Source organism: Nocardia sp. NPDC056064, from assembly GCF_042266925.1.
Taxonomy (GTDB): Bacteria; Actinomycetota; Actinomycetes; order Mycobacteriales; family Mycobacteriaceae; genus Nocardia.
In genome coordinates this window covers 112,272-167,734 of the sequence record NZ_JBHJWO010000002.1, presented here as the reverse complement: position 1 = coordinate 167,734, position 55,463 = coordinate 112,272, and the positions used below count along the sequence as shown (strand labels likewise).

Below are 55,463 nucleotides of genomic sequence, written 5' to 3'. Positions count from 1 at the left end.
TGTTCGCGCGGCTGTGGGGGTACTACACCGATCACGTGGAGACCGGGTCGATCGCGGCCGGGCCGCGCGAGTATCCGGAATCGGCGGAATCGCTGCTGGCCCGGCGCGGAGTCGTGCGGGGGCCGCGCTCGGGGCTGGAAGGTGTCACCCGGCCGCTCGTCGTGGCCGACGCGGTCGGGGTGGTGCAGTCCTCGCAGCCCGCCTCGCCCGCGCTGGCCCGGCCCGCCCGCGTCCAGCTCGATCCGGCCGAGACGGCGCGGGTGCTCGAGCTGGCGCGCACGCGGGCGGTGAGTGTCAACGGGCTGGTCACCGCGGCGGTGCTGCGTGCCTTCGCGGCGGTGTACGGCGTCGACCAGGTGGGCTGTGTCTACCCGGTCGATCTGCGCAGACGCCTCGACCCGCCGGTCGCCGCGGCCGCGGGCACCAATGTCTCCGGCCTCGCCGCCTTCACCACCACCGAGTTCGACGACGTAGTCACCCTGGCCCGCCGCATCGGCACCGCCCTGCACGACGACCTGGCCACTGGCGTGATCGAGCAGTCTGTCCTGCACTTCCCCGACTTCTTCGGCCCCACCCGCGTCCACTCCACCGCGGGCCACATCGCCCTCACCAACACCGGCACGGTCCCCACCTTCCGCGCGCCCGACGGCCTCATCCTCGACGACTACGAGATCGTCTACCTCTCCGCGCACCCCCGCCCCTCCACGGGCGCCTCCGCCGCCGTCACCTTCCTCGTCTACACCTACCTGGGCCGCCTGACCCTGGCTCGCCTCGGCGGCGGCCCCCGAGCCGTCGAACTCCTCTCCGCCGCCGCCGATGAATTGACCTGGGACGCCGCCGATCACGAGGCAGCCTCGGCCTGACCGAGGCCGCCGATCGGAGTCCGCCCGGACATGCCCGGATCGTCACCGGTCTCCGATCGCGGCCGCCGTGGTGGTGCTAGAACCGCCCGCCGCGGCTCACCCGGCGTGACCCCGACGAACCGCCGTACGAGCCCGGCCGGTAACCGCCACCTCCACCGCCGTACCCCCGCCCACGCGACCCACTGTTCATCGCCCCGCGCAGGAATCCGTCGAGCAGGATCCCACCCAGCACGGCACCGGTCTGCGCACCACCCGACACGGGCTGACGGGTCTCCCACGCGCGGACACTCGCCTGCGCCTGCTGGAGCGCCCGCCCACCGAGATCGGCCGCGGTCTGCGCGCTCGCCAGCGCGCGATCCGGCGCACTCGCCGCCAGCCCACGCGCCTCGTCCAGATGACGCTGTGCCTCCGAGAGCCGGGTCCGCGCCTCGGCGTCCACACCACCGCGCCGGGTCGTGATGAACGACGAGGCAGCGTCGATGCGTCCGGCCGCGTCAGCGAGTGCCCGGTCGAGTCTGCGCCGCAGATCCGCCACGGCGAGTTTGCGATCCGAGGCCGCCGCGACGGCCCGGTCCAGTTCGGCATCGGCCTGCACCGCACTGTGGAACGCGCCCAGCGGATCACTGTCGGCGGCCGCGGACGCCGAATCGACCGTGCTCGTGGCCTTGCCCACCGCCGCGGTCAGTTCGGGCCCACCGAACTCGGTCAGACCCGCCGCCACCGCGAGGTCGCGGCGCAGTTCGTCGAGGGCCGCGGGCAGTCCGTCACGGGCCTGCTGGATATTCGCCGCCGCCTGGTCGACCGCGTCGAGCAGCGTGCGCGCCTGGCCGATCGCGCCCTCGGCCCCACGGATCGCCGCCACCGCCCCACCCTGCTTGCCGACCGGCCGGCTCAGCGCGGTGCGCGCGGTGTCGATGTTCTGTTCGGCGAAGGCGATCCGCTCGGTCGCCATCCGCACATTGTCGCGAATCGGGGCGAGCACCGAAGCCGGATAGGCGGCGGTCAGCCGGGACAGCTCGGCCTCGGAGGCAGGGGTGCGCGCGGTCAGGTCGACGATGTCGCGGGTCAGTGCGTCGAGCCGGGCGGGCGCGTCGATGAGCAGATCGCGCATGGCGTCGAAATCGGCCACCTGGGCATCGAGTTCGCGATCGGCCGTGCCCGCGACGGCGATCAGCTCCACGAGCATGCTGCGCTGCTGGTCCGGCGTCTCGGGGATCGCGTCGTCGAGCTGCTGGCGGATGGTGAACGCCTTGGCCGTGGCCGCACGGGCCGCGTCGAGCGCGGTGCGGAACGGTGTCACCGCGGTCTCGCCGAATTCGCCGGTGGCCAGGGCCAATTCCTCGGTGCTGGTGCGCACGGCGTCATCGATCTCGACCAGCCGCTCCCGTGACAACGCGTGCAGCGTCGGCAGCGACAGCTGCGCCACCGCCGCGGAATCGGCCGGGTCCACCTTGCGCGCGGAGTCGAGCTCGGCACGGTCGCGGTGGCGACGGCGCCTGCGGGAGAACAGGATCAGGCCACCGGCCAGCACGAGGACCACCAGCACCAGCATCAGCAGCGTCTTCCACGGCACACCGGTGCCACTCATGGCCGAGCCCAGCCCGTCGGCGGTGTCCACGGCGGCCTGTGCCCATTTCCCGTCGCGCAGATCAGGTTCCACGGTGCCCGCCAGCAGCGAGTCCAGTTCGCCGTCGCTGATCTCCTCTGGAGGCACGCCGTCGAGCCAGTACCCACGATCCTCGACCGCCACCGCGAGCAGCAGGTCGCGATCACCGAATCCGGACAGTTCCGAGGTGCGCGCGGCCCAGTCCCGTGGCGCCATCCCGGCGAAATCGCGCACGTAGATCACCCAGAGCTCGACCTGATGATCCCGGTAGAGCTGATCCACCGCGTCCCGCACCCGGGTCTCGTCGGCCCCGCTGAGCACCCCGGCGCTGTCGACCAGCCGCGGGCCCATCCGTGACGGCGGCTCCGCACCCGCACCCGGCGCGCACAGCAGACCGACCGCGGCGAGCACCGCGCAGAGCAATCCGGCCGCGCGCGACGGAACCGATCGTGGGGCGGGATTCGTCCTGGACTGGCGCATGTGTCGAATCTAACGGGCGCGCGCTGTGCGGGTGGGCACGACGGCACGCCGCGTGGCTTCTACGATCGGCGCATGGTCACAGTCGATCGCCTCTACACCGGACACGTCACCGCGGACGGCCCCGCCCAGCAGCGCGATGTGCCAGGGGCCCGGATCGTCAAGATGTCCGTCGGCCCGATGGACAACAACACCTACCTCGTGCAGAGCACCGCCACCGGCGCCGCGATCCTCATCGACGCCGCCAACGACGCCGCTCGCATCATCGGGCTCACCACCCAGGAAACGCCGGGCCAGGTCGACCTGATCGTCACCACCCACCAGCACCCCGACCACTGGCAGGCCCTCACCGAGGTCGCCACCGCGGTCGGTGCCCCCACCGCCGCCCACCCCCTCGACGCCGACGCCCTGCCCGTCCCGCCGGACCGCCTGCTCGCCGACGGCGACTCCGTCCGCCTCGGCGACCTCGCCCTCGAGGTCATCCACCTGCGCGGCCACACCCCCGGCTCGATCGCCCTGGCACTGGTCGACGCCGCCCACCGCACCCACCTGTTCACCGGCGACTCCCTGTTCCCCGGCGGCGTCGGCAGAACCCACAACCCCACCGACTTCGACACCCTCCTCACCGACGTCACCACCAAACTCTTCGACCGCTACCCCGACGACACCGCCGTCTACCCCGGCCACGGCGACGACACCACCCTCGGCACCGACCGCCCCCACCTCCCCGAATGGCGCGAACGCGGCTGGTGACCCAGCCCAGCGCGTCCCGCTCGGGCGCTGCGGAGTTCACCGGACCGGAATCCGGTGGTGACCGCTGACGGCACGGGCGGTCGGTGTCACCTGGCAGACTGACGAAGGTGAAATCGGGTTTCTCGCGAACGGCTACCGCCCCGGATGCCAGGCGTCCGCGTGGGCTGGTGTCGACGGTGTCGCTGTGGATCGGCCGGTTGATCGCGGGGGCCGTGGTGATCGGGATCGTGCTGGTCGCCGGGACGGCGATCCGGGTGTGGCAGGTCGCCCGGATCGACGACTACACCCCCGCCGACGCCATCGTGGTGCTCGGCGCCGCGCAGTACTCCGGCACGCCCTCGTCGGTGTTCGAAGCCAGGCTCTACCAGGCCGGACGCCTCTACGCGGCGGGAGTCGCGCCGCTGGTGATCACCGTCGGCGGCAAGCAGGAGGGCGACCTCTACACCGAGGCGGCCTCGGGCAAGGCCTACCTCGCCGACAACGGCGTACCCGGCGACCACATCCTCGCCGTGGAAACCGGCTCCGACACCCTGCGCAGCATCGAAGCCGTCGCCGACGCCATGCACGAACGCGGCTTGTCATCGGCCGTACTCGTCAGCGATCCGTGGCATTCACTCCGCACCAGGACCATGGCCAGAGACGCCGGTCTGCGCGCGTGGACCGCACCCACCCGCACCGGCCCGGCCGTCTACACCAGGGAGTCGCAGTTCCACGGCATCGCCCGCGAGACGGGGGCGCTGCTGTGGTACCAGCTCACCCATTTCTCGGCAGACTTCCCTTACGAGGCGGGACAGTGAGATGACCGACGGCTACACCCCGCACGACCGGGAACGCATGGTCCGCGAGCCCGGCAAGATCGCCTGGCCGGATGCCCCCGGCAACGGGCATCGCAGCGAGTTCTCGCGGGACCGGGCGCGCGTGCTGCACTCGGCCGCGCTGCGCCGCCTGGCCGACAAGACCCAGGTCATGGGCCCGCGCGAGGGCGACACCCCGCGCACCCGGCTGACCCATTCGCTCGAGGTCGCCCAGATCGGCCGCAGCATCGCCGACGGTCTCGGCGCCGACCCCGACCTGGTCGACCTCGCGGGCCTGGCCCACGACATCGGTCACCCGCCCTACGGCCACAACGGCGAACGCGCGCTCGACGAATTCGCCGACGAGTACGGCGGTTTCGAGGGCAACGCGCAGAACCTGCGCATCCTCACCCGCCTGGAACCCAAGGTCCTCGACGCGGCGGGGGAGAGCTCCGGCCTCAACCTCACCCGCGCCGCGCTCGACGCCACCATCAAATACCCGTGGGGCCGCGCCGGTTCCGGCACCAAGTTCGGCGCCTACGACGACGATCTCGAGCGCCTGGCCTGGATCCGCAAGGACGCGCCCGAGCGCACCCAGAGCCTGGAATGCCAGATCATGGACTGGTCCGACGACGTCGCCTACTCGGTGCACGATGTCGAGGACGGCGTGATCGTCGGCCGCATCGATCTGCGTGCCCTGGCCGACCCGGCCGAGCAGGCCGCCCTCGCCGAACAGGGGCACGGCCAGCATCCCGACCAGTCCGTCGACGCCCTCGCCGCCGCCGCGCAACGTCTGTCCGAACTCGACGTGGTCACCGAGGCCGCGCACTACGACGGCACCTTCGCCGCCTCGGTCGCGCTCAAACGGCTCACCAGCGAGCTCGTCGGCCGCTTCGCCACCGCCGCCATCGCCGCCACCCATCAGCGCTACGGTCCCGGCCCGCTGATCCGCTATCAGGCCGACCTGATCGTGCCGCCGATCGTCGCCGCCGAGGTGGCCGTGCTCAAGACCGTCGCGCTGCGCTACGTGCGCTCCGACCGCGGCCACCTGGCCCGTCAGCTCACCCAGCGCGAGCGGGTGCAGGCCGTGGCCGACCGGCTGCTCACCACCGCCCCCGCCCACCTGGACGACCAGATGCTGCCCTGGTGGAACGCCGCCACCGACGACACCGCCCGCGTGCGCGTGGTGATCGATCAGATCGCCTCCTACACCGAGAGCCGCTTCGAGCGCGTCGCCGCCTCGCTGGACTGCCGCTGAGCCGCACCCACTAGACTTCCCTCGTGGCCGGACGAATCCCAGATCGCGATATCGCGGCGATCCGCGACCGGGTCCGGATCGAGGATGTGGTCGGCGAGTACGTCGCGCTCAAGCGCGCCGGCGCCGACTCGATCAAGGGCCTGTGTCCCTTCCACGACGAGAAGTCCCCCTCGTTCCATGTGCGGCCCAACCACGGCCTGTTCCACTGCTTCGGCTGCGGCGAGGGCGGCGACGTCTACAAGTTCCTCCAGCAGATCGAGCACATCGGCTTCGTCGAGGCCGTCGAGCAGATGGCCGACCGCGTCGGTTACCAGATCAACTACGAGGGCGGCGGCACCTCGGTCCAGCGCGACCGCGGCACCCGCTCCCGGCTGGTGGCCGCCAACGCCGCCGCGCACGAGTTCTACATGGCCCAGTTGCGCGAGCCCGAAGCCGAGACCGCCCGCAAATACCTCACCGACCGCAACTTCGACGGCGCCGCCGCCCAGCAGTTCGGCTGCGGCTACGCACCCGGCGGCTGGGACGTGCTCACGAAACACCTGCAGCGCTTGGGTTTCGAGTTCAAGGAGCTGGAAGCGGCCGGGCTGTCCAAGCAGGGCAAACGCGGCCCGATCGACCGCTTCCACCGCCGCCTGCTCTGGCCCATCCGCAATCTCGGCGGCGAGGTGATCGGCTTCGGCGCGCGCAAGCTCTTCGACGACGACACCATGCCCGGCAAGTACGTGAACACGCCGGAGACGTTGCTGTACAAGAAGTCCCAGGTGCTCTTCGGTCTCGACCACGCCAAGCGCGAGATCTCCAAGGGCCACCAGGCCGTGGTCGTCGAGGGCTACACCGACGTGATGGCCATGCACCTGGCCGGGGTCAAGACCGCCGTCGCCTCCTGCGGCACCGCCTTCGGCGAGGAGCACCTGCAGGTGCTGCGCAGACTGCTCATGGACGACAACTTCTGGCGCGGCGAGATCATCTACACCTTCGACGGTGACGCCGCGGGCCAGGCCGCGGCCCTCAAGGCGTTCAGCGGCGACCAGCGCCTGGCAGGCCAGACCTACATCGCCGTCGCCCCCGACGGCCAGGACCCGTGCGAGCTGCGTCAGTACTCCGGCGACGCCGCCCTGCGCGACCTGGTCGCGCGCCGAACGCCGCTCTACGAGTTCGTGATCCGCGGTCTGCTGGCCGAACACAATCTCGACGATGTCGAGGGCCGTGTCGAGGCGTTGCGCCGGACCGTGCCCGTGGTGGCCCAGATCAAGGACAACGCCACCCGCAAGGGCTACGCCACCAAGCTGGCGGGCTGGGTCGGCTGGGACGACATCCAGCTCGTCGTGCGCCGGGTCGGCGAGGAAGCCAAGAAGAACCGGATGGGCGGCGGCGGGGCGAACGGAAAGCCCGGCCCCGCGCCGGCCGCCGCGCCCCGCGTGGAGGAGAACTCGGTCCGCCCGGCCCCCAACGATCCGGTGCTCCTGGCCCAGCGGCAAACCCTCAGTGCCGCACTGCAATACCCCGGCATCGCGGGCGTGGTATTCGACTCCATCGACACCGCCGCGTTCACCCACCCCGCCTACATCGCGGTGCGCATCATGATCGCCAAAGCCGGTGGCACCGCCGCCGGTCTCAGCGGCGCCGAATGGGTCGCCGCCGTCGCCGACCACACCGACGACCTGATGATCCGCGCCCTGGTCTCCGAACTGGCGGGCGAACAGCTCCCGGTGCGCTCCCAGAACGACACCCCGCGCTTCATCACCGGCATCCTCGCGCGCACCCAGGAGGCCTGGGTCGGCCGCCAGATCGCGGAGCTGAAGTCCAAGCTGCAACGCCTCTCGGCCAGCGAGGAACCCGACACCTACATGACGCTGTTCGGCGACCTGGTGGCGCTCGAGCAGTACCGCAAGAGCCTCGCCGCCCAGGCGATGGGCAGCGAGGGCTTCGCGGCGGGCGCCTGACTCAGCGGCGCAGCTGGTTGTGCGGGATCAGCACCGTGGTGCGCTCGTCGATGGGCTCCATCGGCTCCAGCTTGGGCTGCGTGCTCAACTTGTCCGACAGCTTCTGCCGGCTCACCGACACCAGCTTCTTGGTCACCGGCGAACCGGTCACCGCTCGCGTCGCCGCACTGATCTGCTCGTAGCGCGCGCGCCCGGCCTTGGTGCCCAGCACATACCCGGCCGCTACGCCGATGATCAACCGCAGCATCTTCTTGGAGCTCCTCCCACGTTCGTTGGCGGCTCCATCCTGCCCCAGCAGCCCCACCCCTGTCGATCCGCCCACCCATTGTCCGCACATCGTTATACGCCGCATGTCCGCAGGTAGAGCCCCGATTTGGGAACCAGCAACCCCATGCGCTAAAGTTTCATCTCGGTCAGCCCGCCAACGCAGACCACCGAGTATCAACCACTCGGAGCAATCCCCTATAGCTCAATTGGCAGAGCAGCCGACTGTTAATCGGCAGGTTTCTGGTTCGAGTCCAGATGGGGGAGCATAGCAAAACCCTTCACCGGTGTGAACTGGTGGAGGGTTTTCTCGTCTGTGGATACTCGCGTTCCCGGGCTGTCGGGTGGGATACCGCCTACGCTGTGCTGCGGCTCAGCGTCGGTGAACGGTAAGGAGTAGAGCGTGCCTCCGCCCCCTCGTAGTCGGCGTGTGCCCACGCAGGATCGGGCCAAGGTGACCCGGAACCAGATTCTCGATGCCGCGGCGGAGTTGTTCGGTGAGCGGGGGATCACCGGGACCTCGACCAATCGGATCGCGGTGGCGGCGGGGGTCAGTATCGGGACGGTGTACCGGTATTTCAGCGACCGTTCGCGGATGGTCGACGAGTTGCTGGACCGGCTGCTCACCGACATCGAAACCGCTTTCACCGCTTCGCTGTTCAAGCTCGAGGACATGTCGGTCCACGACATGTTCGCCACCATCTTCGGTGTCATCACCGATGTGCTGGTCGCCAATGCCGGGCTGGTGCGCGCGCTGATCGCCGGGGTGCAGTTCTACAGCAGCGGGTTGCCCGAGTTCGAGCCGCGGCTGCGGTTGATGATCAAGATGCTGGTCATCCGGATTCTGGGTCCGGGCGACGACCACAAGTACGACGTGATGGCCTCGGTGGTGGTCAACACCGGGTTCGCGGCTGTGCTGCGCGCTTCGGCACTCGACGTGGACGGCGACGAACGCCGCGAACTCATCGAGGCCACCGCCGGGATGGTGGCGACCTGGTTCGCCGCGAACCAGGTCGCGGAGTAGGGCGGAAGGCCCGGCGGGCGATGGCGGAAATCGGATTACTGCTGAATTGCTAACATCCCCAAGTGATTTCGGAACACAAGATGTTCTCGGTGGTGGCCGGGGCCGCGTTGATCTGCTCGATGGCGGCCTGCTCCGGTGAGAACGCGACGGCGGTTGCGCCGAGCCCGTCGGCGGCATCCACCACGAAGGCCGTGCCGGTGCAGACCGACGGCCAGCTGCCCGGCGGCACCGACGCGTCCGGCTACCGTGACTCCTTCGCCCGCTGCGCGGACACCGAACGGCTGGTCCTGCTGGTCGGTCAGACCACGGGCAGGCCGGTCACCGTCTTCCAGGGCACTCCGGTCGGCGGCGATCAGCGATTCGTCGTGTGCGAGGACCGCGCAGGCACCCGGCTGCTGCGGGCGTCGTCGCCGGGCCTGCGGCCGGACCCGTTCGAGGGCACCTTCTTCACCTTCACCGCCAACAGCCAGCAGTTCGTGGGCGTAGACGGCATGAAGATCGACCTGGCCCGCGCCACGATCACCGTCACCGACGATCCGAATCGCCCGGGAACCCGCGCGGTGACCTGGACGGTGAACGAGTACTGGAGCGCTGTCTACTAGGCGATGCCCGATATTTAGTCTCTCGAGACCAATGAAGGTGGGGAAATTCTTCGTTGGGGAGGAATTCTGGTGCGGAACGGTGGTGGGGGGTTCGGGGTCTCGAAATGACTGTTGATGTTCGGTAACGTGAACATTCCGGCCTGTTTCGGAGTGATCCGGCGTAGGTCTGTCAATGGTGACAAGTGAGGTTCGTTCATGTGTGCAGCGTCGTCGGGGGCGGAAGCGCCGGGGATTCGTGGTAGTTCGGCGCCGGGGTTCCGGGAGGCCGTCGAGCGGTTCGGGCGGTTGTTCGGGAATCGGCGCGGTGGTGGGGCGCTGGCGGTGTATCACCGGGGTGAACGGGTGGTCGACGTCTGGACCGGGTGGGCCGACGCGGCGGAGACGGTGCCCTGGCAGGAGAACACGGCGGCGCTGTCGTATTCCACGTCCAAGGGCGTGACCTCGACGGTGCTGCATCTGCTGGCCGAGCGCGGCCTGGTGGACTACGCGGCGCCGGTGGCGGAGTACTGGCCGGAGTTCGGGGTCAAGGGCAAGGCGGGGATCACCGTCGCCGAGGCGATGAGTCATCGGGCGGGGCTCTCGCGGATCGGGGTGTTCGCGCGCAGTGTCGACGAGCTCGCCGATCACGAGCTGATCGAGGATCGGCTCGCCGCGGCGGCGCCGGACCGGTTCCGGGGGATCCCGGCCTATCACGCGATCTCCTACGGCACCCTCATCGCCGGTATCGCCCGCGCGGTCACCGGCAAGAGCATGGGCGAGCTGTACCGCACCGAGCTGGCCGAACCGCTCGGGGAGAGCGGGCTGCACCTGGGTGACCCGGGGCCGGGCGCGCCGGTCACCGTGGCCAGGACGCACGGTTCGGAGATCCCGTTCGGCATTCCGCAGGCGGGCTTGATGATCAAGTTCGCCGCGCGCACGCCGGTGCCGGGTGCGGGATTCCTGCGCTCGATCTACACCGAGGGCATCGACCGGATGTCCTCCGGCCCGGAGCCGACCATCCTGCGCGGCGAGATGCCCGGCGCCAACGGCGTTTTCACCGCCCGCTCGCTGGCCGCTGTCTACAACACGATCGCCACCGAGTCGGCGCTGTTCCCGCGGGCGCGGGTGCGCACGATGGCCCGGTTGCAGTCGGTGCTGCCCGATCGCAATCTGCTGCTGCCGATGGGCTGGCGGCTGGGATACCACTCGTGGCCGGTGGTCGGCGCGCCCAACGCGTTCGGGCACGTGGGTTTCGTCGGCTCGGGTGGCTGGGCCGATCCGGCCTCGGGGCTGGCGGTCGGCTTCGTGCACAACTGGGCGCCGGAAGCGCGCCTGCTGCCGCGCGATCAGTTCGTGCTGCTGGGTCTGCTGTCGGCGGTCGTGCGCGGCGCGGGCAAGGAATCCGGCGAGGTGGTCCCGTTGCCGATGGCGGGCTGATCGACCCACCTACACGACGATGCCGCCGGCGAGGGTTCACCGGCGGCATCATCGGTCTTCCGGGACGTTCCGCCGCGCGCGGACCGTCCCGGACGGGTCAGGAGCGCAGCGCGCGCAGTTCGTCCAGCTCGCCCCGCAGGGCGTCGGTGGACGCCGCGTCGGTGAGGGCGGTGCTCAGCTCGGTCGACGCCGCCGCGATCACCTCCGCGACTCGGGACCGGATCGCGGTGTCGGTGGCCGCGAGCGCGGTGAACAGCTCGGCGAGCGCGTGCCGTCGCGCGGCCACCGTCACCAGCCGGTCCAGCTCCCGCTGATCGAGCGCGTCGACGAGCACGGTGGCCAGGCGGGCGCGCAGGTCCTCACCCACCCGGGCCAGCACCGACAGCGCGGCGAGCAGCGTCTCGTCGGTGCCGGTCGCGGCCGCGCGGACGATGGTCTCCTGTCGGGCGGCAGGCAGCCTGCGCACCACCTCGTCGAGCCGGGCGGAATCGGCGGTGGTCGCCACCGTGCGCAGCAGGCCGACGTCGTCGGAGATGCCCTGTTCCAGGTCGTCGACCAGCGCGTCGGTGGCGAACTCGATGAAGCGGCCCGCGGTGATGTAGTCCTGGCGGCGCAGCAGCTCGACGGCGGTCGGGATCAGCATCCCGCCCGAGAGCCGGGGCGCGAGCGCGGCCACGGTGCGCGGGTCCAGGTGCGGCGCGGCGTCGGCCAGATAGGTCGCGGGCAGCGCGGAGAGCACCTCGGCGACCCGGTCGGGTTGGGCGATCCCCAGCGAGCCACCCGCGCGTCCCGCCACCTCGGGCGGAATCGCGGAGACGGCGATCTTGACCAGCAGCGCGGTGGGAACCAGCGGCGACAGCTTGGACAGCCGCGCGAACACGGGCTCGTCGGCGTCGAAGAGCAAGCCCGACAACCGTTCCCGCAGGACGCGCAGATCGTCGGCGCCGAGCCGGGCGAGACCGGCGAGCTCGTCGGGCCCGGCCTCCAGGGTCTGGGTGAGCTGGGTGAGCTGGCCGTGGGTGAGCAGATCGGTCATGGCTACTTTCCGAACATGATCTTGCGGGCGGGTATGCGCACGAGCCGGGGCAGGAAACCGAGGATGTCGTCGATCGCGCGGTCGAGGTCGGTGCGACGGCGCTGCCGGGTGGTCTGGTACAGCGTGAGGACCGTGACCGCTTCGTCCTGGGTGAGCCGGGAGAGGACGTCGGCCGGTTCGCCGCCGAGTTCGGCGAGCAGGACCGTGGTGGCGTCGGACAAGGGGGAATTCTCCTTCGGATCGTCGAAGGACAAGTATCGAATCCGGAAATCGGCCTTGTCACTGCACGCGAGGGAGAAAGGCGCTCGGCCGCTTTTGTCGTGGGAAACGAAAATTCCGCGCGGTTATTCGTTGTCGGGAATGCCCGCCGGGGGATAGAGCTGATACACCGTCAACGCGGCGGCCAGCATGCGCGAGTCATAGGGGTCGGACGGGTCGAATCCGGTGAGATCCGCGACCCGGCGCAAGCGATAACTGAAACTGTTCGGATGCAGGTGGACGGCGGCGGCCGCGCGTTTGCGATCCCAGCCGAACCGGATGTGCGCGTGCAGCGCTTCGAGCAGATGCGGGTGCTCGAGCAGCGGCAGGATGCGGGTGGCGAGCCGGTCGCGGGCGGGCCCGGGGCGGGTGAGCTGGAATTCGAGCATCAGATCGTCGATGGTGTAGGTGCCGGTCGGTTTGCCCAGGCTCAGCGCCAGCTCGGACAATTCGCCGATCTCCTGCACGGCCTGGGGCAGGCACGTGCGGGCGATCGCGTGGAACTCGAGCACGATCACGGAGGTGCCCAGCCGCTGGGAGAGTTCTGCGGCGACGTGCCCGTAGCGCACCTCGTCGGTGCCGTCCGGCGGGGGCGGTAGCAGGACGTAGCCGGTGGTGCCGTCGAAGGTGTGCAGCGGGCTCATCCCGGACAGGTCGTCGAGCATCTCCCTGGCAACGCGCACGCGGCGCCGGGCGACGACGTCGTCGGCGAAGCTCGCGCGGCGGTCGCCCGGCGGGACCTGCACCGAGAGCAGGTCGTAGGTGTCGGCGAGCGCGATATCGGCGCGGATCGCGAGTTCCTCGGCCGGGCCGCCGTGCAGCAGCGCCGAGGACAGTTCCCGCCGAGCCTCCCGCTCGGCGCCGAAGATCGACTGGACGACCTCGGCGTGCGTCTCGGCCATGATGATGTTGATCTGTTCGAGCAGGTCGAGCAGCAGATCGGAGAGCCCGATCAGGTCCGGGAGGTCACCGGGCTCGGCCAGCGCCGCGATCTCACCCCAGAGCCGGTGCACCCCGCCGAAGAAGGCCTTGACCCCTAGTCTGAGTGGGATGCGCTCTTCGGCCTGGCGGGTGACCACCGGGACGACCAGCATGGCGATCCGGTCGGGGTCCAGATCGCGGTGCTCGTCGATCGCCTGCAGGATCTCGCCGACCACCCCCACGATGGCCGGTGCCACGTCCTCCTCGAAGTGACCCGGCGGCAGCTGTTCGGTGCCGGCGACCTGGGCCAGGCTCGCGTCGAGCAAGTCGGTCGCCAGTCCGGCCAGCCGGGGAATGGCCCGGCCGATGAGTGGCGTCTCGAGGCTGAGGGGACGATCGGTCGACATCGGCTGATTGTGGCCCTCGAACAGTTTCCCGCAAAATTCCCGCGAACTGGTCATTCGCCCAGTTTTGTGGTATGGCGTGAGCGGGCGGCTTTAGTCTCCAGAGACTAATCGGAGGGGGCATGTTCTCGTCATCGTGCAGTGACAGCACGATGCGCCGCCCCCTAGATTCGTACCTCGTCACAGTTATGGCCCGGATCACAATCGGGTAGTTCGCGAGGGAAGGGCACCGGAGCATTGGCGGAAGACCCTCCCGGCGGATCCCCTGCGACCGCGGCGCTATCCGATCGCGCGGCCGTCCCGGGTCTGCCCCGGTTGATCCGCGCGAACGTCACCGGCACGCTCGGTTCGGCGGTGCGCACCCTCGGTCGGGCCGTGGTGCTCGCGGTGTCGTCGGTGTTCGGTGCCTGCACCGATATCGCCGCCCGCAAGCTGCAATGGCGTGAGATCCTCACCCAGGCCTGGCGTCTGGTGACCGTCACCGCCCTGCCCGCGATTCTCATGGCGGTGCCGTTCGGGGTGATCGTCTCGGTGCAGGTGGGCAATCTCATCCACACCCTCGGCGCCGACTCGCTGCTCGGCGCCACCGGCGGCCTGGGGGTGATCAAGCAGGGCGCGCCCATGGCGACCGGCTTCCTGCTCGGCGGCGCGGGCGCCTCGGCCATCGCCGCCGATCTCGGCGCGCGCACCATCCGCGAGGAGATCGACGCGCTGCACACCATGGGCATCAGCCCGGTGCACCGGCTGGTCATCCCGCGGATGATCGCCATGGTGCTGGTGGCGCCGCTGCTCAATATCCTCATCATCTTCGTGGGCGTGCTGGCCGGATACATGGTGGCGATCGGCGGGCAGAACGTGACGCCCGGTAGTTACTGGGCGACCTTCGGGTCGTTCACCACCGTGGCCGATGTGTGGGTCTCGCTGGTCAAGGCGGTGATCTTCGGGTTCCTGGTGGTGATGATCGCCTGCCAGCGCGGGCTCGAGGCCAAGGGCGGACCGCGCGGCGTGGCCGACGCGGTGAACGCCTCGGTGGTGCTCTCGGTGGTCTGCATCGTCGTGGTCAATCTCGCGATCACCCAGGTGAGCGCCATGTTCCTGCCGACGAGGCTGGCATGAGCTCCTCCTACGCGCCCTGGGGACTGGGCCGCCTCGAGCGCTGGCGCCGCAACGGCGGCCTCACCCGCCCGCTCGAAAACCTCGGCTTCGCTTTGGGTTTCGTGTGGCAGGCGCTCTCGGCGATCCCGCTGACCCTGCGCCGCTACCGCGCCGAGACCCTGCGCTCGATCTCCGGGATGACCTGGGGCAGTGGCTCGGTGATCGTCGGCGGCGGCACGGTGCCGATGATGATCGTGCTCGGCCTGGCCATGGGCGGTTCGGTGGCGGTGGAGTCCTTCGCCACCCTGAACATGCTCGGGATGGGCCCGGTGACCGGCCTGATCTCGGCCTACGCCACCACCCGTGAGCTCGCCCCCATCGCCGCCGCGATCGGTTTCGCCGCGCAGGCGGGCTGCCGGATGACCGCCGAGATCGGCTCCATGCGGATCTCCGAGGAGATCGACGCCATCGAGGCGCTGGGCCTGCGCTCGATCCCGTTCGTGGTGACCACCCGGGTGATCGCCGGCGCGATCGCGATCGTGCCGACCTTCCTGATCGGGCTGATCCTGTCGTATCTGTCCTGCCGGGCGGTGATCACGATGGTGCACGGCCAGTCCGCCGGCGTCTACGACCACTATTTCTTCCAGTTCGTCACCGGGTTCGACATCGTCGCCGCGGTGGTGAAGGTCGCGATCTTCGCGACGGTGGTGATCCTGATCCAGTGCTACTACGGCTTTTTCGCCGCCGGGGGCCCGCAGGGTGTCGGTATCGCGTCCGGCCGGGCGGTGCGCGCCAGTTTCGTCGCGATCATCGCCATCGACATGTTGCTGTCCATCGCGTTGTGGGGATTCAACGCCGCCATCGACTTCACGGGGTAGGGGATGCCGAATTACGGATTGCCGGGGGTGGCCATCGGGCAGCGCGCGGCGCTGGTGGTGGGGGCCGTGGCCGTCGTCGCCGTCGCGGCGGGGCTGCTCGGCTGGCGGGTCGCCACGCACGGCGAGGAACTCGCGGGCATCGAGGTCGTGTTGCGCACCGAGCGACTCGGGGACGGGATCGTCGTCGGGACCCGGGTGCGCGCCGACGGCGTGGTGGTCGGGAAGGTCACCGGGATCGACCCGGCGGGGACGGGCCGCCAGACGGTCACCCTGGATGTCGACCGCGATCAGCTCGCCGGGATCGACGACAGCATGACCGTCGACTACGCGACCTCGAACCTGTTCGGCATCAGCGAGATCCAGTTGCGGCCCGGCCGTGGGGGAGCGCCGCTGCGCAGCGGCTCGGTGGTCGACCTGACCGGCCCGCGATCCGGCGACGCCGCCGACGCGACGATGGGCGCCCTGCTGCGCGGCCTGTCCACGGTCGGTGACCAGGCGCTGGTCGCCCGGGCCGCGGTCGTGCTCGACCAGCTCGCCACCGACACCGAGGCCTTCACCCCGCTGCTACAGGCCATGGTCGTCGCCGGGCGCACCGTGGCCGATCACCAGACCCTGCCGCCCTCGTTCCAGCTCGAGCAGCTCGGCACGGCACTGGGCGGTGTCGCGCCGTTCGCGGGCGCCACGGTCGACGTGATCGACCGTGTCTACCGGATCGACGCGCTGCGCGAGGACCGTCCGCGCTTCGACGCCACCGTGAGCATGGTGGTCGAGCAGCTGTTCCCGGCCTTGCAGACGATGCTGAACCACGCGGGTGAGCAGTTCCCCGCCTATGCCGCGATGGCGGTGCCGCTGCTGTCCGCGGTGGCGAACGCCGTCCCCGATCCGCAGCGCAGCAGTGCCGAGCTCACCGCGCTGCTGGCGAATCTGCGCTCGGCCTTCAGCGATTCCCCGGCGGGTCCGGTGCTCAACGTCGACGTGGATCTGCGCATCGCGCCGGTCCCGATGATCCCGCTGCTGGCCGGGCAGGGGGTGCCGCGATGACCTCGGTCGGTGGAGCCGCCTGGCGGCTGGTGCTCTTCGCCGCGACGATGCTCGCGGTGCTGGGACTGGTGGTCACCGCCATCCAGCGGCCCGTCGCGGGGGACACGGTGGCCTACCGGGCCGTGTTCACCGATGTGAACGGCTTGAAGACCGGTGACGACATCCGCCTCTACGGCGTGCAGATCGGCAAGGTGAACGACATCTCGCTGCGCGGCACCGAGGCCGTGATCGGCTTCACGGTGCGCGAAGGCACTGCCGTGCACGCGAACTCGCGCCTGGCGATCCGCTACCAGAACCTCACCGGGCAGCGCTACGTCGACCTGCAGCAACCGGAAGCCCCGGCCGGGACGACCCCGGCGGGTGCCACCATCGGCACCGACCGCACGATCCCGTCCTTCGATGTGACGGCCCTGTTCAACGGCTTGAAGCCGGTGCTGGCGACCCTGTCACCCGAGGCACTGAACCAGTTCACCACCAGCCTGCTCGCGGTGATCGAGGGCGACGGCGCGGGCATCGGTCCCGCGCTGGCGGCCATCGGCACCCTCAGCGGCTATGTCACCGATCGGCAGGCGGTGATCACCACGCTGATCAGCAATCTCGCCGGGATCTCCGACGCGCTCGGCGGCCGGTCCCAGCACCTGGTGACCCTGCTGGCGAAGCTGGCCGACGTGTTCACCTCGCTGCAGATCAAGATCGACGGCCTGGTCGACTTCGCGTTGACGGCCCCACCGGTGCTCGGCCCGGTCGACTCCCTGCTGGCGACCTTCGGCCTGACCGAGGACGAGAACCCCGACCTGGCCGCCGCGCTGGGCCAGGCGGTGCCCGATCCGGCCGCGGTCGCCGAGGTCCTCGGCAAGCTGCCCTCGCTGCTCGCGGGCCTGCGCGCCGCGCTGCCCGCCACCGGCGCGACCGTGGACAAGACCTGTACCAAGGGCGCGGCCGAGGTGCCCGCACCCGCGGCCATCCTGTTCTCCGGACAGCAGGTATCGGTATGTCGCGGCTGACCCGGGCCATCGCCCGCGTGCGCGCGCTGGTCACCAGCCGCGACGAGACGGCGGTGCGGCGCGCCGAATGGTGGGTCGGCGTGGCCGGAATCGTCGGGCTGGTACTGGTCCTGCTGGCGGTGGGCGTGCTGTACGCGGTGCCCTTCGGCAAACGGACCTACACCGCGCTGCTGCCCGAGGCCCAGGCCGTGCAGGTCGGCGACGACGTGCGCCTGGCCGGGGTGCCGGTCGGCTCGGTGACCGGGCTCGAGCTCACCGACGACGACGTCGAGATGACCTTCACCGTCGACGGCGACGTCTTCGTCGGCGCCGAGACCGGCCTGGACATCCGCATGCTCACCATCGTCGGCGGACACTACGTCGCCCTGATGCCCGCGGGCACCAGCCCGCTGGGCGACACCCCGATCCCCGCCGACCGGGTGCGCCTGCCCTACAACCTGGCCCAGGCCTTCCAGGACGCCGTCGAGCCGGTCCGGGCGATCGACGGCGACCAGGTGCGGGCCAACCTCGAGGCGCTGGGTGCCTCGATCACCGCGAGCCCGGACGGCGTCCGCGAGACCGTCGCCGGGATCGGGCAGTTCGTCGCCGCGCTGGACCGTCAGCGCGAGGAGGTCGCCAAGGCGATCGCCATCGCGGACGAACAGCTCGGTGCCGTCGACCAGGCGCGCGGTGAACTCGGCAGGCTGGTCGAGAAGATCTCCCTGCTGGAGACGGTGCTGGCCGACAAACAGAGCGAGGTCAGGACCGCGGTGGAACAGCTCGACCGGGTGGTCAGCCGCCTCGCCGGTGTCCAGCCGTCCTGGGAATCGACCCTGCAACCGCTGGCGCGCAAGCTCGCCGACGCCGTGCCCGAACTCATCGCCCTCGGTGACCGCCTGCAGCCCGTCATCGACGGCGTGCACGGGCTGGCCCAGGAATTGGGCGCGCTGGTGCCGGTGCCGGGCACGGTGGTCGTCGACCAGTCGGCGCTCACGGTGGACCCGGTGTGTGTGCCGGTTCCGGGAAGGGTGTGCTGATGCTGCGCAGGCTGGTCTCCTCACGCGGGTTCGTCTCCGTCGTCGCCACTCTCACGGTGTCGCTGCTGGCGGTCGCCGCCTATCTGCTGGTCCTGCGCCCGCCGGTGGCGACCCGGGCCTACTGCGCGGTGCTGCCCGACACCATCGGGCTCTACGTCGGCAATCACGTCACCCTGCGCGGCATGACCGTCGGGGAGGTCACCGCGATCGATCCGCGCGGCGCGACGGTGCGGGTCGACTTCACCGTCGACGAACGCCACCCGGTACCCGCCGACGCCGCGGCCGTCACGGTCTCGGACACCATCGTCGCCGACCGGGAACTGGCCGTGCTGCCCGGCGGCGCCCCCGGCGGAGCCCGCGACGCCAACGGCTGCCTCACCAGGACACTCACCCCCAAGAGCATGACCCAGACCCTCGACGCCGTCGCCGGGCTGGCCCGCCAGACGCTCGGTTCCGAGCCGGGCACGCGTGACGCGCTGCGCCGCGGGCTGGCCGCGCTCGACAGCGCCACGGCGGGAACCGGACCCGAGGTCAATGCCGGGATCACCGATCTGGCGGCCCTGCTCGACAGCCCCGACGCCGCGATCGCGCACCTGGGCGGTGTCATCGACTCGCTCGCTGCGATCTCGGGCAGCGTGGCCGACCGCTGGGGTGACATCCGGTTGATGCTGACCCGGCTGGCCACCGTCCTCGACCAGGTGAACAACGAATTGTTCAGCCGCACCGTCGAGATCATCGACGGGTTCCAGCGGGTGCTCCCGATGCTCAACGAGATCACCACGATGTTCGGTGATCCGATCTTCCGGGTGCTCGACGCCACGGTCCCGCTCGTGCGGCTGATCCGGCTCAATGTGGACACCCTGCGCGACATCGCGGTCCGGGTGCCCGTGCTGACCGCGGCCGTCACCGCGGCGGCCGACCCGGCCCGCGGGATCGACTACGCCGCACCGCAGGTCGCGCTGCCTCCGGAGCTGGCGGCCCAGGTGTGCGCGTCGGTCGGCGACCCACAGTGCGATCCCGCGCGGATCCCCTTGTCGCGGCTGGTATTCGGATTGGCAGGAGGGCGATGAAGGACTCGTTGCGGGCACGCCGGTGGCGTTCGGTGACGGTGGTGACCGTCGCCGCCGTGCTGGCGCTCACCGGGTGCGGGTTCGATCCCGCGTCCGTGCCGGTACCCGGCTCGAATGTCGCGGGCGCGACCTATCCGGTGCGGATCGAGTTCGCGAACGCGCTCAATCTGCCCGCCAGGGCGAAGGTGATGGCCGACGGCGTCCGGGTCGGGACGGTGTCGAACGTCGAGGTGGTCGACGCCGCCTCCGGTGGTTACGTGGTGGTCACCACCGACATCACCGACTCGGTCGTGCTGCGCGCCGACACCGTCGCCCAGTTGCGCCAGAACACCGTCCTCGGTGACATCCACATCGAACTCACGGCCACCCCGGGCGGGCATGCCCCCGAACTCGGCCCCGGCGGGGTGATCCCGCGGGCGCAGACCAAGCCCGCCGCCCAGATCGAGGACACTCTCGCCGGGCTGTCCACCCTGGTCCAGGGCGGGGCGATCACCCGCTTCCAGGACATCGTCGACCAGCTCAACACGGTGCTCCCGGACGATCCGGCAGAGACCCGCCGCATCGCCCAGGTGATCGGGTCCGACATCCAGGATCTCGCGGCGAACCTACACGCGGCCGACGCCCTGCTCGACGGCATGAGCCGCACCGCCGACACCGTCGAAGCCAGGAAAGAGATACTCGCCGAGCTGCTCACCGAACCCGGGGTCGCCCAGGCCTCGGCCGCGGTCGCCTCCGTCGTCAACGTGGTCGGGGTGCTCGGCGCGCTCGGGACCGTGGCGCACTCGCTGGCCTGGCTGGCGCCGCTGGCCGCCTCCGGTGACGCGGCGGCCAGGGCGTTCGTGCCGCTGGCGCTCACCGGCAGGCCGCTGGACCTGTCGGCACCGTCGAACCTCAACGCCCTGGTGGCGTTGATCCGCGACCGGATCATCCCGTTCGTCGAACGGGGGCCGAAGGTGAACGTCACCGGCGCGCGGGTCGGCACGAGCCAGGACGGTCCGGCGGGCACCGAGAACCAGATCGACGCGATCACCCAGGCGCTGCGGATGATCGGGGCGGTGCGATGAAGCCCGGCCCGCTGCTGTCGCTGCTCGGCATCGCGGTGATCTCCCTGGTCGGCGTGGGCTATCTGACCTTCGGGGTGGTGCGCTACGAACCGCTGCGCGACCGGTTCGCCGCCACCCTGGAACTCCCGGATTCGGCCGGGCTGCAACCGGGTTCGCCGATCCTGCTGCGCGGTGTCGAGGTCGGCTCGGTGACCGGGGTGCGGCGGTCGCGCGAGCAGGTCGAGGTGCGTTTCGAGATCGACGGACGCTACGAGATCCCGGTCGACAGCACCGTGTTCATCGAATCGCTGTCCGGGCTCGGCGAGCCGTATGTGGTGTTCGCGCCGAGTTCCCCGCAGGGCCCGTACCTGCGTGACGGGCAGACACTGGCGGGGGAGCGCATCCGCGCGCCGATACCCCTCGCGGAGGTGGCCCGGCTGGTCACCGCGGCGATGGATCAGCTCGACCCGCAGGTCCTCGACCGGCTGGTCGGCACGGCCGAGGCCGCCCTGCGCGACACCGGGCAGCTGGTGCCGCGGCTGGCGCGCGCCGGTGACCTGGTGGCGGCGATGCTGATGAGCCGCGCGGCCACCTACGGCGAGCTGCTCACCGATCTCGAGCGGATCACTCCCGACATGACCTGGGCCGGGCCCTCGTTCGAGGCCGCCGCGCCGAAATTCGTCGAGTTCGGTCAGCGCGTCGACGAGATCGCCGAGGCGGTGCAGCGGCTGGCGAGCACCGGGAACACACCGGAGATGTATGTCGAGGGCCACGGCCTGGTCCCGTTCCTCGACCAGCTGACCGATTGGATCGACCGGGCGGGCCCGGAACTCGCGCCACTGGCCCCCGCGCTGCAACCACTCGCCGACGCCGCCACCGACTCGGCGAGCCGGCTGGACCTGAGCGCGCTGATCGGTTCCGCGGCTGCCGCCAGTGCCCCCGCCGGGGCCCTGCACCTGCGGATCAACGTCAAATAGCAAGGCAATCGAGGTAATCAGATGAGTACACAGACCCTGGACGCCCCCGGCGAGACCACCGACGACGCGCCGCGCCCGGACCGCACGCCGGGACGGCAGGTGACCCTCCCGGTGTCGACCCTGCTGACCGGCGCGCTGACCGTCCTCGGTGTGCTCGCCGGTGTGTGCTTCGCCGTGCTGTGGTGGAACGCCCGCGCCGACCTGAACGCCGCCCGGCAGCACGCCGCCGATGTGTCGCGGGCCGAGCGCGTGGCCACCGACTACGCCGTGGGCGCCTCCCGGGTCGACTACCGCGATGTCGACTCCTGGGTCGGCAGGCTCAAGGCGGGCACCTCGACCGAGCTGGCGGCCAAGTTCGACGCCACCGCACCGAAACTCACCGAGATCCTCGTCCCGATGCAGTGGGCCTCGGAGGGTACGGCGGGCAGCGCGAAGGTGGCCTCCGAGTCGGCGGGGGTGTACCAGGTCGACGTATACGTCGACGTGGATTCCACCAGCGCGCAGACCCCCGACAAGACCCGCACCACCGTGCACTACGCGGTCACCGTGGACGCGGGCAACGGCTGGCAGGTCGTCGACGTGGGCGGCGCCGGTGGCGCGCTGCCGCTGAAGTAGCCGTGCGCGTCCATCACCTCGACTGCGGCCCGATGATCGGCGGCCTGGTCGACCACTGCCTGCTGCTCGAGACCGAACACCGGTTGATCCTGGTCGACACCGGTTTCGGCACCGACGATGTCACCGTACCCGCCCGCAGGCTGGGCGCGGCTCGGCACCTGCTGCGCCTGCGCATCGATCACGACACCACCGCCCGTGCGCAGGTCGAGCGGCTCGGCTACCGGGCCGCCGATGTCAGCGACATCGTGCTCACCCACCTCGACTTCGATCACGCCGGTGGTCTCACCGATTTCCCGGACGCGCGTATCCACGTGCACGGTCCCGAGTTACGGGCCGCGCTCGCACCGCACCGGCGGGAACGACCCAGATATCGCCCGGTGCAGTGGGCGCACGGGCCACGCTGGGTCGTCAACGAGGCGGGTGGTTCCGACACCTGGCTGGGCCTCGACGCCGTGCGGGAACTGCCCGGTCTCGGTGACGACATCCTCGTCGTGCCGCTCTACGGGCACACCCGCGGCCACGTGGGCGTCGCCGTGAACACCCCGACGGGCTGGCTGCTGCACGCCGGTGACGCCTTCCTCAACCGCCGCGATCTCGACAGCGCGGTGCGCCGGGTCGCGATGTCGGCCTACGGCGATCCCAGCCCGCGCGCGGCGCTCACCCGCTGGCACAACACCCGCGCCCTGGCTGATCTGGCCCGGCGCGATCCCCGGCTCACCGTGTTCAGTTCCCACGATCCGGTCATGCTGACCACCCTGCGCGAGCGCGCCGCCGGATCGGGTATTCGGGAGATGTGAGGAACAACGGCCCCGGATTCTCGCTTTCGTACAGTGACAGAGACCACGTGGTTCCAGAACAATCATGGTGAGGCCGTGTGTGTTTCGGTGCCCCCGGGCGCCGGGCACAGCGGCGACCGCACACCGGAGCCGATGAGGGTTCCGGGCAGGAAGGACCCGAGATGACCGTCAATGTCGACGTCTACGAAGACTGCGCACCGGTGGAACCGCGGCAGTTCCCGCACCCCACCAGGACACTGCGTCCCGAGGACGATCCGTTCCACACCCCGCCGCGCGGCTGGGAGACGACGGCGCCCGGCACGATCCTGCACCGTCGACCGGTCACCATCGGCGCCTTCGGTCTCGTCCGCCAGCCCTCCTTCACCGCCTGGCAGCTGCTCTACCGCACCAGCGATCTGGACGGACGCCCCGACTCCACCGTGGTCACCGTGCTGGTGCCACCGCGGGCCACCGGCACCCCCGACCGGGTGGTCAGCTTCCAGTGCGCCATCGATGCGGTGTCCTCGCAGTGTTTTCCGTCCTACGCGCTACGCCAGGGGTCCCGCGCGCTCGGCGCGGTACCCCAGTTCGAGCTGTTCCTCATCGGGGCCGCGCTCGAGCGCGGCTGGATCGTCGCGGTGCCCGACCACGAGGGCATGCTCGGCGTGTTCGGCGCGCCCCGCGAACCCGGCTACCGCTCGCTCGACGGCATCAGGGCCACTCTCGGATTCCCCGAACTCGGCCTCGATCCCGACACCCAGGTCGGCCTGTTCGGCTACTCCGGCGGCGGCATGGCCACCTCGTGGACCGCGGAGATGGCCGATTCCTACGCGCCCGAACTCAATATCGTCGGCGCCGCCGCCGGCTCCCCGGTGGGTGACCCGGCCTCCACATTCCTGCGCCTGAACGGCTCGGTGTTCTCCGGCCTGCCCGGGATGGTGGTGGCCGGATTGCGCCGGGTCTCCCCGGCGCTCGACGACGCCCTGAACGAAACCACCACCGCCACCGCGCAACGACGCCTGAACGCGCTCGCCGACCGGACCACGGTGGGCGCGGTGCTGAGCGCGCCGCGGATGGACTGGGATTCGATGATGACGACCCCGCTGGCCGATGTGCTGGCCCGCCCGCAGATCGTCGAACTGTTGCAGAGCCTGCAACTCGGGCTGCACACGCCATCCATGCCGATGCTCGTGGTGCAGAGCGTCGCCGATCCGCTCATCTCGGTCGACGACGTCGACGGTCAGGTGCAGCGTTACCACGCCGCGGGCGCCCACGTCACCTACCTGCGCGATCGCCTCAGCGAACACCTGACCCTGGCGATCTTCGCCGCCCCGCTGATGTACGACTGGCTCGACGACCGCTTCGCCGGGCGTCCGCTTCCGGCGTCAACCACCAGCACCGTCACGACGGTCCTCACCCGTCGCGGCACCCTGCCGGGGCTGTGGCGTTTCCTGCGGGTGTGCCTGCGCATGTTGAGCGGACGCGGCGTCTCCACCTGAGCCGGAAGAGGTCGTCCCGCCCGGGATTCGCCGGGCGGGACGACCACGGTTCAGCGCGTGGGACGCCAGCAGACGCCGAGCAGCACCGCGGCCGACAGCATGCCGAGCCCCACGGTGACGGCCAGCGCGCCCGCCCCGTCGACGGCGAGCCCGAGCAGCCCGTCCAGCGACCAGCGCCCCGGTCCCAGTGCGGCGAGCGCCGCGGCGGTGGCGGCGAGAACCGCGGTGTACTCCCAGCCCTGACCGGGCCGGAAGATGAAGAACCCATTGCCCCGATGCGCGGTGACCAGCGCGACCACCATGGTGGACACCACCGCGGCTGCCGCGAAGGGCGTCAGCAGACCCGCGAGAAGCAGAGCGCCCGCGCCGATCTCGGTGACGGTCGCGAGCACGGCGTGCACCCGGCCGGGCCGCAGCCCGATCGAGGCGAACCAGCCCGCGGTCCCGGCGATCCCGCCGCCGCCCCACGCGTGGTTCACCCCGTGCGCGAGCACGACGGCGCCGACGGTGGCGCGCAGGATCAGGGCGGCGATGTCGACCGAGGTCACGCCGCCTGCTTCTTCGTCTCGACTGCCGCCGACGCCCGCTTCTCGGCGGGCTGCCACCCTGGCGGTGCGAACACGTAGCCGAACCGGTCCCGCCAGCGGGTGGCGGTGCGGACGTCGCGAATGATGTTGCCGTACTCGTGGTATTGCAGCCGCAGCAGGTTGTAGGTGCCGACCGGCGTGGTCAAACCATAGGTGGGCGTGTGCAATTCGCGCTGGAAGGTACCGAACATACGGTCCCAGAGGATCAGGATGCCGCCGTAGTTGCGGTCCAGGTACTCCGGGTCGCTGCCGTGGTGCACGCGGTGGTGCGAGGGCGTGTTGAACACGAATTCGACCGGGCGCCAGAGCGTCCCGATGGTCTCGGTGTGGGTGAAGAACTGGTAGATCAGGTTCAGTGCGAAGGCCACGTAGATGGTCCACGGCGCGAAGCCGAGCAGCGGCAGCGGCGCCCAGAAGATCGCCTCCGACCACGGATTCCACTTCTGCCGCAGCGCGGTGCCCAGATTGAAGTACTCGCTGGAGTGATGGGCCTGGTGCGCGGCCCAGCCGATGCGGACCCGGTGGGAGAACCGGTGATTGCAGTACCAGGCGAAATCGACGACCAGCAGCAGCACCGGCCAGTACCACCACGCCCCGGTCGGCAGATGCCAGGGCGCCAGCTCGGTGTACAGGATCACGAACAACACCAGGGTGAGCGCCTTGAACACCGACATCGCCACGACGGAACCCATCCCCATGCTGATGCTGGTCCGGGTATCGATCGGGGAGTAGGCGCGCGGGGAGTCCTCGGCGTGCGCGTGGCGCAGGCTCACCGCCTCGATCGCGATGAAGACCAGGAAGAACGGGATCGCGTAGAGCAGGGGGTTGTTGATGTGGTCCCAGAACGCGGACAGCATGACCGACTCCTCATATTGACTTCTGGGTAATTTACAAAATAGTCAATTGAGAGTCAACGCGTCTGTAACGAGTTGCCGTGCCGCGCGCATACATCCCATGACAGGTAGTGAGCGAGAACAACGATCGGAGACGGTATGCGAACCTCGGCTCGAGCACTGGCGATGTGTCTGGCGGTCCCCGCGGTCGCGGTGGCACTGACCGGCCTGGCCTCCGGAACGGCGGCCGCCGACCCGGGCTGCCAGGGGTCGATGAACGGGCCGTGGGCGTTCAACGGGCAATGCCAAGGCGAACCGGGCACCTACCGGATCGAGGTCGACTGCCTCGGCTACGACTTCACCACGCTGCCGCCCGCGCTCGGCCAGTACACCCTCCGCCGGGATCTGCCGGTCGGCCAGGCCGCCAGTATCGGCTGCATCGGTCCCGGCTGGGTCAGCGCGGGCTACGGCGTGGGCGGGCGCGTCTTCCGGCTCTGAGACACGCCGGATCAGGGTGTTCCCCGATGTCGCGAGCGCGGCCCCGGGGGACACTGGGGCCAGGAGCCCCGCGAGAGAGGCGCAGCATGAAGCAGCCGAGCACCGCCGAGATCGCCGCCATCTTCGACCGCTACGCCCCGAACTACGACCGCCAGATCGGCTGGTTCGAGCGCGTGGTGCTCGGTGACGCCCGCACCTGGGTCATCGGGCACGCGCGCGGCCGGGTCGTCGAGATCGCCGTCGGCACCGGCCTGAACCTGCCGCACTACGGCACCGATGTCGACCGCGTCACCGGTATCGACCTGTCCCGGCGCATGCTCGACATCGCCCGCCGTCGTGCCACCGCCCTCGGCCTCACCCACGCCGACCTGCGCCAAGGCGACGTCCAGGCCCTGGATCTCCCCGACGACAGCGCCGACACCGTCGTCTCCACCTACACCTTCTGCACCATCCCCGACCCACAGCGCGCCGCCGCCGAAGCCTTCCGCGTCCTGGTCCCCGGCGGCCGCTTCGTCCTGGCCGAACACGGCCCCGCCACCGCCCTCCCCGCCCGCACCCTCCAGCGCCTCCTCCAGCCCCTCTCCCTCCACTTCGGCGCCGACCACCTCCTGCGCAACCCCCTCCACTACCTCACCACGGCCGGCTTCGTCATCGACGAAACCCACCGCACCGGCCGAGCCGGCCTCACCTTCCGAATCCTCGCCCACAAACCCCTCCCGTAGAACGGTGAGGCAGGCATCTATACATGATTCCCTGAATACAGAAATCGATGTACTATTCGGGCATGGATGGTGTGGTGCACGGTGACGCGTTGGCTCGGTTCGGGTATGCGTTGTCGGATTCGACGCGGACCCGGATTCTGTTGAGTCTGCGGTCGGGGCCCGGGTATCCGTCGGAGCTGGCGGAGGTGATCGGGGTGTCGCGGCAGATTCTGTCGAATCATCTGGCGTGCCTGCGCGGTTGTGGGCTCGTCGTGGCGGTGCCCGAGGGGCGGCGCAGCCGGTACGAGCTGGCGGATCCGCGGATCGGGCGGGCGCTCGACGATCTGGTGGGGCTGGTGCTCGCGGTCGATCCGGCGTGCTGTCCGGCCGCCGCGACGCGGGATTGCTGCTGATGGCCGAACTCGGTGTGCCGGTGGTGCTTTCGCAGCGGCGTGCGGTGCTGACCCGGCGGATCCGGCTGCTGGTGGCCGCGACGATCACCTACAACGTGATCGAGGCGATCGTCGCGGTGGGTGAGGGGGCGCGGGTGTCGTCGACCGCGCTGATCGGGTTCGGGCTCGATTCGGTGATCGAGGTGTCCTCGGCGGCAGCGGTGGCCTGGCAGTTCGCCGGTCCGGACCCGCGGGCGCGAGAGAAGATCGCGCTGCGGGTCATCGCGTTCTCGTTCTACGCGCTGGCCGCCTACGTCACCGTCGACGCGGTCCGCGCGTTGTTCGGGCTGGGGGAGGCCGGGCACTCGCCGGTCGGGATCGCCGTGGCCGCGGTCAGTCTGGCGGTCATGCCGGTGCTGTCGGCGGCCCAGCGCCGGGCGGGCCGCGAGCTCGGGTCCGCCTCGGCGGTGGCCGACTCGAAACAGACCCTGCTGTGCACGTACCTGTCCGCCGTGGTCCTGGTGGGCCTGCTGCTCAATTCGCTGTTCGGCTGGAGCTGGGCCGACCCGATCGCCGCTCTCGTGATCGCGGTGATCGCCGTCAAGGAGGGCCGTGCCGCCTGGCGCGGTGACTCCTGCTGCGCGGCAACGCCCTCGGCCGTCGCGGACGACGACTGCTGCGCGAAATAGGCGTCGGCCACGGGACCGATCCCGTGGCCGACGGACCGGTTTCAGTGCCCCCGCGCGATCCAGTCGGCGAGTGCGGGTTTCTCGGTGCCGATGGTGGTCGTGTCACCGTGGCCGGTGTGCACGACGGTCTCCTCCGGCAGCGCGAACAGGCGGTCGCGGATGGAGTCGATGATGGTGCCGAAATCCGAGAAGGAGCGGCCGGTGGCGCCGGGACCACCGGCGAAGAGGGTGTCGCCGGTGAACAGCGCGCCCAGTTCGGGCAGGTGCAGGGAGACCGAGCCGGGGGAGTGGCCGGGGGTGTGCAGGATGTCGATGTCGGTGCCCGCCACCGTGATCCGGTCGACGCCGTCGAGGGAGCGGTAGGTGGCGGTGGGGTGGGTCATCCGCCACAAGGGCTCGTCACCGGGATGTAGCAGGACGGGGGCATCGAGCCGCTCGGACAGTTCGGGGGCGACGGTCACGTGGTCGTTGTGACCGTGCGTGCACAGAATCGCGCTCACCCGCCGGTTGCCCACGGCCGCGGCGATGGCGTCGGCGTCGTGGGCGGCGTCGACGACGAGCACTTCCTCGTCGTCACCGATGAGCCAGACATTGTTGTCGACGTCCCACGTCCCGCCGTCGAGAGCGAAGGTGCCGGAGGTGACCACCCGGTCGATGCGCGCACTCACCAGACCACCACCGAGCGCAGCACCTTGCCCGCGCCCATCGCGGCGAAAGCCTGTTCGACATCGTCGATCCCGATGCGCTCGGTGACGAACCGGTCCAGTGGCAGCCTGCCCTGGCGGTGCAGGTCGATCAGCATCGGGAAGTCGCGCTCGGGCAGGCAGTCGCCGTACCAGGACGACTTGAGCGACCCGCCGTGCGAGAACAGGTCGATCAGCGGCATGTCCAGCGTCATCTCCGGGGTCGGCACGCCGACCAGCACGACGGTGCCCGCGAGGTCGCGGCCGTAGAAGGCCTGCTTCCAGGTCTCGGGCCTGCCCACCGCGTCGATCACCACGTCGGCGCCGAAGCCGCCGGTGAGGTCCTTGATCTGCTCGACCACGTCGCCCTGGGTGGCGTCGATGGTGTGGGTGGCGCCGAAGTCCCTGGCCCAGTCGAGCTTTCGCGCGTCGCGGTCGATCGCGATGATGGTGCCCGCGCCCGCCAGGTGCGCGCCGGCGATCGCCGCGTCGCCCACGCCGCCGCAGCCGATCACCGCGACGCTGTCGCCGCGCGAGACCGCGCCGGTGTTCATCGCGGCACCGATGCCCGCCATCACACCGCACCCGAGCAGCCCGGCCACGGCCGGATCGGTCTCGGGGTCGACCTTGGTGCACTGCTTTTCGTGCACGAGGGTCTTGTCGGCGAAGGCGCCGACGCCCAGGGCGGGGGTGAGCGGGGTGCCGTCGGTGAGCGTCATCGGGACGCTCGCGTTGTGGGTGTCGAAGCAGTACCACGGCCTGCCGCGGCGACAGGCCCGGCATTCGCCGCAGACCGCGCGCCAGTTCAGCACCACGTAGTCGCCCACGGCGACATGGGTGACGGCGTCACCGACCGTCTCCACCACCCCGGCCGCCTCGTGCCCGAGCAGGAACGGGAACTCGTCGTTGATCCCGCCCTCGCGGTAGTGCAGGTCGGTGTGGCACACCCCGCACGCCTGCACCCGCACCACCACATCGTGCGGACCGGGATCGGGAATCACGATGTCGACCGTTTCGACCGGCGCGTTCTCGGCGCGGGCGATGACTCCGCGAACGGTGTCGGGCATGCGGACCTCCTCAGTATTCGTCGTCGGAGCCAACGCTAGCCGGTCGGCCCGCCCGGGACCGCCGGGATCGGCGTTCGGTCCGGCGAGCCATAGACGGCGTCGATGGCACCCATCGGCGTTGCGTCCTGGACGCACGGCCAGGACATGGGCACGGTGGAGGAGACCCGGACGAGGAGATCGACATGAACATTCGTGGCACCCGCGTAGCCGTGGTGGCCCTGGCGGCACTCGCGATCGGCGCGGCGGCCTGCTCGGCCGACCCCGCGGCCCCGCCTGCCGCGACCTCCCTCGAGCCCGCCGCGGCGACCTCTGGCCAAGCCGCAGCGACCCCGGGACCTGGCGAGACCGGCCCGGCGCCCACCCGCCCGGTCGATCACCGCCTCGACGCCGACCTCTACACGGCGGCGGTCGACAACGACGACGCCGCCGTCCGCGACCTGCTCGCCCGCGGCGCCGACCCGGAAGCGCGCGGCGACCACGACCGCACCCCACTCGTCGCCGCGACGAAGAACCGGTCCACCGCCGCCGCGCTGGCGCTCATCGAGGCAGGCGCCGACGTGAACGCGAAGGACGACCTCCAGGATTCGGCCTACCTCTACGCCGGTGCCGAAGGTTACGACGAGATCCTCGCCGCCACCCTGACCCACGGCGCCGACCTGCGCAGCGTCAACCGCTACGGCGGCACCGCGCTCATTCCCGCGAGCGAGCACGGCCACGTCGATACCGTCCGCATGCTGCTCGCGGCGGGTGTGGACGTGAACCACGTGAACACCCCGCGCTGGACCGCTTTGCAGGAGGCGATCGTCTACGGCGACGGCTCCCAGCGCTACCAGGAGACGGTGCGCGCCCTGCTCGAGGCGGGCGCCGACCCGCTGATCCGGGACGCGGAGGGCCGCACGGCCGTGCAGAACGCCGAGCGCCTCGGCCAGGACGCGATCGTCGCCCTGCTGCGCTGATATCAGCTCGGCCGCAGCTCTATTCGTGCGGGCCGATCCGGTCGAGGACGGCACCGATCACCAGGCACGAGCTGTCGACCACGTCGCCCAGTGGCGCGCGGTAGCCGTCGAGGACCCATTTCTGCGCGATGATCAGGATCGCGCCGACCAGCCCGTAAAGGACGGTACGCACGCTCGCCGCGGGGTGCTCGGCGACGTCGACGTGCGGGGTGATCAGCGCCAGGCAGATGTCGACCAGCGCGTCGAGGACCTCGTGATAGGCCCGGTCGACCGCCGGACTCACGCCCAGGATCTCGAAGAACGCGATCCGCGGCACCCGGGGGTCGTCGTGGATGAGCTGGAAGTATGCCGTGAGCCCGACCCGCACCTGGGTGTCGAGGTCGGCCCCGGGATCGGCCAGGCCCTGATGGAGCGCCTCGAGCATCCGCGCGGTGACATCGCGATACACCTCGAGCAGCAGATCCTCGCTGTCGGTGAAGGATTCGTAGAAGTAGCGCTTGCCGACCCCGGCATTGCCGCAGATCGTGGTCACCGTGGTGTTGCGGTAGCCCTCGGTGCCGAAGGCGTCGGTGGCCGCCTCGACCAGGCGGGCGCGGCGCTGCTGCTGACGTTGCCCGGGAGCGGCGCCCCGGTACCGGCGACCGTCGAGATCGCGATCGGCCACTGTCACATCGTCGATTCTGGCAGGCGATGCGGACGGTGTGGCGGCTGGCGCCGAGGGGAAGTGGCCGAGAACATGTTCTTGCGATCGTACGTGACGCAGGCTACGTTACTTTCCGGTACGGGAACGTCGTGGTTCCCGATGGTGGAGGGCTGAGACCGAAGCATGATCAACAATCGTGGGCGGCTGGCTGCGTTGATCGCATCCGTCGTCGTATTCGCGGGTGCGGTGGCATCTGCCCCGGTGGGGCAGGCCACGCCGGCCGGTGACGGGCTCGACGCGCAGTTCGTCGCCACCCACAACGGGCCGCAGCAATACCCGAATGTGTTCATCGAATGGGACGTCCCCATCACGATGAGCGACGGAACGGTATTGAAAGCCAACGTCTATCACCCGGCCGGTGCGGATGGTCAGCCGATCACCGAGCCGACGCCGACCATCGTCAACATGACGCCTTACACCAAGCTGGTGTCCAATATCGCCGACTCGGCGCTGGCGGTGCCCGGCCTGTCCGAGGTGCTGCTGCCGATCCTGCAGAACCTGGACTTCTCGGCGTTCGGTTTCAGCAGCCTCAGCGACATGATGAACGCGCTGCCCGGCGGCGCCGCCCGCACCTTCGGCGTGGACCGCAATCTGATCCGCGGCGGCTACACCCAGATCGTGGTCGACGTGCGCGGCACCGGGTTCTCCCAGGGCACCTGGCAGGTATTCGGCGAGCGCGAGCAGCTCGACGGTGTCGAGGTGGTCGACTGGGCCGCCGCGCAGGGCTGGTCCAACGGCAAGATCGGCATGAGCGGCATCTCCTACTCGGGGATCAACCAGCTCCAGACCGCGCAGCGGCATCCCGAGGCGTTGAAGGCGATCTTCCCGATCGTGCCCGGCAGCGACCTGATCCGCGATGTCGCCGCCCCCGGTGGCGCGCTCGGCATCGGGTTCATCCCGGTCTGGCTGCTGGCCGTCGACGGCACCAAGCTGCTACCGGACCTGGTCTCGATCTTCAGCGGCAAGTTCGACTGGACCTGGCTCGGTGACCGCCTCCGCGACCCGTTCACCTTCTTCAATGTGCTGATCGCGGCGCTGACCACGCCGAGCATCGACCAGATCCCGCCGGAGATGGCCACGATTCTCGATGACCATAGCCCGCTGCGCACCGCCTGGGTGGGACAGCCCGACCAGGTGCAGGTGCCGACCTTCCTCTACGGCGGCTGGCACGACATCTTCACCTACTCCACCCCGCGCATCTACAACGCGGTGAACGTGCCCGCCGAGCAGAAGAAGCTGATCATGGGCGACGTCTACCACGTGACCGTCAGCTCGGGGCTGGGCCAGCCGGGGGCGCCCGCGCCGCTCGAGTCGCTGCAGCGCGCCTGGTTCGACAAGTGGCTCAAGGGCATCGACAACGGCATCGACCGCTACGACCCGGTCACCCTGTGGCAGCAGGGCAGCGACCAGTGGACCCGCGACGTCGCCTTCCCGCGTCCCGGCATGGACTACCGCCGCATGTACCTCGATCCCGCGTCGTCGGGAACGGCTCCGGGCGCGCGGTTCGACGGCAGCCTGGTCACCGCACCCGGTGGGGCCCAGCGGGTCTCGGTGGACCCGAGCCTGACCACGATCTGCTCCCGCGACGCCGCCCAGGGCACGGCGGGGCTCGTCCCGCTGCCGGACATCTGCGCCAAGGACGCCCGGATCAGCGAGGGCGCCGCGCTGACCTTCACCACCGCCCCGGTGACCCAGCCGACCCGCGTCTCCGGCGAGATCGCCGCGCATCTGAACACCGTGCTCGACGCCACCGACGGGTACTGGACGGTGACGGTCAACGACGTCGCTCCCGACGGCACCTCCACGGTCTGGTCGCAGGGTCAGCTGATGGCGTCGTTGCGTGCGGTCGACGAATCCAAGTCGCGGCGCTCGCCCAGCGGCGATTACACCGACCCGTACCCGTACCTCACCCTGGACACCCGCCAGCCGGTCGTCCCCGGTGAACCGACCACCCTCGACATCGGTATCCGCGCCACCGACGGCCTGCTCCAGCCGGGCCATCGGCTCCGCGTCGACGTCTTCGCGGGCAACTTCCCGAGCGGAATCCCGTTGCGGCCGTTGCTGAACGAGAGTGGCCTGCGCACCCAGCACCTGGAGCTGGACCCGGCCCGCCCGAGCTGGATCAACATCCCGCTGGACACCGATCCCGGCTGGTGACATCCGTCCACCGCACCCCGCCTCGCCTGGTCGAGGCGGGGTGCGGTGCCTTCGGGGCGGCTCGCCCGGCGGCGGTGGGGGTCGCGCCGCCCGCGCCCCTGGCACACTGGCGTGATGGCGACATCGGGCCGGGTGGTGGCGCGGATCGGCCCGGCGGTCGCGGCTGCCGGGCGATGGGTGCGCAGCGCGCCGGGAACGTATCTGTGGCTGGCCGCCCTGGCGGTGACCACGCTGATCATCACCCGGCTGCCGCCGGAGGAGGCCAGGGCCTGGCTCGGGCACCGCTCGACCAATCTGCACCATCTGGCCGAGGACCCGATCCGGGTGCTGATCGGCAGTGCCTTCTGGACCGACGGCGGCGGCTGGTTCGGCTACGCGGTGCTGTTCACGCTCTTCCACGCCAATGCCGAACGCTGGCTGGGCACGCTGCGCTGGCTGGTGGTGGCCGCGGTCGCGCACGTCGGGGCGACCTATCTCAGCCAGGGCGTGCTGCTGTGGGCGATCCGGCACGGGCACGCGCCGGAGCGGGCGATGTTCACCCTCGACGTCGGGGTCAGCTACGCGCTGGCCGGCGTCGCCGCGGTGCTCGCCTACCGGCTGGTGTGGCCGTGGCGGCTGGGGTACCTGCTCGTGCTGGCGGCGGTGGTGATCCCGCCGATCTTCGTCAACCGGACCTTCACCGATATCGGGCACGCGGGCGCGGCGGCGATCGGCCTGGCCTGCTACCCGCTCACGCGCGGTCGCGACCGCCGCTGGGACCCCGCCGAAATGCTGCGCGGCCGGAAAACCGCAGCAAAATAGGTGTTACCTCGAATACTACATAGATGTATCATTGGCCTACCGCAAAGACCGGCGCACCGATGCGCCACGGCGCCCGAGGGTGCTGTGCGGGGAGGACGAGGAGTACCGATGAAGCTACTTCGCCGGGCAGCACCGCGCCCGGAGACGGACCCGGGCCAGGTCGCACTGCACGCCCGCAACGTGCGCTTCGACTGGTCGGACGTGGCACTGCAATGGATGCCCGACGAGCCGATCGCCGGACATCTGATCTGCGCGCTCAACATGCTGCTGCCCGAGGGCGAGCGCATGTTCATCGCCACCTATCGCGAGGCATTGCCCTACGTCAAGGACGAGAAGCTGCGCGAGGACATGCTCGGCTTCATCGGGCAGGAATCGATGCACGCGGAGACCCACGAGAAGGTCCTGCACGACGTCTTCACGGCCAACGACATCGACAGCGCGCCCTATGTGCGCCAGATGGAATACCTGTTCCGCAAGACACTGGGCCCGCGCGGCGGCGACGACCGCGCCGCCCGCCAGATGCTGGTCGAACGGCTCGCCTTCATCGCCTGTCTCGAGCACTTCTTCGCCTGGCTGGGTGACTGGGTGATCAACGCCGACCTGGAGAAGTTCGGCGCCGACCCGAACATGGCCGACCTGTTCCGCTGGCACGGCGCCGAAGAGGTCGAGCACCGCAATGTCGCCCATGACGTGGCCGAGTACTTCGGCGTCGGTTACGCGCGGCGCTGCGCGTCGATGACGCTGGTCTTCCCGATCTTCATCGCCCTGCTGGTGCGTGGCGCGCGTTTCCTGGTGCATCAGGACCCGAAGCTGCCCGACTACGGCTATCTGCGGCTGATCGCCGGGGTGTTCGCCGCGATGTGGCGGGGCGCGCTGCCGGGTATCCCGTCGCTGCTGCGCAGCGCGCTGTCGACCTTCCAGCCCGGCTACAGCCCGGAGACCGTCGGTTCGACCGCCCAGGCGGTGGCCTATCTGGCCAGTTCGCCCGCGGCCCGCGCGGCGGCCTCGTGACGACCCGCGACATCCCCCAGGCGCTGCCCGGCGACCTCTACGGCAAGCATCGCCACGACCCGGGCACCCGGTTCCTCGACGCCGTCGCCACGGCCCGGCTGCGCTGGAGCGCGCTGGCCAACCGTCGCGATCTGCGCACCCGGGTGGACGACCGCCGCTTCCCTGTGGTGGTCACCGAACGCCGCGTCGAGGCGCACGACCAGGACGTGGTGAGCCTGCGCCTGGCCGCCCCCGACGGCCGGGTGCTGCCGCGCTGGCGCCCCGGCGCCCACCTGGACCTGGAACTGCCCTCGGGCAGGCTGCGCCAGTACTCGCTGTGCGGCGACCCGGCCGACGAGCGCGCCTACCGCATCGCGGTGCGCCGCATCCCGAACGGGGGCGGCGGCTCGAACGAGGTGCACGACGAACTCCCGGTCGGCAGCCGGTTCGTGGTGCGCGGCCCGCGCAACGCCTTCCCGTTCGCGGTGCCCGGCCACGGCTCGCCCGCCCAGCGGCTGCACTTCGTGGCCGGTGGCATCGGCATCACGCCGATCCTGCCGATGGCCCGGCTCGCGCATCGCCTGGATCTGCCGTGGACGATGGTCTACAGCGGCCGCAGCCGCGACACCATCCCGTTCCTGGACGAGTTGGAGAGCTTCGGCCCGCGCGTCACCGTGCGCACCGACGACGAACACGGCCTGCCCACGGCGGCGGATCTGCTGCCCGGCGTCGGCGCGGGCACCGCGGTCTATGCCTGCGGGCCCACCCCGATGACCTCGGCCGTCGTCGCGGCCGTGCGCGACCTGCCCCGGGTGGAACTGCACTTCGAGCGGTTCTCGCCGCCGCCGGTGGTGAACGGCACCGCCTTCGAGGTCGAATTCGCCTCCACCGGCCAGGTGATCACGGTCCCGGCCGACAAGACCGTGCTCGACGCCGTCCTGGCCGAACGCCCCGACCAGCCCTACTCGTGCAGGCAGGGTTTCTGCCGCACCTGCGTGGTGCGGGTGTGCGCGGGCGAGCCCGACCATCGCGAGTCCGTACTCTCCGATGACGAACACGCCGCGGGCGCCATGCTCGCGTGCGTATCCCGTTCCCACGGTGAGCGTTTGGTGCTCGACCTGTGAGTTCGCTTCCTGGACAAGGAGTCCGACAGCCCATGACGATCGACAGCCCCCAGGCCGCCAACCAGCGCACCGTCCGCAGCGGCGATTTCGACATCGCCGTGTTCGAATACGGTGACCCCGCCGCCGACACCGTGGTGCTCGTGCACGGCTGGCCCGACACCCACCACCTGTGGGACCGGGTGATCCCGCTGCTCGCCGAGCGCTTCCACGTGGTCGCCTACGACACCCGCGGCCACGGCGCCTCCACCCGCACCCAGCGCACCGAGGACTTCCGCCTCGACGAACTCGCCCGCGACTTCTACGCCGTGCTCGACGCGGTGAGCCCCGACCGTCCCGCGCACGTACTGGCCCACGACTGGGGTTCGGTGCAGGTGTGGGAAGCGGTGTGCGAGCCGCAGGCCGCCGAGCGGGTCGCCTCGTTCACCTCGGTCTCCGGCCCTAACCTCGACCACCTGGCCAGCTGGGTGCGCGACCGGCTGTCGCGGCCCAGCCCGCGCAACATCTGGCAGCCGATGACCCAGCTCGCGTCCTCGGCCTACACCTTCTTCTTCATGACCCCCGGCCTGCCGCGCGCCACCTTCAACACCATCGGCACCGAGAAGGTCTGGCAGCGCGCGGTGTCGCTGATGAACGACACCCCCACCGCGAACGTGAAGCTGGGCCCCACCTTCCGCCGCGACATGGTCGACGGCCTGCTCATCTACCGCGCCAATATCGTCCAGCGCATGCTCGCCCCGCGCGAGCGCCGCACCCGGGTGCCCGTGCAGCTGATCGTCGCCGGTCGTGACGTGGCCGTGCGCCCCGCCGGGTATGACGACTCGGCCAAGTGGACCGACCGGCTGTGGCGTCGCGACGTGCCCGCCGGGCACTGGATGCCGTTCTCGCACCCGGAACTGCTGGCCACCGCCACCACCGAGCTGATCGACGCGCTCGACGGCGCGCCGATCGCGCGCGGACTGGCCAGGGCCGAAGTCGGCCGCAGCCGAAGGGAATTCGAGCACAAGCTGGTGATCGTCACCGGTGCGGGCAGCGGTATCGGCCGGGAGACCGCGCTGGCGTTCGCGCGCCTGGGCGCCGAGCTGGTGGTCTCCGATGTCAACGAGCTGGCGGCCAAGCAGACCGCCGAGCTCGTCGCGGCCGAGGGCGGCGTCGCCCACTCCTACGCGCTGGACGTGTCCAGCGAGGACGCGGTGCGCGCGCACGCCGATATCGTGATCGCCGCGCACGGCGTGCCCGATGTGCTGATCAACAATGCCGGCGTCGGCCAGGCGGGCGGCTTCCTGGACACCCCGTCCGAGGAGTTCGACCGCGTGCTGCGGATCAACCTGGGCGGTGTGGTCAACGGCTGCCGGGCCTTCGGTGCCGCCATGGCCGACCGCGGCCTCGGCGGGCACATCGTGAACCTGTCCAGCATGGCCGCCTACAGCCCGCAGCGCGATATGAGCGCCTACGCCACCAGCAAGTCGGCGGTGTTCATGTTCTCCGACTGCCTGCGCGCCGAACTGGCCGACCGCGGCATCTCCGTCTCGACGGTGTGCCCCGGCATCGTGCACACCAATATCGTTGCCACCACCCGCATCTCGGGTGTCTCGGCGGCGGAGGAGGCGGCCGCGCAGCAGAAGTTCGACAAGCTCTACGAGCGGCGCGGCTACACCCCCGACCGGGTCGCCGCGCAGATCGTCAAGGCGGTGCGCGACGGTCGTGAGATCGTGCCCGTGACGCCGGAATCGTGGCTGCAGTACCGGATCAACCGGCTCGCGCCCGGCGCCGTCCGCTTCGCCGCGCGCCGGATGAAGCTGGTCTAGGGTCCGCTCACGCCCGGCTCGAGGCGCCGCTGCACGGCGTCGACGAGCCGGGCGTCCACACCCCACGGCTCGGCCACACCGACCCGCCGGTCCAGATCCCACAGCACGCACTGCTCGTCCGGTTTCGCCACCATCGACCAGGCGACCACGGTGCGGCCGAGCTGATCGATCATCGACCCGTGTTCCGGGGCGGCCTCGCCGACCCCCTCGGGGAAATGGTGCAGGAACCGCCCGTAGGCCTCGTCGCAGAAGCGCGCGTAGAGCCGCGTGCACAGGATCAGCCCGTGCCAGGCCTCGTCGACGGCGTGCGAGGGCATGCCGATGACCTGGTCGTCGCGCATGGCGGCACCACAGCACCGCAACCATTGCCGCAGACCGGTTTCCACCAGGTCGCGGGGCTGCCAGGGGCAGGTCTTGAAGATCGCGTCGGGCAGCCGTAGGTCGGCCACGACGCGGTCGACGGTGGCCGGATCGGCCCGTCGACGGCCGAGACGGGGGATCGAGAGCGCCATAAGCCCACTGTAAGCGGCGTCGGTTAGCCTGCGGGCATGGTGCTGCTGATCGTGCTCTTGTTCTTCGCCGTGATGATCGGCGCGGTGGTGTTCGTCATCGTGAAGGTGGTCTCCACGGCGACCCGTCCGCCCACGGGTCCGTTCGATCCGCGCTGGACGGCGGGCTCGTCGAGCACCTACTACGGGTACACCGATTCCTCGTCGGGCCAGCCGTGGACCCACCACAGCGGCCCCGACTATCCGGATTCCGGCTCGCACAGCGGCTGCGGGGGCGGCAGCAGCTGTGGTGGCGGCAGCAGTAGCAGCTGTGGCGGAGGAAGCAGCAGCAGCTGTGGTGGCGGCGGTAGCAGTTGCGGTGGCGGTTCCTGACGGTGTGATCCACACCGCACCGTCCTTGACCTGAACCTCACTTCAGGTTCCATGCTGGAACGCATCCGAGAACACCACGAAGGAGTCGCGATGCGTGCCGTACAGGTCAAGGAATTCGGTGGTCCCGAAGTGCTCGAGGTGCGGGAAGTGCCGGTGCCGCAACCGGATTCGGGGGAGGTACGTGTCGACGTCGAGGTCGCCGACGTGATGTTCCTCGACACCCGGCTGCGCAGCGGCTGGGGGCTGGACTTCTTCGCGCTGAACCTGCCGTATGTGCCCGGCGGGGCGGTCGGTGGCGTGGTGGACGCGGTCGGCGCCGGGGTCGATCCCGGGTGGGTCGGCAAGCGGGTGGTCAGCCAGACCGCGGCCAGCGGTATCGGTGGCGGCGTCCCCACCGGCGGCTATGCCGAGCACGCCCTGGCCAAGGCCGAGACGCTGGTCGAGATCGCCGACGGGCTGAGCACCGAGCAGGCCGTCGCCCTGGCCCACGACGGCCGCACCGCACTCGCGCTCTTCGATCGCGCGGCGGTCACACCCGATACGTGGGTGCTCGTCACCGCCGCGGCCGGCGGGCTCGGCACCCTGCTCACCCAGCTCTGCGTCGCGGCCGGGGCGAAGGTCGTCGCCGCCGCGCGCGGGACCGACAAGCTGGCGCTCGCCACCCGTCTCGGCGCGAGCGCGGTGGTCGACTACTCCGAGCAGGGCTGGGCCGAGCGGGTCCGCGAGATCACCGGCGGGGGAGCGCGGATCGTGTTCGACGGTGCGGGCGGGTCGCTCGGTGCCGCCGCGCTCAGGGCCACCGCCGATGCCGGTCTGTTCCTCGGATACGGTTCCGCGGCAGGCGGTTTTGTCGAGACCGGCGCCGAAACCGCTGTGGCCAGGGGGGTTACCGTGCTCGGCCTGTTCGATGTGGTCGGCGGCCCGATCGATTGGTCGGCTCTCGCGCGCCGCGCTCAAGCCGAGGTCGTGGCCGGACGTCTCGAAGTGATTGTCGGCCAGACCTTCCCGATCGACCGTGTTCGCGATGCGCATACTTCCATCGAGAACCGTTCCGCACTCGGTCGCACACTCTTGACGATCGCCGCGCGATTGTAACTTGTTCAGCGCTGCAAGGGAATACGCGTTAAGTTCATAGTGTGCAGGGAATAATTGTCATCGCAGTCATTGCTGCTGTTCTGTTGCTGGTGGTCGCCGTGATCAAAGTCGCCAGCAACCCGGGGGGTTCCATCGAGCGTCGCGACCGTGCTCTACGCGCACGATCTCAGCGTCAGACGGCCGACAGGGCTTGACCCGCACCTACCACACCCACCACCTCCACCCATCACCACCAGCGACCGGGCCGTCGCATCGTCCCAGGACAGCCCGGCCCGGTCGCCCCGACCACCCCGCACAACTGGTCAACCCCACACCCCACCGGGTACCATCCGACACGCCCGCGGACACCCGCGGCCAGGGGCGGTAGCTCAGTCGGTTAGAGCCGCGGACTCATAATCCGCTGGTCGTGGGTTCGAGCCCCACCCGCCCCACATTCCCCTATTTCACTCCGGCGCCGGAATCCGCCTTCCGAGCGAAACCATCCGGTTCCAGAATTTCTTTTCTTCCGGCCCACCCACGGATCGAATTGTTGTCCCGGAAGGTGCGCTTATCGGTATGAATCAGCACACCTTCCGGACCGCCTCGCTATCGGATTCCGAAGTTCAGTGGACCAGGGGTCCACATGGCCGAGCGGTCGAGGGTGACGGTGTCGAGCCGGGCCGGGCCCGCGGTGGGGGCGTAGGGAACCAGGCGGTGGATCTCGCCCCAGTTGCGCTTCCAGTCGTCGCGCAGGTAGGAGGGCAGAACCTCGGCGCGCGTGAGCAGTTCGGTGTAGCCGAGGGGGCCACCGGAGGAGTGGCTCTGCCAATTACTGGTCATGATCGCGGCGGAGAATTCGGGCAGGATGCGGTACTCGGGGATCTCGGCGACGCCGTGCCGGTGCCGCATGGGTTGCTGGCAGGGGAATTGCAGGCCGACGAGCCAGTCCAGCAGGACCGGGCGGGTGTGGCCGACCAGGTCGTCGAGGGTGCGCAGCGCGGGGACACGTGGCGGGGTGATCGCCACCCACTGTTCGGCCTCGGAGCTGTCCACGGTGGCGACCAGGCGCACCGCGTCGGCCTGGGCGGGCAGCTGCCCCAAGGGGACTCGCAGATTGCGCCAGGACGGCTGCAGGACGCTGACATCGTCGGGAACGACGCTGCCGAGCGGCTGGACCTCACCCGCGGTGGCGCTGCCGTACTCGACCTGCACGCGCTGCCCGGGAACCGGCAGACCGTCGAGGTCGGTCGAGGCGATACGCCCCGCGGCCGCGATCGCGAGGATCTCCCCGCGACTGCCGCCCGCGTCCGGGGCCGGCAACCGGTACCAGCCGGAGACGAGCGTCTTGGTGACACCGGGACTGCCGTAGCTGCCCAGCACCGGCGTCGTCGCCGGGTTCAGGCCGAACGGGAGCGGGATCGAGCTGCCGTTGATGCCGCGGGCGCCGGAACCGTCCGGCCCACCACCGTCGGCCGAACCCGACTTGGTGGTCGTGCCCGCGCTGCCGAGCGACTGACCGACCGACGCGGCGGCGGCATCGGAGGCATCGGGGGTCAGATCGTTGGTGTTGACACCGTCGGGTGTGAAGCCGCTGGTCTGCGCTCCGAGCGCCGTCGCAGGGTCACCGGACAGCGGTGTCAGCATTCCGGCGTTCGGATCCGGTTCCACGAGCACATCGTTCGCCAGTCCACACGGCTCGCCCGCCAGCGCCGACAGGTTCGACTTCGCCAGTGAATAGGCCGGGTACTGGTCGATGCCCGCCTTGACGAACGAGGCCACCTCGAAGGCCACCACCAGCGCCATCGCGAGCGTGAGGACCGGCACCCGGCGCCGTGTCCGATGTTCGGCCCGGCGGAACGGTTCCCGGACATGCAGGAATCCCGCCACAGCCAGCAGCAGCACGGCGACACCGAGCAGCGCGGTTCCCGCACCGATCCCGTTGACCGAGATCGGCTTGTCCCACCAGGGAATTCCGTAACTGGCCACATACCACCAGCTGTTGGAACTGGTGAACGACAGCGCCAGCACCGCGAAGACGGCGGCCGCGAACAGCGCACGGTTACGCGGTGAGCGCACGATCCGTGGCCCGGCGGCCACCGCCGCCACCACCGCGACCGCACCGGCCAGACCGGCGAACACACCCATGTGGTGGGTGAATTTGGTGGGGGACAGGGCCATCAGCGGAATCGTCGCGATCGTGGTGCCCAGTATGCGGCGGGTGGGCCCGGCCGCCAGACCCGGAATCCGGCCACCGTGGCGCAGCAGCGCCAGAATCGAGACCGCCAGCGTCAGGAACATCATCAGCATGGCGAACCGCCGCGCCATCGACCCGTCCGGCCCGGCCTGGAACAGCGATTGGTAGACGAGAGTCTCGTCGTACCAGGGCATGTTCGGGCCGACCACGCGATGCGCGTCGCTCATCGCAGTGACCTCGGCGATCGGCTGGCCGGCGAACACGATCGCCAGCACCGACAACCCCACCGCCGCGGTGGGGGCGAGCACCGCGAGATAGCCCACCCGCCTGGCCCGCTCGACGATGATCTGCACGAGTGGGCGCGCGCCGGCCAGCAGCGCGGCGAAGCAGATCAGTCCGGCGGGGTTGGTGACCACGGCCAGCGCGGCCGGGATCAGGGCGACCGCGGCCGGGGCGAGCCGCCGCGTCGCCAGGGCGCGCTCCATCGACACCCACACCAGCAGCACGCCCAGCGCCACCGCGGGCTCGGGCCGCAGCCCGTTGTTGTAGGGCAGCCAGAAGGCCAGCAGCATGAGGCCGCCCGCCCAGATCGCCGCCTTCTCGCGCCGGGCGGCGATGCCCAGCCGCGGCACGACCTCGCGGCTGATCAGCAGCCAGCACACGATGCCGAACAGCAGTTCGGGCAGCCGCACCACGATGCTCGCGGTGGAGATCTGCGACAACCACCCGATCACGAGGTCGTAGGGAATTCCGATCGGCGTTTCGGGGACACCGAAATAGGCGAAATAATTGGCGAGATAGCCCGCGTGTCCGGCGGTTCGGGCCATGCCGAGGATATAGCCGTCGTCGGCGGTCCCGGCACCGATGAAATACCAGAGGATCAAGGTGCCGATGACGACGCCATCGATCCATCGCGGGCGCCACCACCGGCGCGGCAGCACGCGGCGGTTGCCGCGTCCGTCCAGGCAATCCAGCCGATGCAGCGCGAACAGCGCCACCGCGGCGGCGACGAGAACGCCGATGATGGCGAGGGTTTTGAGGACCGTCGGGGTGGTGGTGAATCGTGAGTCGATCTCCACCCGTGCTCGCATGCCCTCGGGCGCGGGACCGATCAGATCGGTGAACAGGCCGATCAATTGCGGCCTCGAATCACCTGCCACCACGACCGGATCGGTGCCGTCGAGCGTCACGGTGGTGCGCTCGGCGGTCGACGAGATGGCGAGCGCGCCCGCCCGGGGCAGGTCGGCGACAGGGGTGTCCACCAGCGTCTTGTCGCGCAGGACCACCTGCAGGCGGCCGCCGTCGGCCGGTGACACGAGCACGTTCAGCCCGTAGTGCCAGGCCTGGCCGGACGCGGGCGGCACGGTCGCCAGCAGATACCCGCCCTCCGGCGCCGACCCGGTGATCGCCCCGACCGGAATCGTGGCCTCGATCCCGACCGGGGAATACGACACCAACGGCGCCGTCATACTTTCCGCCCGGCCACCCTCCGGCCACGAGAACGACGCCTGTTGCTGCTGCACCGGGAGCAATGGCACCGCGACCGCGAGTAGCGCTCCGAGAATTCCGGCGACAATGGCGACAATTCGCCAGAAGCGGTCAGGCCGCTGTTTCTCGTCCCGGGAATCCAGAGATCGATCGTCGGACGGCCGCCGTCGGCTCAGCACCAAGGTCACGATTTTCGATACTAACCACGGTGTTCGGAACGCGCACCGGCCGATTTCCCTGAGCACCAGCGGAGTTCGACGGAAATGAAATCCCCGGAACGGTATATCCGGTATGCGATATCAAAGGCGGGGAGTCAGGAGGACGATCGGGATGGTGCGGGTGGTGGTGCGTTCGTAGGCGGCGTAGCTGGGGAAGATGTCGACCAGGTGGGGCCAGAGGTGCGTGCGTTCCTCGGGGGTGGCGGTGCGGGCGTGGACGGGGACGGTGGTGGGGCCGACCTGGATGGTGGTGTCGGGGTGGGCGTTCAGGTTGTGGAACCAGGCGGGGTGGGTGGGTAGGCCGGCCTTGGAGGCGACGATGGCGTAGGTGTCGCCGTCGGCGTAGTAGATCAGGGGGGAGGTGCGGCGGGCTCCGGTGCGGGCGCCGGTGTGGTCGAGCAGCAGGATGCGGGCCCCGGGGTGGGCGGGCATGCGGGCGCCGAGACGGCCGCGGGTGCGGCGGTAGAGGGCCACGTGCAGGGCGGTGGAGCGGCGGCCCAGGTAGACGCCGTGCCGGTTGGCGAATTGGGAACAGGAATCGATCAGGCGTGCTGTCAGCGAGCTCGTGCCGTCACCCATGCGACCTCCATGCCTCGACTCGGTTCAGGCTAGAGGCCGGGCCGCGGGGAAGGCGTTCACGACACGTGCGCGCGCACGATTGTTCACGCGTCCCAGCGTCGGTCGAGCAGTTCGCTCCAGCGCACCATGAGCAGTTCGGTGTACAGGTCGGGAGCGATGTCGTAGGCGCCGAGGGCGAAGCCGTCGTTGGCTTCGATCAGGGCGGTGCTGCCGTCGACGAGCACGCCGAAGTCGAGGGCGTAGGCGCTCGGCGCGGTGCCGGAGTCGCGGTGGGCGGTGACGGCCGATTCGACCACGGCGCGGTCGAGGCGGCGGCCGCGGTCGCCCGCGTAGTGGTCCACGGCGAGGATCCGGCCGCGCGAGACGTAGACGCGGTACTCCGAGAGCCAGGTGACCAGCTCCGAACAGTGCACCGGCTGCCTGCGGCTGACGTGCCCGAACGCCGCGAGATCGCGATCGGAATAGCAGACGGTCCCGGGAAAACTCTTGCGCCGGTAGGCCGGTTTCACGAACAGCGGGGCGAGCTCACCGCTGTCGAGCTTGCGCTCGACCTCACCCAGCGTCGAGGTCCAGACCTTGCGCCGCAGATACGGGTGCAGCGACTCGGGGTAGTCGTCGGGTGCGGGGATCGGGATCTGCAGCTGGCGCATCGCGCCGTGCATGGCGTCGACGTCACCGGCGATGAACGTGCCGGGGCCCAGCGGTAGCTGTCCGCGCCGCACCCGCTTGAGGCTGTAGTGACGCACGGGGATGTCGAGACGCTCCAGTACCTGGACGAGCAACGTCTCTTCGTGCCGCATCGGTCCCGATCCGGCGTACTGCACAAACGCGGTGGTGAATTGCATCACCTCAATCATGCACCCGCGCAGCCGGTTCGGCGAGGTTTCCGGCATCCGGACCACCCCGCGCGGGCATGGATACCTCTAGGGTGTGGTGGATCACGGCCGAACGCGGGGCGCGAAGAGGAGAAGACAGTGGCTGCTGTGCTGGTCAAGGGGCAGAACGCGGGACTCGATGCCGCCGAGGTGGTGCTGGCGGTGCGCGGCGGGGTGGCGGCGGATCTGTCGGCGCTGCTGGTGACCGAGGCGGGCACGGTGCGCTCGGACGCGGACTTCGTGTTCTTCAACCAGCCGCAGGCACCGGGCGTGCGGTGGACCGGTGCGGCGCTGGAGGTTTCGCCCGCGGCGGTCCCGGCCGACATCGCGCAGGTCCGGATCGTGATCACCGCCGCGACGGAGGGCGACCGGTTCGGCGGCGCCGCGGCACCGGTGGCCTCGGTCACCGATCGCGCCGGAAACGTGTTGTACGAGTATGTGATCGAGGGACTCGATCAGGAGTCGGTGGTGATCGCGGTCGAGCTCTACCGGCGCGGCGCGCAGTGGAAGGTGCGCGCGGTCGGGCAGGGCTACGCCGGCGGATTCGCGGACCTGGTGACCGATCACGGCGTGACCGTCGACGACGAGCCACAACCGGTGGCCGAGCCGCTCGTGCGGACCGTGCCGGGCGAGGCCGCGCTGAGCTTCGAGAAGAAGCAGGTCCTCGACCTGCGCAAACGCGAGGTCGCCAAGATCTTGATCGACAAGAGCGCCTTCGGGACCAGGGCGCGGGTGGTGCTGGTGATCGACAAGACCGGCAGCATGCACAAGCTGTACCGCGGCGGCACGGTGCACCGGGTGGTGGAGCGGATGATCCCCGTCGCCACCCAGCTCGACGACGACGGCACCCTCGAGGCCTACCTCTACGCGCTCACCTACGCCCAGCTGCCCGACATCACCGTGGCCGACGGCGAGCGGTGGGCGCGCACCTACCTGCATCTGACCGGCACCCACGAGGGCATCGACTACGACCGGCTCGGCGGCCGCAACGACGAACTGCCGATCATGCGCGCCGTCATCGACACCCTGGCCGCGAGTCCGGCGCCGACGCTGGTGCTGTTCTTCACCGACGGCGGCTTCGCCAAGAAGCGTGAGATCGCCACGCTCATGCGCGAAGCGGCGCACCTGCCCGCGTTCTGGCAGTTCATCGGCCTGGGCAAGGCCAATTTCGGGGTGCTGCGGACCCTGGACGAGCTCGACGGCCGCGTCGTGGACAACGCGGGCTTCTTCGCCCTCGACGACATCGACCGCGTCGACGACGCCGAGCTCTACCGCCTGTTGCTCGGCGAGTTCCCGGATTGGCTGCGTGCCGCCAGGGCGGCGGGCATCGTCGGGCCGTAGCCTGCGAAAAACCGGTTGTCGGTGACCCGGGGTGATCGTTAGCGTGTCTACCGTTTGTGGATCGGCACATCGAAAGGACGCATCATGGAACCCGTCACCGAACGCGACATCAGGGCGTCGTTCGTCAACTGCTCGAAGGGCGACGCCAAACGCCTCAGCGTGCCGCGTGACCTGGGCGAACGGCCCTGGGACGATCTCGACTTCCTCGGCTGGAACGACCCGTCCTACGCGGGCCGCTGCTATATCTCGGTCCCTGGGGAGGACGGGCTGATCAGCATCGCGCTGCGGCACGAGACCGGCGGCTCCGGCAAGACCCAGATGTGCACGATCTGCCTGACCACCCATTCCGGTGGCGGCGTCTCCCTGATGACCGCGGCCAAGGCCGGGGAATCGGGCAGGCGGGGCAATACCGTCGGCACGCTCATGTGTACCGACCTGGCCTGCTCGCTCTACGCGCGCAACAAGAAGAGCCCCGCCATGGGCAGCCGCTACCGGGAGGACCTGACCGCCGAGGAGAAGGCCCAGCGCGTGCGGGAGAACCTCGCCGCCTTCCTCGGCCGCCTGTTCAGCTGAGCGCGATCAGAGCATCGCGTTCATGATGGTGCCCGCGCTGGTGGCCACCACGCCGCCGATCATCGCGCCCGCGATCATCTTCGGCGACTCGAGCCCGCCACCGGTCCACTTCTCCCAGGCGAACTTTCCGCCCGCGTAAGTGATGGCGATCACGCCGGACAGCAGGATGAACCAGGTGAAATACCGCACCAGCTGCAGGATCTTCTCCGACAGCGGCGGTGCCTCCGGCGTCGGATTCCCGATCTGCGCCAAGGTATCGGTGACGACGGCAAGGATCATGTCTGCTCACTTGGTGATTAGGGGAACGGCGGCCAACTGCAGAGCCGATGGTATCGGTTTTGTTGGTGTGCCGGGGGTTCGGGACCGTATCCTGGAGGCGTTCGAATACGACAGTGCTGGAACGTAGTTCGCATCACGCGACCAAGGGGAGCAGGCTATGAGCATCATTCTGACGTCGATGGCCGACACCGTCACGACGTTCGCGCAGGTCGGTAATCCCACGCCGGAGGCACCGCCGCTGTCGGACAAGATCATGCAGATGGTCCAGTACCTGACCTGGTTCATGATCCTGTCGGGCGTGCTCGCCATCACCGTCGCCGGCGGAAAGTTCGCCTGGGAGAAGTGGAGCGGCAGCTCCATGGAATCGCCGAAGATGATCGCGGGCGCGATGATCGGCGGCGTGGTCGCCACCAGCGGCGGCACGATCATGAACGCGATCCTGGGCTAGATCCGGGCACCCTTCACGCGATTGCAGTTGCGGCACAGGATCTGCAGATTCGCCGCACTGGTCGCACCGCCGCGACTGAGCGGGATGATGTGGTCGAACTCCAGGTAGTGCCCGTCGCCGCACTCCACGCATTTCCCGCCGTCGCGTTGCCAGACCTGGGCTTTCACGTCCTGGGAGATGCTGCGGCTGTCGCGCTGACCGGGGGCGAGGACCAGGCGCTTGGCCACCCGCAGCGCGCCTTCCAGCGCCGCGGCCACATAGTCGGGATCGGTGACGCCGAAGGTGGCGCCACCACGCGCCGAGGTCGCCGCGATCACCACGGTGCCGTGCTCGGGGTGCACCGAGACCACCCGGTTCCACGGCAGTTCGATGCCGGTGCCGTCACCGACGAAACGGAGTTTCTTCGTACTCGCGATCAGCCTGCCCTCGGTGTTGCGCGGGCCGCGCGCGAGCATCCGGGCGTGCACCGCGGGCAGGTCCAGATGCACCCGCTCCTCCGGATCCAGGTGCAGGCCGGGGGTTTCGACGGTGGGTAGTTCGCCCGAGCGCAGCCGCGACAGCGTGCGGCCGCGATGCATCCGGCGGCGCAGATCGTCGACGACGGCGCCGTTGAGGGCCAGCTCGCTGACCACGTGCTCGAACGCGTCGAGTTCCTCGGCGAACACCTCGCCGTCGGCGAAGGCGAAGGCCACCATCCGTTCCACCTGGGTCAGGCCCGCCTCGCGCAGCACCACCCGGCCGCGTTCCTCGTCGATGCGCTGGAACCGCAGCGCGGCCCACACCTCGATCCACTCCTCGGACTGGGTGCCCGGCCCGGACAGGACCCGGCGCGCGCGGGTGCGCCACTGGGTGAGGAACCCCTCGATCTCCTCGGCGCAGCGTTTGCAGGGGCCGTGCCCGCCGAACAGTTTGCGCCGCAGGACATGGCCGCAGCGGGGGCAGCGGGCGCGATGGTCGTCGACGTGCGGGTGGGTGCTGCTGGTCCACTCGGTGCCGTCCCACCAGCGCAGCTGTCCGGGGGTTTCCGGGTCGGGGTGCCAGTCGGCGTGGTCGGGGTCGTGCGGGGGCGGCGGGGGGACGTCGATGACGCGACGGGTGAGCGCGGGGACGCGGCCCGCGGGGGTGCCGTGCTGGTCCTCGCGGGCCGGGTGTTCGCCGGACCGGGGCCCCGCGTCGGCGAATCGACCGGCTGTGCGGGTGGCGCCGATCCGCTCCGGTCGCGCCGGGATCTCGGCGTCGTCGTCGACCGGACGTGGCAGCGTGACCGGTTCCGCCACCGTCACCCCGAACTCCGTCGCCAGCCCCGGCAGCCCGCCGACCCAGCCCTGGCCGATCGCCCGGAAACGCCACTGCCCGTCGCGGCGGTAGAACTCGCCGAACATCATCGCCTGTACCCGTTCGATGCCGTCGAGGACGTACCGGACCACCGGGCCGTCGGCGGCGTGCACGGTCAGCGTCAGCTCGGTGAGCTGATCGAAGGTGCCCTCGTCCAGCGACGCGCTCACCACGATGCGCGCCACCTCGGTCTCGGTGCGCGGCAACGACACACTCAATCGCGCGGTGCCCGGCGCGGGCTGCTGATCCAGGGTCACCGCCTGTGAGATGTGGCGCGGGGCGTTGAAGAAGACGAAATCCCGGTCGCCGCGAACCAGGCCCGACTCGTCGAGCAGCAGCGCGTGCGCGTCCACCGCGTGCGCCGAACGCCATGAAAGAACCACGGCGAGAAGCGATGTCGGTACCGGCGCGTGGGCGCCCTTACGGATTTCCATGGTCTTCGCATGATGCCACGCTGATCCGACAGGTTTGTCCGGGCGTCGGCGCGGACGGCGGTCTTCGCCGCGGACACGCGTGGGGTCCCGGCGCGGGCGAGGTCCGTGGGGCACAGTGGTGGGATGACGAACCCGAAGAAGCGGGGGCGCGGGGGTGAGCCCGTGCCGGAGCCGCAGGGGCGCAAGGTGCCGGGGGCGGATCTGCTCTCGGCCGCGCAGGCGGCGGTGGGTGCGGCGCAGATGGCGGCGGGGCAGGCCATCGACGCGGCCCAGCAGACGGCGGGATACGCCTTCGACGCCGCCGTGCGGCTGCCACCGGCCTCCGCGCAGCTGGCGGCGCAGCTGCCGGATCTGGTGGAGAACCTGTCGATCGCGGTGGACCGCCTCAACAGCACGATCGACCGCCTCGACCGCACCCTGGCACTGGCGGACCCGGTCTTCGCCACCTACGACCGGTTGCTGCCCCGGCTGGAAGCCATGATCTCCCTCGGCGAGGACCTCTTCGGCGCCCTGGCGAAACTCCCCGGCGTCGGCCTGCTCGGCCGGATCACCGGCCGCGGCGGCGAGGAACCGGCCCCGGAGCCGCCACCGAAGAAGCGCTCCCGCCGCTGACCGCCGCATCACCCGGAGGCAGCTGCCTCAGGGGGTGAGGGCGCGGAAGGTGGCGGCGGCTTTGAGGACCATCTCGGCGAATTCGTCCTCGGGGTCGGAATCGAGGACGATGGCGCCGCCCGCGCCGATGCGCCATTCGCCGTCGTAGCGGACGGCCGTGCGGATGACGATATTGAGATCGGCGGTGCCACCGAGGCCGAGGAAACCGATGGTGCCGGAGTAGACGCCGCGGGCCTGGGTCTCGAGCTCGTCGAGGATCTCCATGGTGCGCAGTTTGGGCGCGCCGGTCATCGAGCCACCGGGGAAGCAGGCGCGCAGGCAGTCGACCACGCCCGCGCCGGGACGCAGGGTGCCGCGCACGGTGGACACCAATTGGTGCAGCGTGGAATAGGTTTCGGTGGTCATCAGCTCGGGCACGTGGACCGAGCCGACCTCGCAGACCCGGCCCAGATCGTTGCGCAGCAGGTCCACGATCATCAGGTTCTCGGCGCGGGTCTTGGGGTCGTCGGCCAGGGCGCGGCGCAGGTGCTCGTCCTCGGCGACGGTGCGCCCGCGCGGGGCGGTGCCCTTGATCGGCTTGCTCTCCACCACCCGGTCCCGGTCGATCTTGAGGAAGCGCTCGGGGGAGGAACACGCCACGTCGAGGCCGTCGAACCGCAGGTAGGCGGCATACGGCGCGGGATTGCAGCGGCGCAGGCGTTGGTACAGGGCCAGGCCGTCGTCGGGTGCGGCGGCCACGGCGACGGTGTCGGTCAGGCAGATCTCGTAGGACTCGCCCGCGTGCAGCCGCTCCTGGCAGACCGCGATATCGGCCAGATAGCGGTCGCGTCCCCGGATCAGGTCGGCCTGCACGGCATCCGGGTCGGCGGGTACGTGCAGGTCGGCGGGATTGGCCCAGGTCGGCAGGTCGGCCAGTGCGGTGCCGGTCTCGCGCAGCCAGTCGTCGGCGGCGGGCTCGGTCGCTGCGGTGGCCAGCGCGAGCAGATGGGTGCGCCCGGCTTCGTGGTCGACCACGATCAGCCGGTCGGCGAAGATCCACTGCGCGTCGGGCGTCAGCGATCGGTGCGCGGCGCGCGCGCCGCAGTCGGCCTTCACCTCGTAGCCGAGATAGCCGACATACCCGCCCGCGAAATCGAACGGCAGTTCCGGTGGATCGCAGTGCCTGCGCCGCAACTCGCGATCCAGGTAGTCCAGCACGGTGCCGGGGACGGTGCGCACACCCTCGGCGTCCGTCACGGTGACGGTGCCGTCACCGACCCGGTAACCGACGATCTCGGCGTGCGGCCCACCCGCGTCACCGAGGAAGGAGAACCGGTCCAGTCCCGGCTCGACGTGCTCGCTGTCGAGCCAGAACGCGGTCTCCGACCCGGCGTATCGGCGCAGGAAGATGGCCTCGGTATCGATGGCGCGCTCGATCACGCTGTGCCGCAACCGGAATCGCAGCTCGGGTGCCGGGTCCTCGGTCGCCACCGGCCCGCGCACCACGACCGGCGCGCTCACCGGCCTCCGCGCCTTGGTCAGATCGGCGAAATTGCGCACCAGCGCCGCACCGAACTCGCTCGACACCGATTCCGGGTGGAACTGCACGCCCCATTGCGGTCGTTCCCGGTGCCGCACACCCATGATCACGCCGTCGGCGGTGGTCGCGGTGACGTCGAGTGCCTCCGGCACGTGCTGGGCGGCCAGCGAGTGATAACGCACCACGGTGAAGTCCTGCGGCAGCCCGGCGAACAGGTCGCGGTCGTCGTGGGCGACCCGGTCGAGGTAGCCGTGCCGGGCCCGCGGCGCCCGGCCGACGGTGCCGCCCGCGCCGATCACGATGCCCTGATGTCCCAGGCACACACCCAGCAGCGGCAGCTCGGTCTCGGCGATCACCCGGGTGGAGATGCCCATGTCGCGCGCGCGATCGGGCCTGCCCGGTCCGGGGGAGATCACCACATTGTCGAACCCGGCCAGCTCGAGCGCGGCGAGATCGCGCACCTCGTCGTTGCGCACGACGGTCGGCTCGCTCCCGTTGACCTCGCTGATCAGCTGATAGAGGTTGTAGGTGAACGAGTCGTAGTTGTCGATCAAGAGCGTGCGCATCGTATCGGAAACCCTACGCCGGGCCCATGGACCGGCCTGCTCGGGCACAATGATCGCCATGTCTGTTTCGCAACCGGTCGACGTCGACCCGGGCATCGCCGATTTCGCGGCGATCGGCCGATGGATGGACGAGCGTGACCTGCCCGGCGGCCCCTTCGGCGCGGTCACCGCGATCGGCGGCGGCACCCAGAACATCATGCTGCGCTTCACCCGCGGCGGGCGCGAATACGTCCTGCGGCGCGGCCCCAAGCATCTGCGCGCCAAGAGCAACGAGGTGATCGGCCGCGAATCGCGCCTGCTGGGCGCGCTCGACGACACCGAGGTCCGCGCACCCCGGGTGATCGCGGCCTGCGACGACGAGTCGGTGATCGGCGCGGTCTTCTACCTGATGGAACCGATCCGCGGCTTCAACCCGCAGACCGAACTGCCCGACCTGCACGCCGGTGACCCCGAGATCCGCAGGCAGATGGGCCTGTCCGCGGTCGAGGCCATCGCCCGCCTCGGTTCGCTGGACTACCAGGCGCTGGGCCTGGCCGACTACGGCCATCCCGAGGGCTTCCTCGAACGCCAGGTCCCGCGCTGGTTGCGCGAACTCGACTCCTACAGCGCCAACGAGGGCTATCCCGGCCCGGAGATCCCGGATGTGGAGCGCATCGGTGACTGGCTCGAGCGTCATCGCCCCACCGACTGGAGTCCCGGCATCATGCACGGCGACTGTCACCTGGCGAACATGATGTTCGACTACGACAGCCCGGCGGTGGCGGCCATGGTCGACTGGGAGATGTCGACCATCGGTGACCCGCTGCTCGACCTCGGCTGGCAGCTGGCCACCCGCCCCGAACCCGGCACCGTCGGCGCCGGGCTGATGGGCACCCTCGGCACGGTCGGCGGCCTGCCCACCCCCGAGGAGATGGTCGAGCACTACGGCAAGTTCTCCGAGCGCGACCTGAGCGCGGTGCCCTGGTACACGGTGCTGGCCTGCTTCAAGCTGGGCATCGTGCTGGAGGGCACGCACGCGCGGGCCTTCGCGGGCAAGGCGCCCAAGCCGGTCGGTGACTTCCTGCACGCGGTCACCCTCGAGCTGTTCGGCAAGGCCCGGCAGCTCACCGAGTGATGCCCGGATCTCGCCGCAGGTTGGCTGAATCTTGATGGATCACAAGATGCGGTCATCCTAGGCTTGGCGGCATGATCGTTCCCGACACCAAGAACTGGACCTGGGTCCTCGAACGGCGCTGCTCCGAGTGCGGATTCGACGCCGAGAGCGTCGCCTACGCGTCGGTCCCCGAACGCGCGCTGCGCAGCGCCGCGCGGCTCGGCGCCGCCCTGGAACGCGACGATGTGCGCGTGCGCCCCGACGACGCCACCTGGTCGGTCCTCGAATACGGCGCCCACGTGCGCGATGTCTGCCGGATCTTCGACACCCGGCTGGCCCTGATCCTGGCCGCCGACGGCACCGGGGTTCCGCGGTTCGAGAACTGGGATCAGGACGCGACCGCCGTCGCCGACCGCTACGGTGAGCAGGACCCCGCGCGGGTCGCCGAGGAACTGTCCACCGCCGCCGACCGGGTCGCCGCCGCCTTCGCCGCCGTGCCCGCCGACCGCCTCGACCGGCGCGGCGCCCGCAGCGACGGCGCGGAGTTCACGGTCACCTCACTGTCGCGCTACTTCCTCCACGACCTCGTGCATCACGTCCACGACGTGCGGGGATAGAGATTTTCCGATTTATTTCTAGAACGTGTTACAGATTCGGCCGAAATTTCGTTAGGGTGAGTGCAGTCACTACGAGGCACCAAGCTTGGCGAGAGGTCGAGGCGGAACATGAAGACCAAGGGCGCGATCCTGTGGGGCACCGACCAGCAGTGGTCGGTGGAGGAGATCGAGGTCGGCGATCCCGTCGCCGGTGAAGTGCAGATCCGGATGGAAACGGCGGGCATGTGCCACTCCGACCATCACATCGTCACCGGCGCCACGCCGATGCCGGCGTTCCCGGTGATGGGCGGCCACGAGGGCGCCGGTGTCATCACCAAGCTCGGCCCGAACTGTCCGAGCGACCTGGCCGTGGGCGACCACGTCATCCTCTCGTTCATCCCGGCCTGCGGCCGCTGCCCCGCGTGCGTGGCCGGGCACATGGCGCTGTGTGATCTGGGCGCGGGCCTGCTCATGGGCCAGGCCATCTCCGACGGCACCTACCGCATCCAGGCGCGCGGCGAGAACGTCATCCCGATGTGCCTGCTCGGCACCTTCGCGCCCTACATGACCGTGCACCACACCTCGGTGGTCAAGATCGACCCGACCATCCCGTTCGAGGTCGCCTGCCTGGTCGGCTGCGGTGTGCCCACCGGCTTCGGTTCCTCCACCCATGTCGCCGAGGTGCAGCCGGGGGAGACCGTGGTGATCGCGGGCATCGGCGGTGTCGGCATGAGCGCGC

Annotated in this window: 55 protein-coding genes and 2 tRNA genes (2 of these 57 cut by a window edge); 40 read left to right on the top strand and 17 right to left on the bottom strand. The window is 70.1% G+C overall.

Translation table 11 applies throughout. The annotated features are described in order from the left end of the window. Positions 1-863, top strand: partial view of an acyltransferase gene (locus ACFC06_RS24630; RefSeq protein ID WP_375936222.1) — the 3' portion only. 403 nt of this gene lie to the left of the window's left edge; the window shows 863 of its 1,266 coding nt (coding positions 404-1,266); its start codon lies beyond the left edge, outside the window; the stop codon is at positions 861-863. 76 nt (positions 864-939) lie between these two features. Here ACFC06_RS24630 and ACFC06_RS24625 read toward each other — a convergent pair whose 3' ends face one another. Further along, a complete protein-coding gene (locus tag ACFC06_RS24625; protein ID WP_375936219.1) occupies positions 940-2,949 on the bottom strand; it encodes a TPM domain-containing protein in 2,010 nt (669 codons plus the stop codon). Positions 2,950-3,021: 72 nt separating this feature from the next. On the opposite strand from ACFC06_RS24625, the gene ACFC06_RS24620 reads away from it, so the two are divergent. From ACFC06_RS24620 to dnaG, 4 genes are all read left to right on the top strand, one after another. Then, complete coding sequence (locus tag ACFC06_RS24620; protein WP_375936216.1) at positions 3,022-3,699, top strand: MBL fold metallo-hydrolase; 678 nt, start codon at positions 3,022-3,024, stop codon at positions 3,697-3,699. A gap of 167 nt (positions 3,700-3,866) precedes the next feature. Continuing rightward, positions 3,867-4,496: a YdcF family protein gene (locus tag ACFC06_RS24615; RefSeq protein ID WP_375937305.1), complete on the top strand. Its 630-nt coding sequence runs from the start codon at positions 3,867-3,869 to the stop codon at positions 4,494-4,496. Position 4,497: 1 nt separating this feature from the next. Further along, complete coding sequence (locus ACFC06_RS24610) at positions 4,498-5,751, top strand: deoxyguanosinetriphosphate triphosphohydrolase (protein WP_375936213.1); 1,254 nt, start codon at positions 4,498-4,500, stop codon at positions 5,749-5,751. A gap of 23 nt (positions 5,752-5,774) precedes the next feature. After that, positions 5,775-7,694, top strand: coding sequence for a DNA primase (gene dnaG, locus ACFC06_RS24605; RefSeq protein ID WP_375936210.1), 1,920 nt, complete (start codon positions 5,775-5,777; stop codon positions 7,692-7,694). Position 7,695: 1 nt separating this feature from the next. Here dnaG and ACFC06_RS24600 read toward each other — a convergent pair whose 3' ends face one another. After that, positions 7,696-7,941 (bottom strand): hypothetical protein, encoded by a 246-nt coding sequence (locus ACFC06_RS24600; RefSeq protein ID WP_278262736.1) that lies wholly within the window; start codon positions 7,939-7,941, stop codon positions 7,696-7,698. Between the two features lie 211 nt (positions 7,942-8,152). On the opposite strand from ACFC06_RS24600, the gene ACFC06_RS24595 reads away from it, so the two are divergent. From ACFC06_RS24595 to ACFC06_RS24580, 4 genes are all read left to right on the top strand, one after another. Continuing rightward, positions 8,153-8,225 (top strand) — tRNA-Asn (locus tag ACFC06_RS24595). Positions 8,226-8,412: 187 nt separating this feature from the next. Further along, a complete protein-coding gene (locus ACFC06_RS24590; RefSeq protein ID WP_375936207.1) occupies positions 8,413-8,982 on the top strand; it encodes a TetR/AcrR family transcriptional regulator in 570 nt (189 codons plus the stop codon). Positions 8,983-9,044: 62 nt separating this feature from the next. After that, the gene (locus tag ACFC06_RS24585; protein WP_375936204.1) at positions 9,045-9,584 is read left to right on the top strand and encodes a hypothetical protein; all 540 of its coding nucleotides are present in this window, start codon (positions 9,045-9,047) and stop codon (positions 9,582-9,584) included. Between the two features lie 195 nt (positions 9,585-9,779). After that, positions 9,780-11,000: a serine hydrolase domain-containing protein gene (locus tag ACFC06_RS24580; protein ID WP_375936201.1), complete on the top strand. Its 1,221-nt coding sequence runs from the start codon at positions 9,780-9,782 to the stop codon at positions 10,998-11,000. Between the two features lie 97 nt (positions 11,001-11,097). On the opposite strand, the gene ACFC06_RS24575 is transcribed toward ACFC06_RS24580, so the two are convergent. The 3 genes from ACFC06_RS24575 to ACFC06_RS24565 form a co-directional block, all read right to left on the bottom strand. After that, a complete protein-coding gene (locus ACFC06_RS24575; RefSeq protein WP_375936198.1) occupies positions 11,098-12,036 on the bottom strand; it encodes a hypothetical protein in 939 nt (312 codons plus the stop codon). Between the two features lie 2 nt (positions 12,037-12,038). Continuing rightward, positions 12,039-12,257, bottom strand: coding sequence for a hypothetical protein (locus ACFC06_RS24570; protein WP_375936196.1), 219 nt, complete (start codon positions 12,255-12,257; stop codon positions 12,039-12,041). 123 nt (positions 12,258-12,380) lie between these two features. Next, positions 12,381-13,622 carry a PucR family transcriptional regulator gene (locus ACFC06_RS24565; protein ID WP_375936193.1) on the bottom strand — a complete coding sequence of 414 codons (1,242 nt, stop codon included), beginning with the start codon at positions 13,620-13,622 and terminating at the stop codon, positions 12,381-12,383. Positions 13,623-13,934: 312 nt separating this feature from the next. On the opposite strand from ACFC06_RS24565, the gene ACFC06_RS24560 reads away from it, so the two are divergent. The 11 genes from ACFC06_RS24560 (at position 13,935) to ACFC06_RS24510 (ending at position 24,633) form a co-directional block, all read left to right on the top strand. After that, complete coding sequence (locus tag ACFC06_RS24560; RefSeq protein ID WP_375936190.1) at positions 13,935-14,735, top strand: MlaE family ABC transporter permease; 801 nt, start codon at positions 13,935-13,937, stop codon at positions 14,733-14,735. Continuing rightward, complete coding sequence (locus tag ACFC06_RS24555; protein WP_375936187.1) at positions 14,732-15,592, top strand: ABC transporter permease; 861 nt, start codon at positions 14,732-14,734, stop codon at positions 15,590-15,592. Before ACFC06_RS24560 ends, ACFC06_RS24555 begins: the two co-directional genes overlap by 4 nt. A 3-nt stretch (positions 15,593-15,595) precedes the next feature. Further along, positions 15,596-16,633, top strand: a complete 1,038-nt coding sequence (locus ACFC06_RS24550; protein ID WP_375936184.1) for an MlaD family protein — start codon at positions 15,596-15,598, stop codon at positions 16,631-16,633. Continuing rightward, positions 16,630-17,637: an MCE family protein gene (locus ACFC06_RS24545; protein WP_375936181.1), complete on the top strand. Its 1,008-nt coding sequence runs from the start codon at positions 16,630-16,632 to the stop codon at positions 17,635-17,637. Before ACFC06_RS24550 ends, ACFC06_RS24545 begins: the two co-directional genes overlap by 4 nt. Beyond that, positions 17,625-18,653, top strand: coding sequence for an MlaD family protein (locus ACFC06_RS24540; protein ID WP_375936178.1), 1,029 nt, complete (start codon positions 17,625-17,627; stop codon positions 18,651-18,653). Before ACFC06_RS24545 ends, ACFC06_RS24540 begins: the two co-directional genes overlap by 13 nt. Next, the gene (locus tag ACFC06_RS24535; protein ID WP_375936175.1) at positions 18,653-19,723 is read left to right on the top strand and encodes an MlaD family protein; all 1,071 of its coding nucleotides are present in this window, start codon (positions 18,653-18,655) and stop codon (positions 19,721-19,723) included. The genes ACFC06_RS24540 and ACFC06_RS24535 overlap by 1 nt, the downstream gene beginning before the upstream one ends. After that, positions 19,720-20,787 carry an MlaD family protein gene (locus ACFC06_RS24530; protein WP_375936172.1) on the top strand — a complete coding sequence of 356 codons (1,068 nt, stop codon included), beginning with the start codon at positions 19,720-19,722 and terminating at the stop codon, positions 20,785-20,787. Before ACFC06_RS24535 ends, ACFC06_RS24530 begins: the two co-directional genes overlap by 4 nt. After that, complete coding sequence (locus ACFC06_RS24525; RefSeq protein ID WP_375936169.1) at positions 20,784-21,743, top strand: MlaD family protein; 960 nt, start codon at positions 20,784-20,786, stop codon at positions 21,741-21,743. The genes ACFC06_RS24530 and ACFC06_RS24525 overlap by 4 nt, the downstream gene beginning before the upstream one ends. Positions 21,744-21,764: 21 nt before the next feature. Further along, positions 21,765-22,358: a hypothetical protein gene (locus ACFC06_RS24520; RefSeq protein WP_375936166.1), complete on the top strand. Its 594-nt coding sequence runs from the start codon at positions 21,765-21,767 to the stop codon at positions 22,356-22,358. 2 nt (positions 22,359-22,360) lie between these two features. After that, positions 22,361-23,155, top strand: coding sequence for an MBL fold metallo-hydrolase (locus tag ACFC06_RS24515; RefSeq protein WP_375936163.1), 795 nt, complete (start codon positions 22,361-22,363; stop codon positions 23,153-23,155). 161 nt (positions 23,156-23,316) lie between these two features. Further along, positions 23,317-24,633 carry a lipase family protein gene (locus ACFC06_RS24510; RefSeq protein WP_375936160.1) on the top strand — a complete coding sequence of 439 codons (1,317 nt, stop codon included), beginning with the start codon at positions 23,317-23,319 and terminating at the stop codon, positions 24,631-24,633. 50 nt (positions 24,634-24,683) lie between these two features. Here the strand turns inward: ACFC06_RS24510 and ACFC06_RS24505 are convergent, their stop codons facing one another. Together ACFC06_RS24505 and ACFC06_RS24500 are read right to left on the bottom strand one after the other, a co-directional pair. Further along, positions 24,684-25,181: a DoxX family protein gene (locus ACFC06_RS24505; protein WP_375936157.1), complete on the bottom strand. Its 498-nt coding sequence runs from the start codon at positions 25,179-25,181 to the stop codon at positions 24,684-24,686. Further along, positions 25,178-26,077: a sterol desaturase family protein gene (locus ACFC06_RS24500; protein WP_375936154.1), complete on the bottom strand. Its 900-nt coding sequence runs from the start codon at positions 26,075-26,077 to the stop codon at positions 25,178-25,180. The genes ACFC06_RS24505 and ACFC06_RS24500 overlap by 4 nt, the downstream gene beginning before the upstream one ends. Before the next feature lie 135 nt (positions 26,078-26,212). Between ACFC06_RS24500 and ACFC06_RS24495 the strand changes: the two genes are divergently transcribed. The 4 genes from ACFC06_RS24495 to ACFC06_RS24480 all read left to right on the top strand — a co-directional run bounded on the left by ACFC06_RS24495 (position 26,213) and on the right by ACFC06_RS24480 (position 28,333). Next, positions 26,213-26,551: a hypothetical protein gene (locus ACFC06_RS24495; protein WP_375936151.1), complete on the top strand. Its 339-nt coding sequence runs from the start codon at positions 26,213-26,215 to the stop codon at positions 26,549-26,551. 86 nt (positions 26,552-26,637) lie between these two features. Continuing rightward, positions 26,638-27,273 (top strand): class I SAM-dependent methyltransferase, encoded by a 636-nt coding sequence (locus ACFC06_RS24490; RefSeq protein ID WP_375936149.1) that lies wholly within the window; start codon positions 26,638-26,640, stop codon positions 27,271-27,273. 62 nt (positions 27,274-27,335) lie between these two features. Continuing rightward, a complete protein-coding gene (locus tag ACFC06_RS24485) occupies positions 27,336-27,665 on the top strand; it encodes an ArsR/SmtB family transcription factor (protein ID WP_375936146.1) in 330 nt (109 codons plus the stop codon). Then, a complete protein-coding gene (locus tag ACFC06_RS24480) occupies positions 27,665-28,333 on the top strand; it encodes a cation transporter (RefSeq protein ID WP_375937302.1) in 669 nt (222 codons plus the stop codon). The genes ACFC06_RS24485 and ACFC06_RS24480 overlap by 1 nt, the downstream gene beginning before the upstream one ends. A gap of 41 nt (positions 28,334-28,374) precedes the next feature. On the opposite strand, the gene ACFC06_RS24475 is transcribed toward ACFC06_RS24480, so the two are convergent. Together ACFC06_RS24475 and ACFC06_RS24470 are read right to left on the bottom strand one after the other, a co-directional pair. Next, on the bottom strand, positions 28,375-29,001 hold the full coding sequence (locus ACFC06_RS24475; protein ID WP_375936143.1) for an MBL fold metallo-hydrolase: 627 nt from the start codon (positions 28,999-29,001) through the stop codon (positions 28,375-28,377). Further along, positions 28,998-30,083: an S-(hydroxymethyl)mycothiol dehydrogenase gene (locus tag ACFC06_RS24470; RefSeq protein ID WP_375936140.1), complete on the bottom strand. Its 1,086-nt coding sequence runs from the start codon at positions 30,081-30,083 to the stop codon at positions 28,998-29,000. Before ACFC06_RS24470 ends, ACFC06_RS24475 begins: the two co-directional genes overlap by 4 nt. 182 nt (positions 30,084-30,265) lie before the next feature. On the opposite strand from ACFC06_RS24470, the gene ACFC06_RS24465 reads away from it, so the two are divergent. Continuing rightward, complete coding sequence (locus ACFC06_RS24465) at positions 30,266-31,039, top strand: ankyrin repeat domain-containing protein (RefSeq protein ID WP_375936137.1); 774 nt, start codon at positions 30,266-30,268, stop codon at positions 31,037-31,039. Positions 31,040-31,058: 19 nt separating this feature from the next. Here the strand turns inward: ACFC06_RS24465 and ACFC06_RS24460 are convergent, their stop codons facing one another. Continuing rightward, on the bottom strand, positions 31,059-31,709 hold the full coding sequence (locus ACFC06_RS24460; RefSeq protein ID WP_375936134.1) for a TetR/AcrR family transcriptional regulator: 651 nt from the start codon (positions 31,707-31,709) through the stop codon (positions 31,059-31,061). 156 nt (positions 31,710-31,865) lie between these two features. On the opposite strand from ACFC06_RS24460, the gene ACFC06_RS24455 reads away from it, so the two are divergent. The 5 genes from ACFC06_RS24455 to ACFC06_RS24435 all read left to right on the top strand — a co-directional run bounded on the left by ACFC06_RS24455 (position 31,866) and on the right by ACFC06_RS24435 (position 38,619). Then, a complete protein-coding gene (locus tag ACFC06_RS24455; protein ID WP_375936131.1) occupies positions 31,866-33,899 on the top strand; it encodes a CocE/NonD family hydrolase in 2,034 nt (677 codons plus the stop codon). A 114-nt stretch (positions 33,900-34,013) separates the two neighbouring features. Beyond that, positions 34,014-34,700 (top strand): rhomboid-like protein, encoded by a 687-nt coding sequence (locus ACFC06_RS24450; RefSeq protein WP_375936128.1) that lies wholly within the window; start codon positions 34,014-34,016, stop codon positions 34,698-34,700. A gap of 108 nt (positions 34,701-34,808) precedes the next feature. Next, positions 34,809-35,711 carry a metal-dependent hydrolase gene (locus ACFC06_RS24445; RefSeq protein WP_375936125.1) on the top strand — a complete coding sequence of 301 codons (903 nt, stop codon included), beginning with the start codon at positions 34,809-34,811 and terminating at the stop codon, positions 35,709-35,711. Next, a complete protein-coding gene (locus ACFC06_RS24440; RefSeq protein ID WP_375936122.1) occupies positions 35,708-36,814 on the top strand; it encodes a PDR/VanB family oxidoreductase in 1,107 nt (368 codons plus the stop codon). The genes ACFC06_RS24445 and ACFC06_RS24440 overlap by 4 nt, the downstream gene beginning before the upstream one ends. A 32-nt stretch (positions 36,815-36,846) precedes the next feature. Next, positions 36,847-38,619, top strand: coding sequence for an SDR family oxidoreductase (locus tag ACFC06_RS24435; RefSeq protein ID WP_375936119.1), 1,773 nt, complete (start codon positions 36,847-36,849; stop codon positions 38,617-38,619). On the opposite strand, the gene ACFC06_RS24430 is transcribed toward ACFC06_RS24435, so the two are convergent. Beyond that, entirely contained in the window at positions 38,616-39,131 is a 516-nt protein-coding gene (locus ACFC06_RS24430) for a hypothetical protein (RefSeq protein ID WP_375936116.1), read from the bottom strand. The two genes, ACFC06_RS24435 and ACFC06_RS24430, sit on opposite strands and share 4 nt — an antisense overlap. Positions 39,132-39,167: 36 nt before the next feature. On the opposite strand from ACFC06_RS24430, the gene ACFC06_RS24425 reads away from it, so the two are divergent. From ACFC06_RS24425 to ACFC06_RS24415, 3 genes are all read left to right on the top strand, one after another. After that, positions 39,168-39,500: a hypothetical protein gene (locus tag ACFC06_RS24425; protein ID WP_375936113.1), complete on the top strand. Its 333-nt coding sequence runs from the start codon at positions 39,168-39,170 to the stop codon at positions 39,498-39,500. A 90-nt stretch (positions 39,501-39,590) separates the two neighbouring features. After that, the gene (locus tag ACFC06_RS24420) at positions 39,591-40,595 is read left to right on the top strand and encodes a zinc-binding dehydrogenase (RefSeq protein WP_375936110.1); all 1,005 of its coding nucleotides are present in this window, start codon (positions 39,591-39,593) and stop codon (positions 40,593-40,595) included. Positions 40,596-40,952: 357 nt separating this feature from the next. Then, a tRNA-Ile gene (locus ACFC06_RS24415) sits at positions 40,953-41,026 on the top strand. Positions 41,027-41,180: 154 nt separating this feature from the next. On the opposite strand, the gene ACFC06_RS24410 is transcribed toward ACFC06_RS24415, so the two are convergent. The 3 genes from ACFC06_RS24410 to ACFC06_RS24400 form a co-directional block, all read right to left on the bottom strand. After that, positions 41,181-44,435, bottom strand: coding sequence for an arabinosyltransferase domain-containing protein (locus ACFC06_RS24410; protein WP_375937299.1), 3,255 nt, complete (start codon positions 44,433-44,435; stop codon positions 41,181-41,183). Positions 44,436-44,555: 120 nt separating this feature from the next. Beyond that, positions 44,556-45,053 (bottom strand): nitroreductase family deazaflavin-dependent oxidoreductase, encoded by a 498-nt coding sequence (locus tag ACFC06_RS24405; protein WP_375936107.1) that lies wholly within the window; start codon positions 45,051-45,053, stop codon positions 44,556-44,558. An 83-nt stretch (positions 45,054-45,136) separates the two neighbouring features. Then, positions 45,137-45,898, bottom strand: coding sequence for an ATP-grasp domain-containing protein (locus ACFC06_RS24400; RefSeq protein WP_375936104.1), 762 nt, complete (start codon positions 45,896-45,898; stop codon positions 45,137-45,139). 129 nt (positions 45,899-46,027) lie between these two features. On the opposite strand from ACFC06_RS24400, the gene ACFC06_RS24395 reads away from it, so the two are divergent. Continuing rightward, on the top strand, positions 46,028-47,269 hold the full coding sequence (locus tag ACFC06_RS24395; protein ID WP_375936101.1) for a VWA domain-containing protein: 1,242 nt from the start codon (positions 46,028-46,030) through the stop codon (positions 47,267-47,269). 84 nt (positions 47,270-47,353) lie between these two features. Next, positions 47,354-47,842 (top strand): FBP domain-containing protein, encoded by a 489-nt coding sequence (locus ACFC06_RS24390; protein ID WP_375936098.1) that lies wholly within the window; start codon positions 47,354-47,356, stop codon positions 47,840-47,842. Positions 47,843-47,848: 6 nt separating this feature from the next. On the opposite strand, the gene ACFC06_RS24385 is transcribed toward ACFC06_RS24390, so the two are convergent. Next, complete coding sequence (locus ACFC06_RS24385; protein ID WP_278262692.1) at positions 47,849-48,121, bottom strand: hypothetical protein; 273 nt, start codon at positions 48,119-48,121, stop codon at positions 47,849-47,851. A gap of 157 nt (positions 48,122-48,278) precedes the next feature. Here ACFC06_RS24385 and ACFC06_RS24380 point away from each other — a divergent pair, with 157 nt between their 5' ends. Continuing rightward, positions 48,279-48,569 carry a hypothetical protein gene (locus tag ACFC06_RS24380; RefSeq protein WP_336083414.1) on the top strand — a complete coding sequence of 97 codons (291 nt, stop codon included), beginning with the start codon at positions 48,279-48,281 and terminating at the stop codon, positions 48,567-48,569. Here the strand turns inward: ACFC06_RS24380 and ACFC06_RS24375 are convergent. Next, on the bottom strand, positions 48,566-50,338 hold the full coding sequence (locus ACFC06_RS24375; protein ID WP_375936094.1) for a TerD family protein: 1,773 nt from the start codon (positions 50,336-50,338) through the stop codon (positions 48,566-48,568). The two genes, ACFC06_RS24380 and ACFC06_RS24375, sit on opposite strands and share 4 nt — an antisense overlap. A gap of 123 nt (positions 50,339-50,461) precedes the next feature. Here ACFC06_RS24375 and ACFC06_RS24370 point away from each other — a divergent pair, with 123 nt between their 5' ends. Next, entirely contained in the window at positions 50,462-50,950 is a 489-nt protein-coding gene (locus ACFC06_RS24370; RefSeq protein WP_375936091.1) for a hypothetical protein, read from the top strand. Positions 50,951-50,977: 27 nt separating this feature from the next. On the opposite strand, the gene pabB is transcribed toward ACFC06_RS24370, so the two are convergent. Further along, complete coding sequence (gene pabB / locus ACFC06_RS24365; RefSeq protein ID WP_375936088.1) at positions 50,978-53,035, bottom strand: aminodeoxychorismate synthase component I; 2,058 nt, start codon at positions 53,033-53,035, stop codon at positions 50,978-50,980. Positions 53,036-53,084: 49 nt separating this feature from the next. On the opposite strand from pabB, the gene ACFC06_RS24360 reads away from it, so the two are divergent. The 3 genes from ACFC06_RS24360 to ACFC06_RS24350 form a co-directional block, all read left to right on the top strand. Further along, a complete protein-coding gene (locus ACFC06_RS24360; protein WP_375936085.1) occupies positions 53,085-54,149 on the top strand; it encodes a phosphotransferase family protein in 1,065 nt (354 codons plus the stop codon). Positions 54,150-54,220: 71 nt separating this feature from the next. Beyond that, entirely contained in the window at positions 54,221-54,745 is a 525-nt protein-coding gene (locus ACFC06_RS24355) for a DinB family protein (protein ID WP_375936082.1), read from the top strand. 108 nt (positions 54,746-54,853) lie between these two features. Next, positions 54,854-55,463 carry the 5' portion of an NDMA-dependent alcohol dehydrogenase gene (locus tag ACFC06_RS24350; RefSeq protein WP_375936079.1) on the top strand. 521 nt of this gene lie beyond the right edge of the window, so the window shows 610 of its 1,131 coding nt (coding positions 1-610); it begins with the start codon at positions 54,854-54,856; its stop codon lies off the right edge, out of view.

Excerpts from the sequence above, each read along its gene's own strand:
- ACFC06_RS24625 (WP_375936219.1), bottom strand. The coding sequence starts at position 2,949 with ATGCGCCAGTCCAGGACGAATCCCGCCCCACGATCGGTTCCGTCGCGC.
- ACFC06_RS24620 (WP_375936216.1), top strand. The coding sequence starts at position 3,022 with ATGGTCACAGTCGATCGCCTCTACACCGGACACGTCACCGCGGACGGC.
- ACFC06_RS24610 (WP_375936213.1), top strand. The coding sequence starts at position 4,498 with ATGACCGACGGCTACACCCCGCACGACCGGGAACGCATGGTCCGCGAG.
- ACFC06_RS24600 (WP_278262736.1), bottom strand. The coding sequence starts at position 7,941 with ATGCTGCGGTTGATCATCGGCGTAGCGGCCGGGTATGTGCTGGGCACC.
- ACFC06_RS24580 (WP_375936201.1), top strand. The coding sequence starts at position 9,780 with ATGTGTGCAGCGTCGTCGGGGGCGGAAGCGCCGGGGATTCGTGGTAGT.
- ACFC06_RS24575 (WP_375936198.1), bottom strand. The coding sequence starts at position 12,036 with ATGACCGATCTGCTCACCCACGGCCAGCTCACCCAGCTCACCCAGACC.
- ACFC06_RS24565 (WP_375936193.1), bottom strand. The coding sequence starts at position 13,622 with ATGTCGACCGATCGTCCCCTCAGCCTCGAGACGCCACTCATCGGCCGG.
- ACFC06_RS24555 (WP_375936187.1), top strand. The coding sequence starts at position 14,732 with ATGAGCTCCTCCTACGCGCCCTGGGGACTGGGCCGCCTCGAGCGCTGG.
- ACFC06_RS24550 (WP_375936184.1), top strand. The coding sequence starts at position 15,596 with ATGCCGAATTACGGATTGCCGGGGGTGGCCATCGGGCAGCGCGCGGCG.
- ACFC06_RS24545 (WP_375936181.1), top strand. The coding sequence starts at position 16,630 with ATGACCTCGGTCGGTGGAGCCGCCTGGCGGCTGGTGCTCTTCGCCGCG.
- ACFC06_RS24540 (WP_375936178.1), top strand. The coding sequence starts at position 17,625 with ATGTCGCGGCTGACCCGGGCCATCGCCCGCGTGCGCGCGCTGGTCACC.
- ACFC06_RS24535 (WP_375936175.1), top strand. The coding sequence starts at position 18,653 with ATGCTGCGCAGGCTGGTCTCCTCACGCGGGTTCGTCTCCGTCGTCGCC.
- ACFC06_RS24530 (WP_375936172.1), top strand. The coding sequence starts at position 19,720 with ATGAAGGACTCGTTGCGGGCACGCCGGTGGCGTTCGGTGACGGTGGTG.
- ACFC06_RS24525 (WP_375936169.1), top strand. The coding sequence starts at position 20,784 with ATGAAGCCCGGCCCGCTGCTGTCGCTGCTCGGCATCGCGGTGATCTCC.
- ACFC06_RS24520 (WP_375936166.1), top strand. The coding sequence starts at position 21,765 with ATGAGTACACAGACCCTGGACGCCCCCGGCGAGACCACCGACGACGCG.
- ACFC06_RS24510 (WP_375936160.1), top strand. The coding sequence starts at position 23,317 with ATGACCGTCAATGTCGACGTCTACGAAGACTGCGCACCGGTGGAACCG.
- ACFC06_RS24500 (WP_375936154.1), bottom strand. The coding sequence starts at position 26,077 with ATGCTGTCCGCGTTCTGGGACCACATCAACAACCCCCTGCTCTACGCG.
- ACFC06_RS24495 (WP_375936151.1), top strand. The coding sequence starts at position 26,213 with ATGCGAACCTCGGCTCGAGCACTGGCGATGTGTCTGGCGGTCCCCGCG.
- ACFC06_RS24490 (WP_375936149.1), top strand. The coding sequence starts at position 26,638 with ATGAAGCAGCCGAGCACCGCCGAGATCGCCGCCATCTTCGACCGCTAC.
- ACFC06_RS24485 (WP_375936146.1), top strand. The coding sequence starts at position 27,336 with ATGGATGGTGTGGTGCACGGTGACGCGTTGGCTCGGTTCGGGTATGCG.
- ACFC06_RS24480 (WP_375937302.1), top strand. The coding sequence starts at position 27,665 with ATGGCCGAACTCGGTGTGCCGGTGGTGCTTTCGCAGCGGCGTGCGGTG.
- ACFC06_RS24470 (WP_375936140.1), bottom strand. The coding sequence starts at position 30,083 with ATGCCCGACACCGTTCGCGGAGTCATCGCCCGCGCCGAGAACGCGCCG.
- ACFC06_RS24465 (WP_375936137.1), top strand. The coding sequence starts at position 30,266 with ATGAACATTCGTGGCACCCGCGTAGCCGTGGTGGCCCTGGCGGCACTC.
- ACFC06_RS24455 (WP_375936131.1), top strand. The coding sequence starts at position 31,866 with ATGATCAACAATCGTGGGCGGCTGGCTGCGTTGATCGCATCCGTCGTC.
- ACFC06_RS24450 (WP_375936128.1), top strand. The coding sequence starts at position 34,014 with ATGGCGACATCGGGCCGGGTGGTGGCGCGGATCGGCCCGGCGGTCGCG.
- ACFC06_RS24445 (WP_375936125.1), top strand. The coding sequence starts at position 34,809 with ATGAAGCTACTTCGCCGGGCAGCACCGCGCCCGGAGACGGACCCGGGC.
- ACFC06_RS24435 (WP_375936119.1), top strand. The coding sequence starts at position 36,847 with ATGACGATCGACAGCCCCCAGGCCGCCAACCAGCGCACCGTCCGCAGC.
- ACFC06_RS24430 (WP_375936116.1), bottom strand. The coding sequence starts at position 39,131 with ATGGCGCTCTCGATCCCCCGTCTCGGCCGTCGACGGGCCGATCCGGCC.
- ACFC06_RS24425 (WP_375936113.1), top strand. The coding sequence starts at position 39,168 with ATGGTGCTGCTGATCGTGCTCTTGTTCTTCGCCGTGATGATCGGCGCG.
- ACFC06_RS24420 (WP_375936110.1), top strand. The coding sequence starts at position 39,591 with ATGCGTGCCGTACAGGTCAAGGAATTCGGTGGTCCCGAAGTGCTCGAG.
- ACFC06_RS24405 (WP_375936107.1), bottom strand. The coding sequence starts at position 45,053 with ATGGGTGACGGCACGAGCTCGCTGACAGCACGCCTGATCGATTCCTGT.
- ACFC06_RS24400 (WP_375936104.1), bottom strand. The coding sequence starts at position 45,898 with ATGCAATTCACCACCGCGTTTGTGCAGTACGCCGGATCGGGACCGATG.
- ACFC06_RS24390 (WP_375936098.1), top strand. The coding sequence starts at position 47,354 with ATGGAACCCGTCACCGAACGCGACATCAGGGCGTCGTTCGTCAACTGC.
- ACFC06_RS24385 (WP_278262692.1), bottom strand. The coding sequence starts at position 48,121 with ATGATCCTTGCCGTCGTCACCGATACCTTGGCGCAGATCGGGAATCCG.
- ACFC06_RS24380 (WP_336083414.1), top strand. The coding sequence starts at position 48,279 with ATGAGCATCATTCTGACGTCGATGGCCGACACCGTCACGACGTTCGCG.
- ACFC06_RS24375 (WP_375936094.1), bottom strand. The coding sequence starts at position 50,338 with ATGGAAATCCGTAAGGGCGCCCACGCGCCGGTACCGACATCGCTTCTC.
- ACFC06_RS24370 (WP_375936091.1), top strand. The coding sequence starts at position 50,462 with ATGACGAACCCGAAGAAGCGGGGGCGCGGGGGTGAGCCCGTGCCGGAG.
- pabB (WP_375936088.1), bottom strand. The coding sequence starts at position 53,035 with ATGCGCACGCTCTTGATCGACAACTACGACTCGTTCACCTACAACCTC.
- ACFC06_RS24360 (WP_375936085.1), top strand. The coding sequence starts at position 53,085 with ATGATCGCCATGTCTGTTTCGCAACCGGTCGACGTCGACCCGGGCATC.
- ACFC06_RS24355 (WP_375936082.1), top strand. The coding sequence starts at position 54,221 with ATGATCGTTCCCGACACCAAGAACTGGACCTGGGTCCTCGAACGGCGC.